This is a genomic window from Novosphingobium sp., assembly GCF_041905565.1.
Lineage (GTDB): Bacteria > Pseudomonadota > Alphaproteobacteria > Sphingomonadales > Sphingomonadaceae > Novosphingobium.
Window position 1 is genome coordinate 1 of record NZ_JAYRKX010000022.1, and the last position, 46,786, is coordinate 46,786.

The window sequence follows — 46,786 nt, forward strand, 5'->3', positions numbered from 1 at the left end:
TACCCTGTGGGTGGTTGGGCCGGGGGAGCGGGCCGGTGTTGCAAAGGACAGGCCGGATGGCCTGTCCGCACCGCCGTCAGGCGGACAAGAGCTTCTAACCCCGCGCCTCGCCGTGGCCCAGCGGGCCGTGCCCGGCGCCGAAGCCCGGCGCGGCGCGCAGCGCGCTGCGGACGAACAGGCGGGCGCGGTCGACCGCTTCGGGGAGTGGCAGGCCCTTGCCCAGGTAAGTCGCGATCGCGCTCGACAGGGTGCAGCCGGTGCCGTGGGTGTGGCGGGTGTGAATGCGGGTTCCGGCCATGACGTGCGGGGCCTCGCCCGGCACGGCCAGCACGTCCTCCACCCGTTCGCCCTCGGCATCGCCGCCCTTGGCAAGATAAGTGATCCCTCGCGCCATCATCCCGTCGTGTCCGCCCAGCGCGGCGAGTTCGGGCACGTTGGGCGTGGTCAGCGTGGCCAGCTGCATCAGCCGTTCGAACGCGGCGATGGTTGCCGCATCGGCCAGCGCGGCGCCGCTGGTGGCGATCATCACCGGATCGAACACCACCGGCACGGCGAGCGCCTCCAGCCGGTCAGCGACAAGGTGGGCGATGGCCGGCGCGCCCAGCATCCCGATCTTGACCGCGTCCACCCCGATGTCGCTGACGCAGGCGTCGATCTGCGCGCCGACCATGGCCGGGGCCAGCGTTTCGACCATGGTCACGCCGCACGTGTTCTGCGCCGTCACCGCGGTGATCGCGGTCATGGCATAGCCGCCCAGCATGGTGATCGTCTTGATGTCGGCCTGGATGCCAGCGCCGCCGCAGCTGTCGGATCCGGCGATGGAAAGGATGCGGGGCGGAGACATGGCCTCGGGGTTAGGGCAGTGCGGGCCCTTCGACAAGCTCAGCCCTTGAACTTGCGCTGCGTGCTTGGCGGGTGCTTGGCGTGGAGCGCCTTGGCCCGGGTCGGCCGGTCAAGCAGTTCGCCGCCGCAATTGGGGCAGCGCTCGTCCAGCGCATCGGCGCATTCGGTGCAGAAGGTGCATTCGAAGCTGCAGATGAACGCGCCGGGCAGATCCGCCGGCAGGTCGGCGCCGCAGCGCTCGCAATCGGGGCGCATCTCCAGCATCAGGCGGCGGCCTCGCGCACCGCGCCGCAGATCGCGTCGACCACCTGTTCCACTTCCGCCGCATCGTCGCCTTCGGCCATGACGCGGATCACCGGTTCGGTGCCGGACGGGCGGATCACCAGCCGGCCCTTGCCCGCCAGCTGCGCCTCGGCCGCGGCGATGACCGCCTTGACCCGGTCGTCCTCCAGCGGCTTGCCGCCCGCGAAGCGCACGTTCTTGAGCAATTGCGGGACCGGATCGAACAGGTGGAGCAGCTCGCTCGCCGCCTTGCCCGAACGGACCAGCGCGGCCAGCACCTGCAGTGCGGCCACCGTGCCATCGCCGGTGGTGGCATGATCAAGCAGGATCATGTGCCCGCTCTGCTCGCCCCCAACGTTGTAGCCGCCGCTGCGCATCGCCTCGAGCACGTGACGGTCGCCCACCTTGGTGCGGACCAGATCCAGCCCCTGGCCGACCAGAAACCGTTCCAGCCCCAGGTTCGACATCACCGTGGCGACCACGCCATTGCCCTTGAGCCGCCCCTGCGCGGCCCACTGGCTGCCGATCAGCGCCATGATCTGGTCGCCGTCCACGGTCTGCCCGCGCTCGTCGACCACGATCAGGCGGTCGGCATCGCCGTCCAGCGCGATGCCGATCTGCGCGCCGCTGGCGACCACGGTTTCCTTGACCAGTTCAAGGTGGGTCGAACCGCAGCGGTCGTTGATGTTGGTGCCATTGGGGCCAACCCCGACCGCGATCACTTCGGCACCCAGTTCCCAGATCGCGCTGGGGGCGACCTGGTAGGCTGCGCCATTGGCGCAATCGACCACGATCTTCAGGCCATCCAGCCGGACATCGTCGGGCAGCGAGCTTTTCACCGCGTGGATATAGCGCCCGCGCACGTCATCGATGCGCCGCGCGCGGCCGATCTGTTCGGATGGGGCCAGCGGCAGGTCCTGGTCGAGCATCGCCTCGATCGCTTCCTCGTCCGCGTCGGACAGCTTGAAACCATCGGGGCCGAACAGCTTGATGCCGTTATCCTCGTACGGGTTGTGGCTGGCGGAAATCATCACCCCCACGTCAGCGCGGAGCTCGCGCGTCAGCATGGCGATGGCCGGGGTGGGCAGCGGCCCGGTCAGCACCACGTCCATCCCCACGCTGGTGAAGCCCGCGACCAGCGCGTTCTCCAGCATGTAGCCCGACAGGCGGGTATCCTTGCCGATCACCACCCGGTGCTTGTGCGCGCCGCGCAGGAAATGGGTGCCGGCGGCCTGGCCGACCTTCATCGCCATGGCGGCGGTCATCGCCCCGGCGTTGGTCTTGCCCCGAATCCCGTCGGTCCCGAAATACTTGCGTCCCATGGCGTCCTCTTGCCAGCCAATTTTAGTCCGGTTTGCTATGTCGCGCCGCGCCGCTAAAGTCACCTATACATATTGCCAATATTCGGGGAGCCAGCCATGAACGAAGCGGCGGAAAGCATAGCCTTTCCGGAAATCAAGGTGCCCGCGGCGCTGACCTTTGCCGGGCTGGTGGCGGGGTTCGCAGCGGGGATCGTGCTGCGCGACAGCGTCCTGCTGTCCCAGCTGCTGGCCGTGGCCAAGCCGGCCGGGGCGCTGTGGCTGAAAGCGCTGCAACTGACCATCCTGCCGCTGGTGATTGGCCTGGTCTATACCGGCATCTCGCAGACCCTGGCCGCCGCAGGGGGCGGGGCACTGGCACGGCGCGCGGTGACACTGTTCTTCGTGGTGCTGCTGGCCAGCGGGGCGATTTCGGCGCTGCTGGTGCCCGCATTGCTCGAAACCTTCCCCATTCCGGCCAAGGCGGTGGCCGCGCTGTCCGGCGGCGGGGCGGAAGCGGCCAAGGTGCCGGGTTTTGCCGAAATCCTGAACGCGATGATGCCCGAAAACATCTTCGCCGCCGCTGCCGGCGGGGCGATGCTGCCGATGGTGCTGTTCGTCTCGGTCTTTGCCGTGGCCGCCGCGCGGATCGGCCCGGCCCCGCGCAAGGCGCTGGCGCAGGTGTTCGAAGGACTGGCGGCGGCGATGATGGTGGTGGTCGGCTGGGTGCTGATGCTCGCCCCGATCGGGGTGTTCGGCCTCGCCATCGGCCTCGCCGCCGATAGCGGATCGGACGCGATCAGCGCGCTCGCACACTATATCGTGGTGGTCAGCTGCGCCGGGCTGGTGGTGCTGCTGGGCAGTTTTGCGCTGGCCATGACGCTGGGCGGGCAGCGGCTCGGGCCGTTTGCCCGGGCGATGCTGCCGGTCCACGCCGTGGCCTTTTCAACCCAAAGCTCGCTCGCCAGCCTGCCGGCGATGCTGGCCGCCACCCGCCGGCTTGGCGTGCGCGAGGCGACCGCTGATTTCGTCCTGCCGCTGGCCGTGGCGATCTTCCGCGCGACCAGTCCGGCGATGAACATGGGCGTGGCGATCTATGCCGCTTACCTCACCGGCACGCCGCTGTCGGTCTGGGCGTTGGGGGCCGGGGTGCTGGTGGCGTTCCTGGTGTCGCTCAGCTCGGTCTCGCTGCCCGGCACGCTCAGCTTCGTGATCTCGGTCGGCCCGATCGCCAACGCGATGGGCGTGCCGATCGCCCCGCTGGCGCTGCTGGTGGCGGTGGAAATGCTGCCCGACCTGATGCGCACGCTGGGCAACGTGACGATGGACGTCGCGGTGACGGCGGCGGTGGACAAGCGCCGCGGGGAGTAAGGGGTAGGAGTTGTTGTCCGCACCGGCGCGAGCCGGAGGAGGACTCCGCCGGAAACTCCCCTACAGCCCCTTGGCGTAGACCCGGTATTCCTTGTTCACCTTGCTGTCGATCGCATCGGCGATGGCGTTCATGCCCTGGTTGTCGTCCAGCACCCAGCCGATCTCGCCGCGCTTGCCGTTGTAGGTGGTCACCGCATTGCGGCGGATATATTCGATCATCATGAAGGCCAGCTGGCTGGCCATGCGGCTGCCTTGCAGCTTCTTGCGCACGCCCATCAGCGGCACGCGCATGTCGGCGTTCTTCGGCTTGAGCGTCCACAGGCCCAGCTTGATCCAGCCAAGCAGGCTCGGCTTGCCGTTCTTGCCGTTCACTTTCAGCTGGATCTGGTTGAGATCGGGCAGGGTCATCATGAAGGCCACCGGCTCGCCGTCGAGTTCGGCGATCATGATCAGGTCCTCGCGGACCAGCGGCTTCAGCTTCTTGCCGGTATGGGCCACTTCGGCATCGGTGATCGGCACGAAGCCCCAGTTGTCCGACCAGGCATCGTTGAGGATGTCGAGGATCGTCCGCGCTTCGGCATCGAACCTGCTCTTGTCCACGCCGCGCACGCGGATCTTCGAGCTCTTTTCGCCCATCGCCACGATCTTCTGGATCAGCGGCGGGAACTCCTTCGTGATGTCCAGGTCATAGGTGTAGAGCGTCTTCACGCCGGCATAGCCCGCGCTTTCGATCCAGGCCTGGTAGGCCGGGTTGTGGTGCCCCATCATCACCATCGGCGGATGGTCCGCACCCTTGATCAGCAGGCCGGGTTCTTCCCAGACCGACAGGTTCATCGGCGCCAGCACGCGGGTCATGCCCTGGGTGCGCAGCCAGTCTTCCGCTGCCGCGATCAGCGCCGTGGCGGCTTCCTCGTCAGTCGCCTCGATCGCGCCCCACATGCCGGTGCCCGGGCCCATGCCCTGGTCTTCCGGCTGGGTCAGCGCCAGCTCGTCGATGTGGGCGGAAATCCGGCCGACCAGCTCGCCCCCGCGCCGCGCCAGGAAGTACTGGTAGCGCGCATGTTCGAAGAACGGATTGCCCCCGGGCGAGAACTTGGCCACTTCCTCGCTGCGCAATTGCGGCACCCAATTGGGGTCTGATGCGTTCAGCCGATAAGAGAGATCGACAAAGGCGTTGAAATCCGCCTTGCTGGTGACTGGGGTGACGATTACCTGTTGTGCAGCCACGATCTTGCCTTTGTTCGGGATTAGGGGCCTGTCCGCCCTGCCTGCGGCGGGTTCCTGGGTAAAGTCAAGCCGGGGCGCGCCATAACAGCCGGACAGAACGGTCCGGTACCGGGTCACACATGGAATGATCGCATGACTGTACAGGAACGCATCGCCGCCGCGCCATCGCTGGCCACGATCCCGGACGACAAGGAAATGCTGCGCGCCGCGGTCGACCTGACCCGCGACCTGGCCGAGGCGCGGCCCGAGATCTACTGGCCCGACATGCTGCTGTCGGCGATCATCGGCTATGGCGCGCTGGCCGGGGCGATCCTGCTGGACACCCCGTGGCAGGCCTGGCTGTGCGGCGGCGTGGCGGTGCTGGCGCTGTACCGCGCGCTGCTGTTCATTCACGAGCTGACCCATATCCACCGCGATGCCCTGCCGGGGTTCCGGCTGGTGTGGAATGCGCTGGTCGGCGTGCCGATGCTGACTCCCTCGTTCATGTACGAAGGGGTGCACACACTGCACCATGCCCGCACCCGTTATGGCACGGTGGAAGATCCCGAATACCTGCCGCTGGCCTTGATGAAGCCGTGGTCGCTGCCGCTGTTCATCCTGGTGGCGATCCTGCTGCCCCCGGCGCTGCTGGTGCGCTGCGCGGTGCTGAACCCGCTGGGCGTGATCGTGCCGCCGCTGCGCAAACTGGTTTGGCAGCGGGCCAGTTCGCTGTCGATCAATCCCGAATTCCGCCGCCGCCCGCCCGAAGGCGCCTTTGCCCGGATGGTGCTGGCGCAGGAAGCGGGCACGACGCTGTGGGCCTGGTTCCTGGTCTATACCGCCTGGGCCTATGACTGGCGGCCGCTGGCGATCGGCATGGCGGTGGTTTCGGCCGTTGCCGTGCTCAACCAGATCCGCACCCTGGTGGCGCACCTGTGGGAAAACGACGGCGCGGCGATGACCGTGACGGGACAGTACCTCGATTCGGTCAACGTCCCGCCGCCCGCGCTGCTTTCGCCGCTGTGGGCGCCGGTGGGGCTGCGCTATCACGCGCTGCACCACCTGCTGCCGTCGATGCCCTATCATGCGCTGGGCGAATGCCACCGCCGGCTGGTCAAGCAGCTGGGCGCGGGTTCAACCTATGACGGGGCGAACTATCCCGGCCTGTTGCCGCTGGTCGCGCGCCTGGCGAAAAGCACGATGCTGCCGCGCTAGGGCCCTCTGACCCCGAACCGATTGCCACTCGCCTCGCGCAGGCGGCAATGACGTCCTTGCGGCGCAACCCTATTCCTCGGTGCGGACCAGCACCGTTTCGCCGACCAGCAGGAACAGCAGGAACGGCCCCCAGGCCGCGACCAGCGGGGGGTAGCCGCCGAAATTGCCCATGGCGAGCGCGGCGTTATCGAACACGAAATAGGCAAAGCCCAGCGCCATGCCGATGATCGCGCGGACCAGCAGCGCGCCCGAACGCGCCAGGCCGAATGCCGCCACCGCGCCCAGCAGCGGCATCAGCAGGGCGGATAGCGGCCCGCTGAACTTGTGCCACCATTTTCCCTCCAGCTCGCTGGTGCGGCGGCCCGAGGCCTTGAGCGCCTGGATCGAGTGGTACAGCGTGACCGCGTCCTGGGCATCGGCATCGACCTTGCTGATCGCGACCTGATCGGGCGTGACCGATTGCGCCACGACCTGCGTGGGCAGGCGCGTGGCGGCAGTGCTCGCCACGTCGAAGCGCTGCGGATTGTCCAGCCGCCAGCCCGGCGCGGCATAAGTCGCCTGCGGCGCGCGCAGCTGTTCCAGCACCATCCCGCCGGCATCGCGGCGATACCAGGTGACATTGGTCATCCGCGTCTCAGCGCCGGTTCCGCTGACGGTCCCGGCGGCGAGGATATGCGGCCCGTCGCGCAGGTAGACGTTGGCGCGCACGCCCGAATCGGTCGGCACGGGGCCGTAATTCTGCGCCTGCCAGGCCTTCAGCGTGGCGGTGGAACGGGTGACGACGCGTTCGTTGAACACCAGGCTGGCCGCCGATACCACCGCTGCGCTCAGCAGCAGGGGGGCCAGCACCTGGTGCGCGGACAGGCCCGCGGCTTTCATCGCGATCACTTCGCTGTTCTGGTTCAGCGTGGCGAGCGTGATGATTGTTGCCAGCAGCACCGAATAAGGCAGGAAACGCTGGATCAGCTGCGGCACCCGCAGCGAGACATAGTGCCACAACTCGCCCTGGCCGTTGCCGGGCACACCCAGGATCTTGCCGCTTTCGCTCAGCAGGTCGAGCGTTTGCAGCAACAGCACCAGGATCAGCAGCATGCCCAGGATCCAGGTCACGAACTGCTTGGCCAGGTAGCGCGACAGCGTAGGCGAGGGGAAGAATTCGATCCGCATGGCTCCGCCGTCCTTACCGCAGCTTGGCCGGATCGCGGCGGAACCGGGCGATCAGCTGGCGCAGCCACTTGCTGCCGTTCGCCGATAGCCGTTCCAGCGCGCCGATCGGCTGGCCGCCCGGGACATAGGCGATCCGCCAGTACATCCACAGGATCAGCGCCGAAAAGATCACGAACGGCCCCCACAGCGCCAGCCACGGTGAAACCTTGCCCAGCGCTGCCACGGCCTGACCATATTCGTTGACCTTGTGATAGGCGACCACCATCACCACCGAAAGGAACACCCCGAGGAACGAGGTCGAGCGCTTGGGCGGCACGGCCAGGGCCACCGCCAGCAGGGGCAGCAACAGCATCATCACCACCTCGACCAGGCGAAAGTTCAGGCTGGCGCGGGTTTCATTGCGCGCGGCCTGGGTGGCCTTGTCGCTCCAGCCGATGCGCAGCAATTCGGGCAGGATGTATTCGCGTTCCACCCCGCCGCGCTTGCGGAACTGTTCCACCGCCGGCAGGTCGATCGGCAGGTCGTGGCGTGAAAAGCTCAGCACGCGGGGGTTCTGGCCGGGCTGGTCCTGCACGATCTGGCCGTCGGTCAGCCGCAGGATGATCGTGTCGGGCGCATCCTTCAGCGCCAGGAAGCGCCCTTCGCGCGCGGAAATGGTCAGGACCTGGCCCTTGGGCGAACTGACCCGGGCGAAAATGCCGATCAGCTGGCGGCCTTCCTCGCGGCTCTGCTCGATCCGCAGCGCCATCTTGTCCTGCAGGGTGGTGAATTCGCCCACCTTGATCGATGCGCCCAGCGCGCCCGAACGCAGTTCGAATTGCAACTGTTCGTACCAGTAGCGGGTTAGCGGCTGAAGATAGCCGACCACCACCAGGTTGAGCGCGGCCAGCACCAGGGTGATGGCATAGGGCACGCGCAACAGGCGGGTATAGCTCAGCCCCACGGCGCGCATCACGTCCAGCTCGCTGCTGGTCGCCAGCTTGCGGAAGGCGAGCAGGATGCCCAGCAGCAGCCCCAGCGGGATCGCCAGGCTGGCATATTCGGGCAACAGGTTCGCCAGCATCCGGAACACGACGCTGACCGGCCCGCCTTCGGTCGCGACGAAATCGAACAGCTTCAGCATCTTGTCGAGCACGAGCAGCGAGGCGGCGATGATGAACACCGCCCCCATCGGCCCGAGCACGAGCCGCAGGATGTACCGATCGATGGCGGGAAGTGCTTTCACCGCGGGGGGATACGAAGCCTGGGCATTGCACCGCTCCTTAACCGCCCCGGCGGCAAGCAACAATTCCTATTCCGCGATTCCCAGCAGGCGCTGTGCCAGCATGAGATGCGGACGGTCGATCATCCGGCGGTCGATCTGCAGCGCCCCGGCCGAAGGATTGGCGCTGAACGCGGCCACGATCGCGCGGGCCTCGGCCAGTTCTTCCTCGCTCGGGGTGAAAGCGGCGTTGATGATCGGGACCTGCGCGGGGTGGATCGCCAGCATCCCGGCAAAGCCATCGGCGCGCGATTCCTCGGCAGCGCGCTTCAGGCCCTTTTCGTCCGCGAAATCGGCGTGCAGCGTGTCGATCGCCATGATCCCGCGGGCATGGGCGGTCAGCAGGGTCTGGGTGCGGGCAAAGCGGAACGCGTCGGTCCACTGGCCGTCCTTGTCGCGCTTGCGGCTGGCGCCGATCGCGGCCGACAGGTCTTCCGCGCCCCAGGTCAGCCCGGCCAGGCGCGGCAGCGGCGCGCCCAGGTAGCTGGGGATGGTAATCGCGGCGGCGGCGGTTTCGCTGACCAGCGGCAGGATCTTGGTCGAATTGGCTGGCACGCCGCTGCGCTGTTCCAGCTCGTACAGTTCGGCGCCCAGCTGCTGGACCGATTCCGGCCCGGCCGATTTCGGCAGCATGATCCCGTCCGGCGCGCCGGGCAGCACGGCGAGCAGGTCGTCGCGCCACATCCGGCTGTCCAGCGCGTTGATCCGCACCCAGCGGCCCATGCGCCGCTCGGTCACCTGCTGGCGGTGCGCGCTCAGCCATTCGCGCGCCATTTCGCGCGCGCGCGGCTTGTTGTCATACGTGACCGAATCCTCAAGATCGACGATCACCATGTCCGCGCCGCTCGCGGCAACCTTGGACAACTTCTTCTCGCTGTCCCCCGGGACGAACAACCACGAACGCACTGCCATCAACCCGATCCTTCCTCTCAGCCCGCCGCAGCCATGGCGGGATAGTCGATATAGCCCGCCGGTCCTGGCAGATACCAGCTTTGCGGGACGTTAACATTCGGCGCCCATTCCGCACCGGCGCGGATCCGCGCGGGCAGGTCGGGGTTGGAAATGAACGGGCGGCCAAAGCTGATCGCCTCGCACCGGCCGGAGGCCACGTCGGCTTCGGCCTCGGCGGCGGTATAGTCGCTGTTGAGCACCAGCGGCCCGGTATAGTTCGCGCGGATCAGGGCGTCCTGCTTGGGCACTTCGGTCGCGCCGAATGTGCCGTTCGGCCCCGGCTGGCGCAGTTCGACAAAGCCCAGGCCATGGCGCTGGCAGACCCGCGCCGCTTCGGCAAAGATCAAAGCCGGATCGGGATCGTCGCAGCCCTGGGTCTCGCCATTGGGCGACAGGCGGATCGACACCCGGTCATTGCCCCAGACCTCGACCAGCCGGGCCAGGATCTGGTCCATGAAACGCACGCGGTTTTCCGGGCTGCCGCCGAAGTCGTCATCGCGCAGGTTGGTCGACAGGCGCAGGAACTGGTCGACGAGGTAGCCGTTGGCGCCGTGCAGCTGCACCCCGTCGAATCCGGCCGCCTTGGCGTTGGCCGCGGCCTTGGCATAGTCGTCCACGATCCGGGCGATGTCGTCCAGCGTCGCGGCGCGCGACTGGGCGTGCGGCTTGCGGCCGGTGGGGGTGTGGGCATGGTCGGGCGCGGTGGTCGCGCTGGCCGAAACCGGCGGCTGGCCATCCAGGTAATCGGGGTGGACGATCCGGCCCATGTGCCACAGCTGCAGCACGATCCGCCCGCCGGCCTGGTGGACGGCTTCTGTCACCGGCTTCCACGCCTCGGTCTGCTCGGCGCTCCAGATGCCGGGCGCGGCGTGCCAGCCCAGCCCTTCGACGCTGATTCCGGTCGCTTCCGAAATGATCAGTCCGGCGCCGGCGCGCTGGCGGTAGTATTCCACCAGCAATTCGTTCGGCACGCCGCCGGCGCTGGCGCGGCCGCGCGTCAGCGGTGCCATCAGCACGCGGTTGGGAGCTTCGATCGCGCCAAGCTTGACCGGCTGGAACAGGGCCTCGTGCATCATGCCTCCATCAGTTTTCGTTGGTATGGTTTAACCGAGCGGCTAAGGCATGGGCATGGGGAATGCAACCGCGCAGACAGCCGCCGGCCGGGCGAAAGACTGGAACGGCTGGCACTTTGCCGCGCTGCTCGGCGGCAACGTCGCGCTGGCGCTGGGCCCGCTGTGGGTGCGGCTGGCGGAGAGCGACCCCGGGCCGGTCTCCGCGGGGTTCTGGCGGCTGGTGCTGGCTGTGCCGTTCTTCGTGCTGTTCGCGCGGGCCAGCGGGCAGGCCGTGCTGGGGCTGGGGCGCAATGTGCTGCTGGCGGTGGCCGGGGCGGGGCTGTTCTTTGCGCTGGATCTGGGCTCGTGGCATCTGGGGATCGGCCTGACGCGGCTGGGCAATGCCAGCCTGTTCGGCAATTCCGGTTCGATCCTGCTGGTCGCCTGGGGGCTGATCGCGCTGCGCCGCAGGCCGCGCCTGGGCGAATGGCTGGCCTTTGCCGCAGCCATCGCGGGTTCGGCGATCCTGCTCGGGCGCTCGCTCGAAATCGATCACACCACGATGATCGGCGACCTGCTCTGCCTGCTCGCCGGGTTCCTCTATACCTTCTACATCCTGCTGCTGCAGAACGCGCGGGCGAGGCTGGGCAACTGGTCGCTGCTGACCTGGTCCAGCCTGGCCGGAGCGCCGGTGTTGCTGGCCTTGGCGGCGATGCTGGGCGAACCGATCTGGCCGCAGGTGTGGTGGCCGGTGGCGATGCTGGCGCTGACCAGCCAGATCATCGGGCAGGGGCTGCTGGTCTTCGCGCTCAAGCATTTCTCGCCGCTGGTGATCGGCCTGGCGCTGCTGACCCAGCCGGCGGTCTCGGTCCTGGCCGGGTGGTTGCAGTTCGGCGAAGTGCTGACCCCGCTCGATGGCCTGGGCATGGTGCTGGTCGGCCTGGGGCTGGTGCTGGCCCGCTCGACGCAGAAGTGATTGAGCGCTAGCCTGCCCGGCGTGCCGCTCGGCTGAGGAGACCGCATGACCCGTCCAGTGGACCTTGCATCGATTCGCGGCATCGAGGGGCTGTGGGCGCGCAGCCAGCCGGGCGGCAACGCGGCCCCGATGCAGCATGAGGATCGCGTGCTGGTCGACCTGCTGGGGCTGGGCATCGGCCAGGTGCTGGACCAGCTGTTCCAGGTGCGGCCGGGCTTCACCGACTTTCTCGACTGGATCGAGGCAACCGCCGGACTGCCCGATCCGGTGCGGGTGGAACGCTATCACGCCCTGCTGGATGGCGCGCCGGTGCCCCCGGCCGCGCAGGCCCGCATCGCCGCACTGGAAGCGGCGGCGCCGGTGCTGGACGCTGACGACATGGCGTTCTGGGACGAGCATGGCTACGTCGTGGTCCGCCAGGCGATCACGCGCGGCGAAGCCGAAGCGGCCGCGCAGGTGCTGTGGCAGCACATCGGCGCCAGCCCTGACGATCCCGCCTCCTGGTATGCCGAGCCCGCACGCGGGCTGTGGTTTCCACTGTGCCAGGCCCCGCAGCTGGATGTGGCGCGCCGTTCCCCCCGGGTGCAGAAGGCCTTTGCCCAGATCTGGGGCACCGGCGACCTGTGGGGCAATGTCGACCGGATGAGCTTCAACCAGCCGGTTCGCGCCAATGCGCCGTTCCTGGGATCGCCGCTGCACATCGATACCAGCCTGGCCGCGCCGATGCCGCTGGGCACCCAGGCGATCCTCTACCTGACCGACACCCCGGCACAGCGCGGCGCCTTGCAGGTGCTGCCGGGCTTCCACCGCGATTTCGATGCCTGGGCGGCGTCGCTGGGCGGGGCCGACCCGCGCCGGGTGGACCTTCGCGACGGGGTGGTGCCGGTGCCGGGCGATGCCGGGGACATGGTGATCTGGCACCACGCCTTGCCGCATGGCGCCACGCCCAACCACGACGATTTTCCCCGGATCGTCCAGTACCTCAACTTCGCGCCGCCCACCGTGCGCGACGATCGGCCATGGCTCTAGGTATTTGACCTGAGGCAAGGAATCCGGCGCCGAACCCGGGCACTGTTCCTGCCATGAGCGACACGACGATCCGGGCCATCGCCCACCCGACCGACTTTTCGCCGCAGGGCCAGCTGGCCTTTGCCCATGCGCTGCGGCTGGCCATGCTGCATCGCTGCCCGCTTGACCTGCTGCACGTGCGCGATCCCGATGGCCCCAGCGAGCTGGGCAAGTTTCCCAAGGTTCGCGCCCTGTTGCAGCGCTGGGGCCTGCTGCCCGCCGATGCCAGCCCCGCCGATGTCCTGCCCGCCACCGGCGTATCGGTGCGCAAGGTCGACATCCGCGATGACAACGCGGTCGATGGCCTGGCCGACTATCTGTGGGAGTACGAGATCGACCTGGTGGTCATGGCCACCCACGGCCGCACCGGGGTGAAACGCTGGATCGGCGGGTCGGTGTCCGATCAGGTGATGCGCGAAGCCCAGGTTCCCGCGCTGCTGCTCGGCCCGCAGGCGCGCGGCTTTGTTGCGCCGGACAGCGGCGAACTGACGCTGCGCCATGCCCTGCTACCGGTGGCCGACCGGCCCGAACCGGGCCAGGCCCATCAGGCGCTGGCGCGGCTGCTGGCCGGGACCGGCGCGGCGATCGACTGCCTGCACGTCGGCACCCATCCGCCGCGCGTGACCGATGCGGCCCAGGCCAGCGTCGCGGTGCGCTGCGTCGCAGGCGATCCCGTGGCCGCGATCCTGGCCGAAGCGGCGGACGCGGACCTGATCGCCATGCCCACCGCCGGGCGGCAGGGCTTCAAGGATGCGCTGCGCGGCAGCACCACCGAGCGGGTGATCGCCCAGGCGAGCTGCCCGGTGCTGGCGCTGCCGGTGGGGTAGGGCGCGCGGATAGATTCGAGCTGCGCTGCCTGGCCCCTGCCGCCGCCTGAACTGCTCCGTCACCCCGGGCTTGACCCGGGGTCCAGCTGTTCTTTGCGGCGGCAGGAAGGAAGCGGGACCCCGGGTCAAGCCCGGGGTGACGTGAGAGGGGGGAGAGCGATGGGCACAGCTGCCCGTTCCCCGCCCCAAACTCTGCCGCTCTATGCTCCGCTCATTTGGCCACGCGGCCTGGCGCCCTAGCGTGCGCCCAAATCGCCCTGGCCGACCGTGCCGCTGGCCATTTCCAGCATCTTGTCGAGGCTGCGCTTGGCGCGCAGGCGCAGGTCTTCCTCGATCTCGATCCGGGGTGTCAGGTCGCGCAGCGCCAGGTAGAGCTTTTCCAGCGTGTTGAGCGCCATGTAGGGGCAGATGTTGCAGCTGCACTGCCCGTCCGCGCCGGGCGCGCCGATGAAGGTCTTGCCGGGCAGGGCCAGTTCCATCTGGTGGATGATGTGCGGTTCGGTCGCCACGATCAGGGTGTCGCCTTCGAAGCCCTTGGCGAAATTCAGGATACCGCTGGTCGATCCGACATAGTCGGCATGGTCGATGATGTGCGGCGGGCATTCGGGGTGCGCGGCCACCGGCGCGCCGGGGTGCTGCGCTTTCAGCTTGAGCAGCTCGGTCTCGCTGAACGCCTCGTGGACGATGCAGACGCCCGGCCACAGCAGCATTTCGCGGTTGAACTTGCGCGACAGGTAGCCGCCCAGGTGCCGGTCAGGCCCGAAGATGATCTTCTGGTCGGCCGGGATCTGCGCCAGGATCGTCTCCGCGCTGGAACTGGTCACGATCACGTCGGACAGCGCCTTCACCTCGGTCGAGCAGTTGATGTAGGTCAGCGCGATGTGATCGGGGTGCGCGGCGCGGAACTGGGCGAACTTTTCCGGCGGGCAGGCGTCTTCCAGGCTGCACCCGGCGTTCAGGTCGGGCAGCACCACGATCTTTTCGGGCGCCAGGATCTTGGCGGTTTCGGCCATGAACTTGACCCCGCAGAAGGCGATCACCTCGGCATCGGTGGCGGCGGCCTTCTTCGACAGTTCCAGACTGTCGCCGATGTAGTCGGCCAGGTCCTGGATTTCCGGACTCTGGTAATAGTGCGCCAGGATCACCGCGTTGCGTTCCTTGCGCAGCCGGTCAATCTCGGCGCGCAGGTCCAGGCCGGTCAGGTTCACGCTCTGGGCAGTCATTCCAGGTTCCTTGCAAGTGTCGAGCCTCCCAGATGGCCTGCCCGGCCGGGTGAATCAAGGCGGCCCGGGCAATTCAGGGCAGGCTCCGGGGCAATTCACGGCAGGTAAGCCTCCATCGGGCGCGCCGCGCCGGGGTGGCCGGCCATGACGGCGTGGGTCAGCTCGATCGCCCAGGGGGTCTGGGCCACCCCTTCGCCCAGCGCGATCCAGCCGATCGTGACGGCGATGCCGACGAACCAGGCCGGGTGGATGCGCCCGGCACGGCGATAATCGCGCACCATGCCCGCCGCGATGAACACCAGTCCCGCACTGCTGCTGATTTCCCAGCTCCACGGCACAAGCAGCGGCATCGGCAGCAGGCGGCCAAAGCCCGGCCCGGTGATCCCGGCCATCGCGCAGAGCATCAGCCGGCTATGCCAGTCGGTCCGCCGCCGCAGCATTACCGCCGCGCCCACCGTCAGCGCGAAAGCCAGGATGCCGGCGGGATTGCCGATCAGGAATTCGCTGGCATCGAAGAAGAACGGACCGCCGGTGCGCTGCATCGACGTGACCGTCAGCATGGTGCCGGCGATTACCATGGCCGGAACCCAGATCGCGGCCAGCCGGCCCAATTGGCGATGGAACTGGAAATTGCCCGCTGCCGCCAGCCAGGTCTGCGCCAGGAACAGCACCACCCAGCCAAAGAACACCGCGGCGTGGACATGATAGATCAGCGGCACGGCAAAGCTGGATCGCCCGGCTGCCAGCTGGAACGAAAATCCCGCGGTCAGCAGCAGCGCCATTGCGCAGGCCAGGCGGAAACAGAAGCGCGCCTCGTCCCCGCGCGCCGGGACGATCTTGTCGAAGGTTGTTGCCATGTGACTTCTCCCCACTATGGCGGAGTGTTATACCTTAGTAATACACCTCCTCGTCATGCGGGTCAAAGCTGTTCAGCGGGGCGGAATCGGCTCTCCGTCGAACCGCACCGTCACCGCGATCCGGTCATAACCGGCGACTTGCAGCGGGATCGCCAGGTTCTGCGCTACGGCCTGCCGGGCCGCGCCGCGCGCCAGGTCCATGAGCACCGGGGCCTGCGCCTGGGCGGCGGCCTGTTGCTGGGCCAGCAGGGTGTTGTCGCGGGTCAGCTGGGCCTGGGCCTCGCCGGTGATCCACACGCCTTCGCGCAGGTATTGCGCGCGGCCTTCATCCAGGTTCGGGGCAGAGACCTGGACCGGCGGCAGCACCACGTCGAGCCGCTGGCTGGCGGCGTCCCAGCGCAGCCGGTCCTTGCCGACCCGCGACAGGTCCACCACGTAGTCGACCCGCGCCGGGATCACCGCCACCTGGCGGCTGCGCAGCATCCCCCAGGCGCGCACGTCATCGGCGGCGACGACCGGGGAAAGCTGGGCGGAAAACACCGTCAGCCGGTTCTGCTTTTCCAGCGCGATCAGGCTGGTGGCCAGCGGATCGCCATGCGCCGCCGGGCCATAGACCTGCCAGCCAAGCCACCCGGCCACGGCCAGGGCGCCGCCCGCCAGCAGCCACGGCAGCCTGGCCGCAGGCACGCTCAGCCGAGCCGGCTCCACGTTTCTTCCTCTTCGCCGACGAGGCCGCGTTGTTTCAGGTCGATCAGGTGAGCGAGCACCGAACGCCCCGCCGCCCCGTTCAGCCGCGGGTCCAGCCCCTTGTACATCACCGGCACCATCTGGCCGATGGTATGCGGCCCGGTGTCCAGCAGCCGCAGGATCTGCGCCTCGCGGCTGCGGCGATGGCCCAGCATCCCGCGCACCAGCTGGCGCGGCTTTTCCACCGCCGGGCCGTGGGCGGGATAATAGACCTGGTCTTCCCGGTCATAGAGCTTCTGCAGGCTGGCCATGTAGGCGCTCATGTCCCCGTCTGGCGGGCTGACCACGCTGGTCGACCAGGCCATGACATGATCCCCGGTGAACAGCGCGCCGCTCTCGACCAAGGAATAGCACAGGTGGTTGCTGGTGTGGCCGGGGGTGGCGACCGCCTCGATCGTCCAGTCGGGACCGCTGATCCGCTCGCCGTCTGCCAGGATCCGGTCGGGGGCATAGTCGGGATCGAAGGCGGCGTCGGCGCGGGGGCCGTCATCGTCCATGCTCAGCGGCGCGCAGCCCACGATAGGTGCTCCGGTGACCGCTTTCAGCGCCCTGCTGGCCGGGCTGTGATCGCGGTGCGTGTGGGTGCAAAGGATCGCGGAAATCCGCGCCTTTCCGACCGCGGCGAGGATCGCCTCGACATGACCCGCGCCGTTGGTATCGGCATGGTCCGGCGCGCCCGTATCGGCCGGACCGGGATCAATCACCGCCACTTCATCGCCCGCGCCAATCACATAGGTCTGCGTGCCGGTGAAGGTATAGTGCGACGGGTTCGGCGCCAGCACGCGGCGCACCAGCGGTTCGCATTGTTCGGCAAGGCCGGTCGGCCAGGGTTCGGGCGGGGATTCCATACTGCGGCATATGGCCCCTGTCGGCCCCCTCGCCAAGTCCCGATCGGCTCGCTAGGTTCTGCCGTTCTGTTCGGGAGAGACCGCATGACCGCCACTGGCGACCTGATCCTGGTGCTTGACGCCGGCACCACTTCCACCCGCGCGATGGTGCTCGCCGCCGATGGCCGAATGCTGGCCGTGGCGCAGCAGGAACTGACCCAGTACTATCCCCAGCCCGGCTGGGTGGAGCACGATGCGGCGGAAATCTGGAAGCGCACCCTGGCCTGCGCGCGCGAAGCGGTGGCGCAGGTCGGCGGGGCCGAGCGGATCGCCGGGATCGGGATCACCAACCAGCGCGAAACCGTGGTCGCCTGGGACCGGGCGAGCGGCCAGCCGCTGCACCGCGCGCTGGTCTGGCAGGATCGCCGCACCGCCGAATTCTGCGCCGCGCTGAAGCATGCCGGGCAGGAACCCGTGGTCCAGGCCGCCACCGGGCTGCTGCTCGACCCCTATTTTTCGGCCACCAAGATGCGCTGGCTGGTCGATAACGTGCCCGATGTCGCCGCCGCCGCGCAGCGCGGCCAACTGGCGCTCGGCACGGTCGAGGACTGGCTGGTCCACCAGTTGACCGGCGGGGCGCATCTGACCGACGCCAGCAATGCCAGCCGCACGCTGCTGCTGCCGCTTGACGGGGCCAGCTGGGACGAGGGGCTGTGTGACCTGTTCGGGGTGCCGCGCGATGCGCTGGGCGAGGTCGTGGACAATGCCGGGCACTTCGGCACCAGCCGGGCGGAATGGCTGGGCCGGGCGATCCCGATCACGGGCCTTGCCGGCGACCAGCAGAGCGCGACCGTGGGGCAGGGCTGCCTGGCCCCTGGGCAGACCAAGGCAACCTATGGCACCGGCGCGTTCGTGCTGGCCAACATGGGCAGCGCCCTGCCGCGTTCGGGCCACCGCCTGCTCGGCACGGTGCTGTGCCAGCTGGACGGGCAGCGGCAATATGCGCTGGAGGGATCGGTGTTCGTTGCCGGCAGCCTGATCAAGTGGCTGCGCGACAGCCTGGGCGTGATCGCCAGTGCGGCCGAGACCGAGGCACTGGCCCGCTCGGTCGAGGATAGCGGCGGGGTGACGATCGTGCCGGCCTTGTCGGGCCTTGGCGCGCCGCACTGGCGGCCCGAGGCGCGCGGGGTGATCACCGGGATGAGCTTTGCCACCAGCCGCGCCCACCTCGCGCGCGCTGCGCTGGAAGCCATGGCGATGCAGACCGCTGACCTTGCCCATGCCTTCGCGGCGGACGGCGCGCAGTGGCATACCCTGCGGATCGACGGCGGGATGAGCGCAAACGATTGGATGGCGCAGGACCTCGCCGATGTGCTGCAGGTGCCGGTCGAACGCCCGGACTTTGTCGAAACAACCGCGTTGGGCGCGGCGATGCTGGCGGGCGTGGGGGCGGGGCTGTTCGGCTCGCTGGACGAAGCCGCGCGGGCAATGCGCGGGCAGGTGCGCACCTTTGCCCCCGGCACTCCGCCGGGTGAGGAACGCCGTGCGGCGTGGGAGCGGGCGCTGGCTTCGACCTGAGGCGCGCTGGGGCCCCTCTGCGGCTTAGTTGCGGGCGTTCAGGCCCAGGCGCTGGCGCAGCGCGGCAATCGCGCTGGGGGCATTGGCGTCGCGTTCGCGCCAGCCGTTGTCGATCCGCTTCAGGCGGGCATGGAACCGCTCGGTCGCCTGGACCAGCTCGCGCGTGGCGGCGGGGAGCAGCGCCAGGCGCTGCGGATCACTGTCGGGGAAATCGGCCAGCTTGCCATAGCGGCGCAGCTGGAATTCGCTGAGTTCGCCCATGAAGAAGGCGCGGTGATTGAGCAGCCAGGCCACCGCGTGCATCATCCGCGTGGTGGTGCGCAGCGCCTCGCACGACAGGGCAATGCGGGCTTCATCCTCCTCGGCGGCGGTATCGTCGATCCGCCCGGACAGGGCAAAGGTCACCCGCACTTCGTCCGACAGGACCAGCGCTTCGCAGTAGAGGCCTTCGATGATCCTCGGGTTGATGCTGGCAGGTTTGCCCATGGTCGAATTCGATAGGCACGGTATGGGCATTCTGCCAACTGCGCCGACCCCAGTTGCACACACCATTTTGGGACTGTCCCGCGCGGGGACGGTTCCTTCCGCCTCACGGCGGTGCGGAAGGGCCATCCGGCCCTTCCTTGCAACACCAGCCCGCTCCCCCGGCCCAACCACCCACAGGGTACCTTTAACGGGTGGTTGGGCCGGGGGAGCGGGCTGGTGTTGCAAGCCAACTGCGGAGGCAGTTGGCGCACCCAACAAGGAATTTCCGGGGGAGCGGGCAGGCGAGGCCAAGTTGATCGCGGAGGCGATCTGCGCACCAAACAAGCACTCCAACTCAGGCGATGATATCCGGGATCAGGTAATCCTCGATCAATGCGATCTGGTCCTTCAGTTTCAGCTTGCGCTTCTTCAGCCGGGCGATCTGCAACTGGTCGATGCTGCCCGCGGCGCTGAGCGCGTCGATTGCCGCGTCCAGGTCGCGGTGTTCGACACGCAGCACTTCCAGCCGCTTGCGCATTTCATCTTCGGTCACGCGGCCTCCTGGCAAGCACCCGGTTTACGGATTTGCACCTGCGCCCAGTCCGGCTGGTCGCGCCGGGGAATCATCCTGTCGCAGGGCAATACGAACACGCTTCGCAAGATAGGCTTAATATGCTTGCATGACAATCGCAGCGACCCCTGGCGGGTTCCGAGTCGGCCCCGTCTGGCGGTTCTGCCAGCCCCTGAGGCTATGACGAAGGAGACAGTCCGATGGAACAGTCGCATGTCAGTGCATTGCAGCTCAAGCACGCCGGGATCGAACGGCAGATCCAGCAGGAAATGAGCCGCCCATCGCCTGACCTCGCGATGATCCAGTCGCTCAAGAAGCGAAAGCTCAGGATCAAGGAAGAGATCGAGCACATCTAGCCCGATCTGGCGAGAGCCGGGCCGTCGCTGCCGGTTGGCGCGGCTGTCCGGCAGCGCGCTTGCGCTGCTCTTGCCCTCGACAATCTGCCAGTAATAAATTCGTATCCGGGCGCGTTTGCAAGCGCGGCGCATTGGTTTAGGCTGGCTGCATGACCGTAACCAGCGCCGTTTCCGCCGCCCGGACGATCCTGACTCGCCTGCACGATGTCATGGCTTCGCGCAGCCACGCCCAGGCGAAGCTCAACCAGGTGGTCGAGATCATCGGGGAAGGGCTGGATAGCGAGGTCTGCTCGATCTACCTGCTGCGCGAAGGGATGCTCGAACTGTTCGCCACCAAGGGACTGGCGCAGGAAGCCGTTCACGTCACCCGCATGGCCATCGGCGAAGGGCTGGTCGGCACGATCGCCGGCAATGTCGAAATGCTCAACCTGGCCGAGGCGACGGCCCACCCGGACTTTTCCTATCGCCCCGAAACGGGCGAGGACAAGTTCCACTCGTTCGCCGGGGTGCCGATCGTGCGGCGCGAACGCTCGGTCGGGGTCTTGTGCGTCCAGCACGTCGATCCGCGCCGCTATGAAGAAGTCGAGATCGAGGCGCTGCAGACCGTGGCCATGGTGCTGGCGGAGCTGATCGCCAATGCCGAACTGGTCGACGAGGAGGAAGTCGCCAGCCTTTCCCCCCAGCTCAGCGGCCCGCAGCGGCTGACGGGGCTGAGCCTGGTCAAGGGGCTGGCCGTGGGCACGGCGGTGTTCCACCAGCCGCGTATCACCATCGAACACGTCATGGCCGAAGACCGCGACGCCGAATTGCAGCGCGTCTACCTGGCCTTCGACAAGATGCGCGAACAGATCGACCGGATGGCCGGCCAGGCCGAATTCGGCGTGGGCGGCGAGCACGAGGAGGTGCTCGAGACCTACCGCATGTTCGCCTATGACGAAGGCTGGAGCCGCCGGATCATCGAGGCGATCGACAGCGGCCTGACCGCCGAGGCCGCGATCGAGCGTGTTCAGCAGCGCACCCGCATGCGCATGCGCCAGATCGACGATCCGCTGCTGGCGGACCGGATGCACGACCTTGAGGACCTGTCGAACCGCCTGCTGCGAATCGTTTCGGGCCAGATGGGCACCGCGGCCAGCATGGGGCTGCGCGGCGATACGATCCTGATCGCGCGCAACCTCGGTCCGGCCGAACTGCTCGAATACGACAAGCGCCGCCTGAAGGGCGTGCTGCTGGAAGAAGGCTCGCTTACCGCGCACGTGGTGATCGTGGCGCGGGCGATGGGGATTCCGGTGCTCGGCCGTCTGCGCTCGCTGCGCGGGACGGTGCGAGATGGGGATCAGTTGTTGCTTGACGGCGACCAGGGCAATGTCACCGTTCGCCCGCTGCCGGCGATGGCCGAAGCCTTCGAAGCGCGCTTTGCCAAGAGCAAGGAGCGTCAGGCCGCCTATGCCGCGCTGCGCGATGTCGAACCGTTCACCCGCGATGGCACCCGCATCACCGTGATGATGAACGCGGGTCTGCGCGATGACATGCCCAACCTGTCGCTGACCGGGGCCGATGGGGTGGGGCTGTTCCGCACCGAATTCCAGTTCCTGGTTTCCGCGACGCTTCCTGCGCGCGAACGTCAGACCCGGCTGTACCGCGATGTGCTCGATGTCGCCGGGGACAAGCCGGTGGTGTTCCGCACGGTCGACATCGGCGGCGACAAGGTGCTGCCCTACCTCCGGCACAACGACGGCCAGACCGAGGAAAACCCGGCGATGGGCTGGCGTGCGCTGCGCGTCGCGCTGGAACGCGACGGGCTGCTCAAGGTCCAGGCCCGCGCCCTGCTTGAGGCTGCGGCGGGGCGCACGCTCAACGTGATGTTCCCGATGGTGTCTGAGCCCTGGGAATTCGATGCCGCGCGCGATGTGTTCGAAAGCCAGCGCAAGTTTCTCAAGGGCCAGAAGAAGCTGCTGCCCGAAGCGATCCGCTATGGTGCCATGCTCGAAGTGCCAGCGCTGGCCGAACAGCTGGACCTGATCGCGCCGCGCCTGTCGTTCCTGTCGATCGGCACCAACGACCTGACCCAGTTCCTGTTCGCGGCGGACCGATCGCATCCCAAGCTCGCGGAACGCTATGACTGGCTGTCGACCGCGATCATGCGGTTCCTCAAGCGGGTCCAGCTGGGGCTGGTCGGGCACAATGTGGACCTGACCGTCTGCGGCGAAATGGGCGGCCGGCGGCTCGAGGCGCTGGCCCTGCTGGGGATAGGTATCCACCGCCTGTCGATCACGCCGGCTTCGGTCGGGCCGATCAAGGAACTGGTCCGCAAGGTCGACCTGGCCGAGATCACCGCGGCGATGAACGGCTGGCTATCGGCCCCGCCGCCCAACCTGCGCGAAGCGCTGACGGCCTGGGCGCAGGCGCGCGGAATCGAGATCGAGTAGCGCCCCGGCAGGCGGGGTTTCACCGGCTTGTCACGTTTGCCGGGCATCCCGTCGAACAGGGTTAGGTAGTCTTACGGATTCACCGTTGACTTTGCAGGGTAAACCGGGTTCCTGCCGGTCGCGCAAAATAGCCTCAGGGCAAGTCATTCGGGGTCGGAATGTCGGACGAACAGGTCGCGGAAGCTGAGCTCCCGCTGGATAGTGCGGGCACCAGGCTGGTCCGTGCTCGTGAAGCGGCGGGGCTGACCCGCGCCCAGGTGGCGGCCGCCACCCGCATTCCCGAACGGCATCTTCTGGCGATCGAGCAGGGCGACTATGCCGCACTGCCAGCGCGCACCTATGCGGTCGGCTTTTCGCGCAGCTATGCCCGGACGGTTGGCGCGAACGAGGCCGAGATCGTCGAGGCGGTACGTTCCGACCTCGCCGTGGCCGAGCCCGAGCCTGCTCGCCGCCAGGTCCAGACCTTTGAGCCGGGCGATCCCGCCCGTGTGCCCAGTGCGCGCTTTGCCTGGCTGGCGGCCCTTGCCGCGCTGGTGGTGATCATGGCGGGCTTCGCCTTCTGGCGCAGCTATTATGCCCCGGGCGGCGAGCTGCCCTCGATCCTGCCGGCCGAAACCCCGACGCCGGCCGCTGCCGCCCCGGTTGCGCCGCCGGCGGCACCCACGCCCAGCGGCCCGGTGGTGTTCACCGCGCTGCAGCAGGGGGTGTGGGTCAAGTTCTATGACGGCGCCGGCAACCAGTTGCTACAAAAGGAACTGGCCCAGGGTGAAAGCTATACCGTGCCGGCCGACCTGCCCGAAGTGAAGCTGTGGACCGCGCGGCCCGATCAGCTGGCGATCACCATCGGCGGCCAGCCGGTGCCCAAGCTGGCCGATCAGCAGCGCACGGTAAAGGATGTCCCGGTGACCGCCGCGGCCCTGCTGGCTCGCGCTGCCCCCCAGGCCGCCGCACCCCAGCCCGCAGCCGCCGCGCCGGTCCAGCCTGACGCCGCACCGCGACCACGCCCGCGGCCTGCGCCCCGGGCCGAACGCAGCGAAGCCGTGCCGTCCGCCAGCCCGATCGCAGCCCCGGTTGAGGCGGTGCCGTCCGCTCCCGCCCCCGCGCCCGCCGCGACCTGACGGAAAGCCTGCGCAAAAGCAGCGCCGGGTGGCTCGACATGGCGGCCGGGCTGCGGCATGGCTTTGCCCGTAATGGTTAATCCCCGGTTCGAGTGCTGCGGTGCAGCCTGATCCGGCAGGTTCACTTGGACGGACAGACATGATGAACAAGCCTTCCTTCTCCAAGCGTCCGGTGCTGCTGGCGCTGGTCCTGGCCCTGGCAGCGCCTGCCGGGCCGGCCATTGCGCAAAGCGCGGGCGATGCCGCGGCGGCCGAAACCCGGCTGCGCAAGCTTGAAGCGGAAATCGCCGCCCTGCAGCGCCAGGTGTTCCCGGGTGGGGACGGCAAGTATTTCGCCCCGCTGGTCCAGCCGGGAACCACCGATGGCAAGACCCTTGGTACGCCTGCCAGCACCCCGGTCAGCGACCTGCTGGTCCGCATGGACGCGGTCGAAGCGCAGTTGGCGCGGCTGACCTCGCAGCAGGAAGTGACCACCAACAAGCTGACCCAGCTTGAAGCCAAGGTCACGGCGCTGGCCCCGCCGCCGCCCGCCGCGCCCGCGCTGGCTGCGGCTGGCGACAATGGCGCCGTGACTGCGGGCAACCTTGGCGCGATGACCGGCGGGGCCGCCGGGCCCAAGCCAGCCGCGCCTGCGCCTGCCGTTGCCGTGGCTCCGGAAGCCGCCGCGCCCAAACCGGCTGTGGCAGCGCCCACGCCCAAGCCGGTAGTGGCCGCGCCCGCGCCCAAGCCGGCTACGCCTTCGGCCCAGCGGCTCGCCGCGGTCAAAGCGGTTGAAAAGCCCGCTACCGCCGATCCGGCGGACGACGAATATTCCTATGGCTTCCGCCTGTGGGAGAAGAAGTTCTACCCCGAAGCCCAGCAGCAGCTGAAGCTGTACCTGCAGAAGTATCCCAGGCACGGCCGGGTCAGCTATGCCCGCAACCTGCTGGGCCGCGCCTATCTGGACGAAGGCAACCCGCGCGAGGCGGCAAGCTGGTTCCTGCAGAACTATCAGGCGAACAAGAAGGGCGACCGCGCCCCCGACAGCTTGCTGTTCCTGGCCGAATCAATGCGCCAGTTGAAGGACAGCACCCGCGCCTGCGTGGCGCTGGCCCAGTTCGCGGATGACTATACCGCCGAAGGGAGCGGCCGGCTCAAGAGCCAGTACGATGCCACCAAGGCCGGGGTTAAGTGCAATTGACGCGCGGCCCGCGCCGGATCTGATCGCGCGTTTCAATGCCGATCTGGCCGCGCTGTGGCCAGGCGGCGGCACTCTGGCGCTGGCAGTCTCGGGCGGGCCGGACAGTCTGGCGCTGCTCCTGCTGGCCCATGCCGCGCTGCCAGGCGGCGTCGCGGCGGCCACGGTCGATCACGGCCTGCGGCCCGAGGCGCGCGCCGAAGCTGACATGGTGGCCGCGCTGTGCGCCCGGTTGGGCGTACCCCACGCGGTCCTGCCCGTCAGCGTCGAGAGCGGCAATTTGCAGGCAGAGGCGCGCGCCGCGCGCTATGCCGCGCTGGCCGGATGGATGGCCGATCAGGGGCACGCCGCGCTGGCCACCGCGCACCATGCTGACGACCAGGCCGAAACGCTGCTCGCTCGGCTGAACCGGGGTAGCGGAGTGGCCGGACTGGCCGGCGTGCGCGCGCGCGGGGTGGCGCCCGGCACTCGCCTGCCGCTGCTGCGCCCGCTGCTCGGCTGGCGGCGAGCCGAACTGGGCGCGCTGGTTGAAGCGGCGGGGATCGCGGCGGCGCAGGATCCGTCCAACCAGGACGAACGGTTTGACCGGGTGCGGCTGCGCCAGGCGCTGGCCCGGACGGACTGGATCGACGTACCCGCGCTGGCGCAGAGCGCGGCGCACCTTGCCGATGCCGATGCCGCGCTGGACTGGGCAGCGCAGCGCGAATGGACCGAACGGGTGGAACGCGCGCCGCTGGGGCTGACCTACCGCCCCCAGGCCCCGCGCGCCGTGGCGCTGCGGGTGCTGGCGCGGATCGTGACCGAGCTGGATGGCGCCGCGCCGCGCGGCAGCCAGGTGGCGCGCCTGTTCGATACGCTGCTTGCGCGCCAGCCGATGTCGATCGGCAGCCTGGTGGCCCGCGCCATGCCCGGCGGCTGGGAGTTTACCCGCGCGCCAAAGCGGCGCAGCTAGCGCCGCTGCATCCCCTGCTGCTCCATCCGCCAGACCATTTGGTCATACCGGTCCTGCCCGAAGAACGGTTCGCCGCCATAGACCATCAGCGGCACGCCGTAGTGACCCCCGGCGCGCTGGTCGGCCTCGTTGGCCTGGATCGCGGCGTCGAGCCGGTCAGCCTCGGCCGTGATCGCGGTGTCCATTTCGGACAGGTCGCCGCCTGCCCTGGCCACGGCCTGGGCGAGGTGGTCGCCCTCGTGCCAGCCGTCGACCTCGCCCGACCAGATCGTGTGGCTGACCTCGCGCAGCAGCGTCAGGCCGAAGCCGCGCTCGCTGGCCAGTTGGCCCAGCCGGGTCAGGCGGTGGATATGGGGCTGTTCCTTGGGGTAGGTGCGGGTGGCAAAGTCCATCACCACCGGGTCCGGGCGCGGCCAGCGCAGCGGCAGCCCGGCAAATTCGGCGCTGCGCACGCAGTCGCGCATCAGGTAGCTGGTCCACAGCGGATCGGCATGGGCGAAGAATTCGGGCTGGCGCACCGCAATCGGCAGCACCGGGCGGACGTTCACTTTCGCGTCCCAGTCACGCTCCAGCTCCAGCAGCTTGGGCGTGACGATGTAGGAATAGGGCGAACGGAACGACCAGAACAGGTCCACGGTATGGGTCATTGTCGCGCCTTTCAGATCGTCGCCATGTCGATGACGAAGCGGTACTTGATGTCGGCGCGCTCCATCCGTTCGAACGCGTGGTTGATCCCGCTCATCGGGATCACCTCGATTTCGGCCGTGATGCCCTGTTCGCCGCACAGGTCGAGCATTTCCTGCGTCTGGGCGATGCCGCCCACGCCGGAACCGGCCACGGCCCGCTGCCCGCCTAGCAACAGCCCGGAATGGAACGGCTCCATCTGCTCGATCATTCCGACGATGCACAGCGTTCCCTGCTTGTCGAGCAGGAACAGGTAGGGCGAAACGTCGTGCTTCACCGGCACGGTATCGAGCAGGAAATCGAAGCTGCGGGTGGCTGCGCGCATTGCTGCCTTGTCAGTCGATACCAGCACGTGGTCGGCGCCCAGCTTCTTCGCGTCCTCGCCCTTTGCGGGGCTGGTGGTGATCATGGTCACTTCCGCGCCCAGCGCCTTGGCGAACTTCACCCCCATGTGACCGAGGCCGCCAAGGCCGATCACGCCCACCCGGGTGCCCGGGCCGACGTTCCAGTTCTTCAGCGGGCTGTAAGTGGTGATCCCGGCGCACAGCAGCGGCGCGGCCGCCGCCATGTCGAGGTTGTCCGGCAGGCGCAGCACGAACGGTTCAGCCACGACGATGCCGGCGGAATAGCCGCCGAAGGTCGGGCTGCCGTCGATCCGGTCCTTGCCGTTGTAGGTGCCGGTGGAGCCGTTGCGGCAATAGTTCTCCTCGCCCTCCTCGCAGGCGTCGCAGTGACGGCAGCTGTCGACCAGGGTGCCCACGGCCACCCGGTCGCCCACCTTGAAGCGGGTGACGCCCGCGCCCACGGCGCTGACCGTGCCGACAATCTCGTGCCCGGGAACGAAGGGATAGTTGGTGCGGCCCCAGTCATTGCGCGCGGCGTGCAGGTCTGAATGGCACACCCCGCAATAGGCGATGGCAATTGCCACGTCCTCATCGCGCAGCGCGCGGCGGTCGATGTCGAAGGGTTCAAGCGTGGCGGTGGGGGCGGTGGCGCCCCAGGCCCTGGTCGCGGTCATGATTGTCTCTCCCGTGGCGGCCTGGGCGGGCCGCGTGCCGGGCCATTAATCGTCCGATTAAGGCGAGAGTCAAACGGCTTTGCGGGGAGGGGCCACGCAATCAGCCTTCGACCAGCGAATCCCCCTGGGCGATCCGCTTGCCCCGGGTGATATAGACCTTGTCCCCCACCCCGGCGACGTTGAACAGCTTCTTCGCAAAAGGCGTGGGAACGCCGACGCAGCCGTGGCTGGCATAGCCCTTTTCCACCTTGGTCCCGTGAATTGCCACGCCATCGTCGGTCAGTCGCAGGGTGAAAGGCATCGGCGCGTTGTCATAGGTGCGCGAATAGTGATCGGCCTTCTTCCACTTGATCGGGAACATGCCGAGCGGGGTCGGCTTTTCCTGGGTGCCGAGCAGCACGGCGGTGGCGCCGATTTCATAGCCGCCCCGGAACACCGAGAGCACGCGCGCTTCCAGATCGACCGTGATGACCATCGGGCCTTGCGGCGTGTCGGTTTCATCCCAATGCCATTCGCCGTACTTGATCGGCCCGGTGATCGGCAGCACCCGCTTGATCACGAAGCGTTCGTCGCGCGGGGCGGCGGCGCTCGGAACTGGGGCCGGGGCCGGGGCCGGGGCTGGGGCCGCGCCCGGCTGGGCGAGGGCGAAGCCGGCTTCGGCGCTTTCGGGGGGCAGGGCGCGCGCTTCGGGCTCGGCCGAGTGCAGCAGCCAGGCCCCGCCCGCGCCGACCAGCAGCACGAAACCGGCGATGATCCCCGTTGCGGCGTTCAGTTTCAGACCCATCTGTTCCTCGTGGCACGATCCAGCATGGCCACTGTGCCAAGGCTGGCGGACAAGGCCAGCGCCGATCCGCCGCCGTTCCGTGCCGGGACTGACTAGCGCGAAAAGGTTAACGCGCTGGAACCATGGCCGTTTTCACCAGCAGGCGGGGCAGCGGCCGGGTGGGCGGCCTTGTCAGCCCCGGGCCGCGCTGGCAAGACGCCGGGCGATGACCGCCACGATACCGCCCCTCTATGAATTGCTGGTCGGATCGCAGGCTTTCTGGAAGCGCGCGCAGGCCGATATTGCCGCGGCGCGGCGGCGGGTGCTGATTCAGGCGATGACCTTCGAAGGCGACAGCGCCGGGCAGGCGGTGGCCGCCGCGATCGCCGCCAGCGGCGTGACCGACCGGCGCGTGCTGGTGGATGACTATACTCGCCACGTGATCAACGACACGTTCCTGGCACGCTCGCACGATGAGGCCCTACATGCCGAGGCGCAGGCCACTTGGGCGATGTTCGATCGTCTGGCCGATTCCGGGGTGGGCCTGCGCATCACCAACCCGGTGGGGCGCAATCCGCTGCGTTATGCGCTGCGCAACCACAAGAAGCTGCTGGTCATGGACGATGCGGTGTGGCTGGGCGGGATCAACTTTTCCGAACATAATTTTGCCTGGCATGACATGATGCTGCGGATCGCCCATCCCGGCCTGGCGGACTGGCTCGCCGCCGCGTTCGAGCGCGACTGGCAGGGTGAGCGCGGCGCGGCGCGGGCGGCCTTTCCGGGAATCGAGATACTGAGCGTGGACGGCAGCGGCAACGCCGCTCACCTTGCCCCGCTGCTTGACCTGTTTGCCGGGGCGCGCCGCCGGATCGAGGTCATCAGTGCCTATCCGACCTTCCCGTTCGTTTCGGCCATGGCCGGCGCGGCGCGGCGGGGGGTGCCGGTCACGCTTTATACACCGCGGCCCAACAACAAGCCGATCATCCGCGACTATCTGCTGGGCGTGGCGGCGGGATCGGGGTTGGAAGTGCGCCTGCTGCCGGAAATGACCCATGTGAAGGCCGCGCTGATCGATGGCGAGGCGCTGGTCGCGGGGTCCAGCAACTTCGACTTCGTTAGCCACCGCGCCAACGCCGAATATGTCGTCACCCTGCGCGATGCGGGCGTGATTGCGCGGTGCGAGGCAGAGCTGTTCGCGCCCTTGCGCGCAGCGGCAGTGGCGCCCGGGCCGGAGGATCATTCGCCCTGGCGATCATGGCGCGCCCGCGCGGCGCTACGCACGGCGGACGTGCTGATCGGCCTGCTTGAGCCCGGCGCGCGGATCGCGCCGTGGGGTCAGGACGCCTTGGCGCGGCGATAGGGCGCGCGCGCGGCGTCGGTGCGGCGACGGGCTGGCAGGCGCGCAGGCGGCGGGGCGGCGGGCTGGGCGGCGCGCGGGTGGTAATGTTCGCTGGGTAGCGCCTTGCCGAACAGCCAGCCCTGGACCATGCGGCAGCCATCGCGGCGCAGCTGGGCCAGCTGTTCGGGCTGTTCCACCCCTTCGGCCAGGGTGCACATGCCCAGCTGGTTGGCGAGCGCGATGACCGCCGCGACAATGGCGCGTGATTCCTCGCGGGTTTCCAGTTCGTTGACGAAGCGGCGGTCGATCTTGATCTTGTCGAACGGGAAGGTCAGCAGGTAGTTGAGCGAAGCATAACCGGTACCGAAATCGTCCAAGGCGATCTTCACGCCCAGCTCATGCAGGCGCCGCAGCAGCGCGATGTTGGCTTCCGAATTGTGCAGCAGCACCCCTTCGGTGATTTCGAATTCGACCCGGGCCGGATCGATCCCGGTATCGGCCAGGGCATGGACGATCAGCGGCAGCAGGTTGGGGCTGGAAAACTGGAGCGGCGACAGGTTGATCGAGATCGTCTCGCCGGCTGGCCAGGTGGCGGCTTCGGCAAAGGCGGTGCGGATCACCCATTCGCCGATCGGCACGATCAGGCCGGTTTCCTCGGCGATCGGGATGAACACGTCGGGCGGGACCAGCCCGCGTTCGGGATGCTGCCAGCGCAGCAGCGCTTCATAACCGGTCTTGGCCTCGCTCGGCACGTCGACCAGCGGTTGCAGGAACAGGCGCAGTTCGCCGCGCGGCACGGCGTGGCGCAATTCGCGGGCGATGGCGTGGCGCTCGTGCAGCGCCTCGTCCATGCCGGGTTCGAACATTTCCCATAGCCCGCGCCCGTCGCGCTTGGCGCGGGTCAGCGCCATGTCGGCATAGGAGAACAGCTGGTGCCGGTCTTCGGCATGGAGCGGCGCCAGCGCCAGGCCGATGCTGACCCCGCCGGCAATGTCCAGGTCGATCAGGGCAAACGGCTGGGCCATGGTTTCGACCAGCAATTGCGCCAGCCGCACGGCATGGTCGCAGGCGTCGTTGCCGGCAAAGGCGATGGCGAATTCGTCCCCGCCCAGCCGGGCCATCACACGCCGCGCGCCGCCCAGTCCGCTGGCTTCGAGCGCGCTGCCGAGCCGCGTGGCGAACATCCGCAGATAGGCATCGCCGGCGGGATGGCCGAATTCGTCGTTGACCGCCTTGAAATGGTCGATGTCGAGATGCAGCAATGCGACCGTCTCGGCCGCCTCGCGCTCGTCCAGCAGTTCGCCCAGCGTGCGGTCGAACAGGGTTCGGTTGGGCAGTCCGGTCAGCGCGTCGTAATGCGCCATCTGGTAGGCGCGGCGTTCGGCCATGCGGTGATCGGTGACGTCGGACATCAGCCCGCGCCAGGCCACTTGCCCGCCGCCGCCGGCCTGGCTGGGCCGGCCGCTGACCGACCACCAGCGCTGCACCGTGCCGCCCGGGTTGGCCAGGGCCAGGATCGCCCCGTGCAGCGGGCGGCACGTGGCCAGCGCCGCGTCGAGCGTGCCGCGGATTGCATCGCCGGTAAACAGCGCGGCCAGCGGCTGGCCTTCCAGTTCGGCCACGGATCGGCCCGCTCGCTCGGCAAAACGGGGGCTGACGTTGACCAGGCAGTGATTGCGGTCCAGCTCGTAGAGCCAGTCCGATCCGGTCTGTTCATACTCGTTCAGCAGGACCTGCACCGTCCAGTTGCTGGTCGCCAGCTCGCGGTCGGCCAGGATCCGGCGGATGAACAGGTGCTGCGAAATGAAGGTCATGCGGATCAGCATGCCGGCTGCCCCGATCAGCACCAGCACGGCAGTGGCGGCCGGGGCATTGCCGATCCGCGCCAGCCCCACCGCCAGCCCCAGCGCCTGCAGCGCGATGAAGGCCGTGGCCGACAACGGCAGCGTGCGCATGGTATAGGCGGCCGAGGCGATCTGGGTGATCCCGCAGACCGCCAGCAGCAATTGCGCGCCGGGCGGCACGTGCGGCAGCCACAGCGCCAGCGGCACGCCCATGTTCAGCCCCATCCACCAGGCATTCCAGCGGAACGCGCGGCGCAGGCGGCGGGCGCGGTGCTTGCCGCGCAGGTGCGGGTCGGCGGCCCACAGGCGGTGGAACCCGGCCAGTGCGGTCGATGCGGCGAACAGGGTCAACTGCGGCGTGCCGACCGTGCCGAACAGCACCAGCAGCATGGCGCAGGCATTGATCAGCACGCCCAGCACCATCATCCGCACGATCCGCAGATGCGTGCTGACCAGCCGGGTATCCACCCAGTCCTGCAGATGTGCGGGGATGACGCCGCGCGGCGTCCGCTGGCTAACCATGGTCCTGCTGCAATCGTCCTGTTGCCTGCAACCCCTTGCAGATAGCCCCGCAAGGGTTAACGCGGCCCTATGCGCGGTCCGGAAATGCCCGCCGGGGCTTCCCTCGACCCGGCTGCCTGCCTAAGCCCTTGCGCAAAGGAGATTCGATGATGCGCCTGTCCAAGTTCCTGGTCGCCGCCTTGCTGGCAGCCAGCGCCCAGCCCGCCCTGGCCAAGGGTGAAAAGGCCTGGCCCCAGGCCGAATCGCAGGTGCTCGACCTGTCGCAGCGGCTGATCGCGATTCGTTCGGTCAGCGGCCCGGGGAACGAGACGCTGAAGGCGCAGCAACTGGTCAAGGACACGCTGGTCGCGGGCGGCTGGCAGGCGTCTGACATCGAGATCGTGCCGGTGGACGATACCGCCTACCTGATCGCCACCTGGCCGGGCAGCGACCCCAAGCTCAAGCCGCTGGTCATTTCCGGCCATATCGACGTGGTCGAGGCCAAGGCGGCCGACTGGGTGCGCGATCCCTTCACCCCGGTGGTCGAGAACGGCTACCTGTTCGGGCGCGGGGCCAGCGACATGAAGTTCGACGCCGCGCTGGCCACCAGCACCCTGATCGAAATGCGCCGCCAGGGGTACAAGCCGCGCCGCACCATCGTGCTGCAATTCTCGGGCGACGAGGAAACCACGATGAAGACCGGGCGGCTGATTGCCGAGCGGCTGAAGAATGCCGAACTGGTGATTAATGTCGATGGCGGCGGGGGCACTTTCGATGAAAAGACCGGCAAGCCGCTGTACTGGACCTGGCAGGGCGCCGAAAAGACCTATGACGATTACGAGCTGGCGATGACCAATCCCGGCGGGCACAGCAGCGCCCCGCGCCCGGAAAACGCCATCGTCCAGCTGGCCCAGGCGCTTGACCGGATCGGGCGCTATCGCTTCCCGGCGGAACAGAACCCGCTGACCAAGGCCTATTTCGAACAGGCCGCCCAGTTCGAAAGCGATCCCGCGCTGGCCGCCGCGATGCGCGCCTTTGCCGCCAATCCGAAAGACGAAGCCGCGCTGGCCGTGCTGCGCGCCAACCCGGCCACGGTGGGCAAGGTCGGCACCACTTGCGTGCCGACGCTGCTGTCGGGCGGCCATGCCCAGAACGCCCTGCCGCAGCGTGCCACGGCGAATATCAACTGCCGCGTCTTTCCCGGCCACAGCCGGGAGGAAATCCGCGCCGAACTGGAACGGGTTGCCGCCATGCCGGGTCTGAAAGTCACCGCGATCAGCGGTGAGGATTCAATCTCCTCGCCCGCCTCACCGATGCGGCCCGATTTCGTCGCCGCGGCGGAAAAGGCGATGCGCAAGGTCTATCCGGGCGTGCCGATCTTCCCCAGCCAGGCTTCGGGCGCGTCGGATTCGATGTGGTATCGGGCGCTGGGCGTGCCCAGCTATGGCGCCAGCCCGACCTACAGCAAGGACAGCGACGACTACGCCCACGGGCTGAACGAACGGGTATCGCTGGCCAATGTCCGGCCCGGGATTGCCTATTTCCTCAGCCTGCTGACCGACCTGTCGAAATAACCGTGTCGAGCGCGGCGCGGACGATCCGCGCCGCTTCGGCCGCGCCGAAGGCATCGGGTGACAGGCACAGTTCCAGCCAAAGTCCGTCGATCAGTGCGGTAATCCCGATTGCCGCGCTGCCTTGCCCCGCCGCGGGCACGCCGCATTCGCCCAGCAGCGCCTCCAGCCGCTGGCGGAAGGCGGCATATTGCTGGGCGTGCTGGCGGGCGATGTCGGGGCGGCTGCGCACCAGGCTCCAGAACGCGATCCAGGTGGCGAGCAGCTGCGGATCGGCAATCGGCGCGCGGAAGCTGGCGGTGGCAAAGGCTTCCAGCCGGGCGCGCGGATTGGATCCGGCCTCGTCCACCGCCGCGTCGATTGCCAGGCTGACCTGTTCCTCGACATGGGCATAAGTCGCGGCGACCAGCGCGTCGATCCCGCTGAAGTAATGTCCGACCAGCCCGGCTGAAACGCCCGCTTCCACCGCGATTGCGCGCACGCTGGTGCCGCCCACCCCTTCGCGCGCCAGCACGCGGGCGCAGGCTTCGACCAGGCTGAGCCGGCGGGCATCGGGTTCGGCGCGGCGAAAGGCGGGCGGCTTGGTCACTTGCCGGGTCCTAACACTTGTTGTACGACTGTCCAACAAGGAATGGAGTCGAAGCAGGGTCATGGGCAAGCTGGATCAAGCCTTCAGTGAAATCGAAGCCGAAGTGGCCGATCCCGATGCCGATTTCAGCCTGCCGGGCTGGATCTATCACGATCCCGAATTCTTCGCGGTGGAGATGGACCGGGTGATCCGCCCGAGCTGGCAGATCGTCTGCCACGAAAGCGACATTCCCAATTCCGGCGATTACCGCACTATCGATTATCTGGGCGAAAGCGTGATCGCGATCCGCGATGACCAGGGCCGGATCGGCGCCTTCACCAATGTCTGCCGTCACCGCGCCATGCGGCTGGTGGCAGGGCCATCGGGCTGCGCAAGGAAGCTGGTCTGCCCCTACCACGCCTGGACGTTCGAACCGGACGGCCGGCTGACGGGCGTGCCGATGAAGGGCGATTATCCGGCGCTCAAGCTGGAAGAAAACGGGCTGCACCGCGTTGAGGTGGAACTGTGGCGCGGTTTCGTCTTCGTCCGGCTGGAAGATGCCGGCTTCCCCTCGGTCGCCGAGATGATGGCCCCGTTCGAGGCAGAGATCGAACCCTACAAGTTCGAGGCGATGCGCCGGATCGGCGACGTGCGCACGCGCGACCGTGCGGTCAACTGGAAGAACGTGGGGGACAACTATTCCGACAACCTGCACATCCCGGTCAGCCACGATGGGCTGACCCGGCTGTTTGGCCGGACCTACCGGATCGAGGCGCACGGCTGGGCCGACCGGCTCTACGGCGATGTGGTCGCGGACGAGCGGCAAAACCTGTGGGAAAAGTTCTACCGCAAGCACCTGCCGCGGGTCGAACACCTCTCGGACGAGGCGCAGGGCCGCTGGCTCTACTACAAGCTGTGGCCCAACATGGCCTTCGACATCTACGCCGACCAGATCGATTTCATGCAGTGGCTGCCAACCTCGCCAACCACTTGCGTGCTGCGCGAAATGGTCTTCGCCCTGCCGGATGACCGGCGCGAGATGAAGCTGGTGCGCTATGCCAACTGGCGGATCAACCGCGTGGTCAATGCCGAGGATACTTGCTTGATCACTAATGTACAAAATGGCATGATGAGCAAGAGCTACGGAACCGGGCCCCTGGCGCAAAGCGAAGTCTGCCTGCGCAGCTTTGCCCGCAAGATCAGGGCGCTGATTCCGGAAGCGCGCCAGCCCTATCCACCCGCACCCGGGTGGAGCCGGCGAGGACAGGAATAGGATTTCGCCCCCGCCTAGTGCTGTGGGGCGGGGGTGGAACCAGATCGGCGGATTAGGGTCGCCTGACGCGGTTCCACCCCAACTTTGTCCTTGCAGCGCCAGGCGGCGGCCCTTCGGGGAGATTACCATGACCAAGATCTACGACGCGCTGATCATCGGCGGCGGCCACAACGGGCTGGTCTGCGCCTTCTACCTGGCCAAGGCCGGGATGCGGGTGCGCGTGCTGGAACGCCGCCACGTGGTCGGCGGCGCGGCCGTGACCGAGGAGTTCCATCCCGGTTTCCGCAATTCGACCGCCAGCTACACCGTCAGCCTGCTGCGACCCAAGGTGATCGCGGACATGAAGCTGCACGATCACGGCTACCGCGTGGTCGAACGCACGATCAGCAACTTCTTCCCGTTCGAGAACGACTACCTCAAGCTGGGCGGCGGGCCAGGCCGGACCGAGGCGGAGTTCGCGCGCTTCTCGAAGAAGGACGCCGAAGCCTATCCGAAGTATGACGCGGCGCTGGAACAGGTCGCAAATGTGCTGCGCGATCTGTCCTTGCAGATCCCGCCCAATCTTGGCGGTGGGCTGCCGGCGCTGATGGCGGCGGCCAAGCAGGGCTGGCCGATGGCCCAGCTCGACCTGTCGGTCCAGCGCGACCTGCTCGACATCTTCACCAAGAGCGCGCGCCAGTTCCTCGATGGCTGGTTCGAGCATGACTACGTGCAAAGCGCCTTCGCGTTCGACGCGGTGGTCGGCAATTATGCCGGGGTGTCGACGCCTGGCAGCGCCTATGTCCTGCTGCACCACGTGTTCGGCGAAGTGAACGGCAAGCTGGGCGCCTGGGGCCACGCAGTGGGCGGCATGGGCGCGATCACCCAGGCGATGGCCAAGGCCTGCGAGCAGGCGGGCGTCGAGATCAGCCTGGAGGCGCCGGTCGCCAAGCTGCTGGTCGATGGCGGCAAGGTGCGCGGCGTGCAGCTGGAAAGCGGCGAGGAACTGGCCGCCAGCGTGGTCGCCTCCAACGCCGGCCCGGCGCTGCTCTATCGCCAGCTGGTTGACGAGAGCGACCTCGACGATGACTTCAAGCGGCGGATCAAGGGCTACAAGACCTGTTCGGGCACCTTCCGGATGAACGTGGCGCTGTCCGAACTGCCCGATTTCACCGTGCTGCCGGGCAAGGCTCAGTCCGAACACCACACCGCCGGGATCATCATCGCGCCGGGGATGGACTACATGGACCAGGCCTTCATCGATGCGCAGCAGCACGGCTGGTCGAAGAAGCCGATCGTCGAGATCAAGATCCCCAGCACCGTGGACGACAGCCTGGCCCCCCCGGGCTGCCACGTTGCCAGCCTGTTCTGCCAGCAGTTCGACCCCACGGTCGATTGGGACGCCAACCGCGAGGCGGTGGCCGACCTGATCATCGACACGGTCAACGATCATGCCCCCAACTTCAAGGCCAGCGTGATCGCCACGCAGATCCATTCGCCGTGGGACCTGGAACGCAAGTTCGGGCTGATCGGCGGCGACATCATGCACGGCACCATGGGGATCGACCAGCTGTGGGCAGCGCGCCCGGTGCTAGGGCATGGCGACTATCGCGGGCCAATCAAGGGGCTCTACATGTGCGGGGCGGGGACCCATCCCGGCGGCGGGGTAACCGGCGCGCCGGGCCACAACGCGGCCCACGCGATCCTGGCCGACCGGCCGTTCATCCGGAAGCTGCTTCGCTCCTGACCGCCCAGTACAGCGGCAGCCCGGCGGCGATCAGCAGTGCGCCCCAGGCCATTGCTTCGCCGCCGAGGCCATATTCGGCCCAGACGGTGAAGCCGGCGGCGATCACGGCGGCGAGCGCCAGCAGTCGGTCCTGCGGGTGCAGCCGCAAGGCGGCCAGCGCGCTCATCAGGTAGGTCAGCAGCCCCGCCGCCAGGCTGACCGAGGCGATGAACTGGAACAGTTCGGCCGTGCCCTTCTGGTAGTTGAGCAGGGTCACCGCGCTGAGCAGGCCGCTGGAGACAAGGTGCGAACGCACCGGCGAACCGCCGGCGTTCTCCACCCCGAACCAGGCAGGGAACACCCCGCCGCGCGCCATTGCCCAGGGCATTTCCGCCTGGACCAGCACCCAGCCATTAAGCGTGCCGAAGGCGCTGATCGCGGCGCACAGCGCGACCAGGTTGGCCACCCCGGGGCCAAAGTGCAGCCCGAGGAAATCGGCAATCGGCGCGGGCGATGCCGCTGCCGCGCCAACCGGCACATAGAGCGCAAACGCGCCCGAGATCAGCAGGTATACAAGGCCGACCAGCAGCACCCCGGCCATGGTCGCGCGCGGCACGTTGCGCGCCGCGTCTTCCACCTTGTCGGCCGGCACCGTGCCTGCCTCCAGCCCGAGGAAGCCCCAGAAGGTCAGCCCGACCGCCGCCGCGACATGATCCCCGGTGATCGCCACCCCCGGATCGGGTGCGCGCGGCGCGCCGCTCAGCAGCAGCCACGCCGCCAGCGCGACCAGCAGCACCAGCGGCAGCAGTTTCAGCACCACGGTTACTTCCTGCAGCCGCCCGGCGGCCTGGACCCCGCGAATGTTGACCATGGTGACCAGCCAGACGCAGGCCACCGCCAGCAGTGCGGGCAGGCCCGGCGTCTGCCCGATGCGCGGGAACAGGTGATCGAGCGCGCTGACCACCGCCACTGCCACCGCGCCGTTGCCGACCCAGCTCATCACCCAGTACGACCAGGCCGTGGTATAGCCGGCCAATGGCCCGAAGGCGGCATTGGCGTAGGCATAGGGCCCGCCCGCCAGTGGCAGCCTGGCTCCCAGCCGCGCGAACACGAAGCCCAGCGCCAGCGCCCCGGTGATCGACACCAGCCAGCCGATCATCTGGTTCCAGCCGAGCGGGGCCAGGCTGGCCGGCAGCAGGTAGATGCCCGAGCCGATCATGTTGCCCACCACCAGCGCCAGCAGCGCCCAGAAACCCAATGCGCGCCTTGGCGTGGTCATGCGCGTGTTCCCCCGTCCCCGGCACTGGCGGGGGACAGGCGCAGACTAGTCCTTGATTGCGGCGCGTCACCATGTTTCTGAAGGGGCATGACCCAGGTCACCACCCACAGCTGGCTGTCGCGCCTTGGCCAGTATCACCCGCGTCTGATCGCGGCGGCGGTCGCGCTGAACGAGAACGACCTGCCGCGCGCTGAGCCGCTGCTGCGCCAACACTTGCAGGAAGACCCGCTCGACGTCGCGGCGATCCGCATGTTCGCGGAACTGGCCGGGCGGATCGGCCGTTACAAGGACAGCGAGAACCTGCTGCGCCGCGCGCTTGAACTCAGCCCCGCCTTCACCGCCGCGCGGGCCAACCTGGCGCTGGTGCTCTACCGCCAGAACCGGCCCGCCGAAGCGATCGAGCAGCTTAACCTGGTGGTGGCGGAAGAACCCGACAACCCCGGCCACGCCAACCTCCAGGCTGCGGCGCTGGGCCGGATCGGCGAATTCGACGAAGCGATCACGCTGTACGAGCGCGTGCTGCAACAGGCGCCGAACCAGCCGCGCGTGTGGATGAGCTTTGGCCACATGCTGAAAACGGTGGGCCGCCAGGCCGACGGGATCATGGCCTACCGCAAGGCGATCGAACTGATGCCGCAGTTGGGCGAGGCGTGGTGGAGCCTGGCCAATCTCAAGACGGTGCGGTTCAGCGACGGCGACATCGCCGCGATGGAAGCCGCGCTGGCCGGGGGCGATGTGGCGAGCGAGGACCGCTTCCACCTCGACTTCGCGCTGGGCAAGGCGCTTGAGGACCGGGGCGAAGCCGCAGCCTCGTTCGCGCACTATGCCGCGGGCAACGCCCTGCGCCGCACCGAGCTGGACTATGATGCGGACGAGACCACCCGCTTCGTCGACCGCCTGATCGAGATCGCCACGCCCGAATTCTTCGCTGCTCGTGCCGGGCAGGGCTGCGATGCCAGCGATCCGGTGTTCGTGCTGGGCATGCCGCGGGCCGGTTCCACCCTGGTCGAACAGATCCTGTCGAGCCACAGCCTGATCGAGGGCACCAGCGAGCTGCCCGACATTCCCGCCCTGGCCCGGCGCGAGGAGGACTACCCGCTGAGCCTGCCGCGCCTGAGCGCCGAGCAACTGCGCCATCGCGGCGAGGAATTCCTCCGCCGCACCCGCATCCAGCGCAAGACCGACCGGCCGCTGTTCATCGACAAGCTGCCCAACAACTGGGTCCACGCGGTGTTCATCCGCCTGATCCTGCCCAGCGCGAAGATCATCGACGCGCGCCGCCACCCGCTCGGCTGCTGCTGGTCGAACTTCAAGCAGCACTTCGCGAAAGGGCAGGCGTTCAGTTATGATCTGGCCGACATGGGCCGCTATTACGCCGATTACGTGCGGTTGATGGCGCACCTCGACCGGGTCCAGCCGGGCAAGGTCCACCGCGTGATCTATGAACGCATGGTCGATGATACCGAAGCCGAAGTGCGCCGCCTGCTGGACTTCGTCGGCGTTCCGTTCGAGCCGGCCTGCCTTGATTTCCACCGCACCGAACGCGCGGTGCGCACCGCCAGCAGCGAACAGGTGCGCCAGCCGATCTTCCGTGACGGGACCGAAGCGTGGAAGCCCTTTGCCCCCTGGCTGGGGCCGCTGGAACAGGCGCTGGGACCGGTGCTGGCGGCCTATCCGGCCGCGCCGGAGGCGTGGTAAATCTGCAACGCCCCCAGCAGATTGACACAAATGTTAATGCCGGTTGCTTGACTGGCGGACAGGCTGGAATCAACGTCTCGCATTCGCAGCATTCAAGGATGGGATATTGATGCGCCAAGCCACTCGTCCCGCGGTCTTCGCCGCACTGTTCGCCACCACGGCCCTGACCGCGGCTCCGGCCCTGGCCCAGGACGCCGCCGCCGAAAACGGCGCGGATCCGACCGAAATCGTCGTCACCGCGCAGAAGCGTTCGGAAAGCCTGCAGAAGGTGCCGATCAGCATCCAGGCGCTGGGGACGGCCAAGCTTGACCAGCTCAACATCTCGGACTTCAAGGGCTATGCCCAGCAGCTCCCCTCGGTCTCGTTCCAGAGCACCGGCACGCCGGGCAACAGCGTGATCTACATGCGCGGCGTCGCCTCGGGCGGCGACGGCAACCACTCGGGCTCGCTGCCCTCGGTCGGCGTCTATCTCGATGAACAGCCGGTCACCACGATCGGCGGCAACCTCGATGTCCATATTTATGACATCGCCCGGATCGAAAGCCTGTCTGGCCCGCAGGGCACGCTCTATGGCGCTTCGTCGGAAGCGGGCACGATCCGCATCATCACCAACAAGCCCAGCACCGCCGGTTTCGAAGGCCGCGTCGATGGTGAAATCAACACGGTCCGCAAGGGCGATATGGGCGGCAAGGCCGAAGCCATGATCAATGCCCCGCTGTCGGGCAGCGCGGCGCTGCGCGTCTCGGGCTTCTACCAGCGCGACGGCGGCTATATCGACAATATCGCCGGCCAGCGCTGCTTCCTGCCCCAGCCGGGCGGGATCTGCATGAAGAACACCGCCTTCGTCGAGAAGAACTACAACGACACCGAAAGCTACGGCGCCCGCGCCGCGCTCAAGGTCGATCTGAACGACAGCTGGACCGTGACCCCCGGGGTGATCTACCAGAACACCAAGAGCAACGGGTCCTACGGCTATGACGAAAGCCTGGGCGATCTGAACGTCCAGCACTTCTTCCCCGAATACCGCAGCGACAAGTTCGTCCAGGCGGCGCTGACCATCGAAGGCAAGGTGGGCAACTGGGACCTGACCTATGCCGGGGCCTATCTCGACCGCAAGACCTTCAGCAGCAGCGACTATACCGACTATTCGGAAGCCTACGATTCGCTCTACAGCTCGGTCGGCGGCCTGGCGGGCTACTTCTATTTCAGCGACGCGTCGGGCAACACGATCAACCCGACCCAGAAGGTGATCGGCAGCGACCACTTCAAGAAGCTGAGCCAGGAACTGCGCATCGCCTCGCCGGCGGAAAATCCGCTGCGGGTCGTGGCCGGTCTGTTCTACCAGCGCCAGTCGAACGACATCCACCAGGACTACCAGGTGGCCAATCTGGCGCCGAACCTGTCGGTCAATGGCCATCCCGGCACGCTGTGGCTGACCCAGCAGCACCGCATCGACAAGGACTATGCCGCGTTCGGCGAAGTCAGCTTCGACGTGACCAGCACAGTCACGCTGACCGGCGGCCTGCGCGCGTTCAAGTATGACAACTCGCTGATCGGCTTCTTCGGCTTTGGCCGCGATCCGGCCGGGCTGTTCGCGACAACCCCCTACAACGCGGCCGGCAGCTCGCGCACTGGGGTCGCCGGATGCTTCACCACCAGCGGTTCGCGCCTGCGCCCGGTCGCGGGCACGGCGGCGGCCGTGCTGGCCCCGGCATCGGTGCCGGGCAGCCCCTGCACCAACCTGGGCGTGTGGAACGCGGGCAAGATCGATCCGGTCAAGGCTTCGGGCGACGGGGTGACCTGGCGCTTCAACGCCAACTGGAAGCCGACCAGCGACGTGATGCTCTATGCCACCGTGTCGAAGGGCTTCCGCCCCGGCGGGATCAACCGCCGCGCCGACGTGGCGCCCTATGCCCCCGACTACCTGATCAACTACGAATTGGGGTGGAAGACCACGCTGGCGCCGGGCCTGCGCCTGAACGGCGCGGTCTATCAGCAGGAATGGAAGAAGTTCCAGTTCTCGTACCTGGGGGCGAACAGCTTCACCGAGATCCACAACGGCCCCGATGCCCGGATCAAGGGCGTGGAAATGGACCTGGCCTACAACCAGGGCGGCCTGGCGCTGAACGTGGCGGGTTCGTACACCGATGCGAAGACCACCAAGAACCTGTGCGTGATCGACGATCCGACCTATGCCTGCGTGGGTGCCGGCAACATGATTTCGGCGCCCAAGGGCATCCGCCTGCCGGTCACGCCGAAGTGGAAGCTGTCGGGTACGATGCGCTACACCGGTGAAATGGGCAGTGCCAAGCCGTACGGCCAGGTTAACGTCGCCTACCAGAGCAGCGCCCGGTCGGACCTGCGCACGGCGGTGTTCGAAACCTTCTCGGGCAATGTCATCAGCCCGGCGGCGCAGCTGGGCGACCTGGCTGAGTACGCCACGGTCAACCTGGCGCTGGGGGCGGATTTCGAACGCTTCAACCTGGAACTGTTCGTGCAGAACCTGTTCGACGAACGCGGCCAGGTCTCGCGCTTCCAGCAGTGCGGTTCGTGCGGCCAGCGCGGTTACATCGTGCCGATCAACCCGCGCACGATCGGCCTGCGCGCCGGGGCCAAGTTCTGACCCCGGCTGCGGCCTGAGCCGAGCCTGAGCGGCCCGGCCCCCCAGGGGGCCGGGCCGTTTGCTTTGTGGGGTTATTCCGCGGCCGAAGCCGGCTCCGCCGCGGGCGCGGCATCAGCCGCTTCGGGTGCGGCATCGCTGGCAGCTGCTTTCGGCTTGGCCGCACCTTCCACCTTTGGCGCTGCTGGCGGCTGCGAGCGCAGGGTGTCGACCGGGATCATCGCATCGCTGGTCGATCCGGGCAGGATTTCACCCGCCGCATTGCCGCCGGTGGCCTTGGCCTGCTTGGCGTCCTGCTGGCAGCCCGACAGGGCAAGGAGGGCGAGCGCCAGTACGGGAAGGGCAGCTTTCATCGCGGGGCCTCCGGAGGGCAGGGAACTTCAAGCGCGGCCAGGAAATCACCCGCGCGGGCCAGCAATGCCCGATCCCAGGTGGCGGAATCAACCCTCACCCCCAATCGGGCCAGGCTGGTCACGCCGAATTCCTCGATCCCGCAGGGCACGATTCCGCCGAAGTGGGACAGGTCCGGGTCCAGGTTAACCGAAAAGCCATGCATCGTCACCCAGCGGCGGATGCGCACGCCGATCGCGCCGATCTTGGCCTCGCGCCCGTCGATGTCGCGGCACCAGATGCCGACCCGGCCCGGCGCGCGCCAGCCTTCGACGCCGAAATCGGCGAGGGTGGCGATCACCCAGCCTTCGAGCGCGTGGACGAAGCCGCGCACGTCGCGCGCGCGGGTCTTGAGGTCCAGCAGGACATAGCCGACCCGCTGCCCCGGGCCGTGATAGGTATAGCGCCCGCCGCGCCCGGCCTCGACCACTTCGAAGCGCGGATCGAGCAATTCGTCTACCGCTGCGCTGGTCCCGGCGGTGTACACCGGCGGGTGTTCCAGCAGCCACACCAGTTCGCGCGCGGTGCCCGCCGCGATGGCGGCGTTGCGCGCAGTCATCTCGTCCAGCGCGGCGCGATAGGGCACCGGCGCGGTTTCCAGGCGCCATTCGATGGTGTCGGGCAACGTGTCGGTCATTGCCGCGTTGCGTGGCGGCAAATGGTGTGGTTATCAAGAGGCTGGTTTGATGAAAGGGGCGCCCGCAATGGATCTCGATACCAGCAAGGCCTGGGGCCAGGCCAGCGCGACGGTCAGCGCCAACAAGGAAGTGCTGGTCGCATTGGCCGGAGTGTTCTTCTTCCTGCCTTCGCTGGCGCTGGCGCTGTTCTTTCCCCAGCCCGAGCCGCCCGCCGGGGCCGAGCCGAAACAGTTGCTGGAAATGATGAGCGCGTTTTATGGCCAGATCGGCCCCTATATGGCGGCGGCCACGCTGGTCCAGGTGCTGGGCCAACTGTCGGTGCTGACGCTGACCGCGCAGGCCGGGCGCGCCACGGTGGGCGATGCGATCCGCGCGGCGGCGGGCGGACTGCTGCCCTATCTGGGGGCGCAGCTGCTGGTCGTGCTGGCGGCGATGGTGGTGTTCGGCGTGGTGGCAATGCTGGGCGCCGTGTCGGTCGCGCTGGCGGTGGTGGCCGGGCTGCTGGTGCTGATCGCGGCGATCTGGGCGGCGATCCGCCTCTCGTTGATCCCGGTGGTGATCGCGGTCGAAGGGCAGCGCAATCCGGTTGCGGTGCTGCGCCGCTCGTGGGAGCTGACCCAAGGCAATGCCGGGCGGATCCTGCTGTTCGTGGTGATCCTGGCCCTGGCGGTGCTGGTGATCTCGGTCGTCGCCAGCGCGGTGGTGGGGATCGTGCTGGCGCTGGTCGGCGGGGCGGAAACGGCGCGGATCGGTAGTTCGGTGATCGCCGCGCTGGTGGGCGCGGGGTTCACTGTCTATACCACGATCTGCTTTGCCGCGATCCACGCCCAACTGGTTGGCACTGCCGGCTCCGATCAGGCGGTGTTCGACTAAGTCTGCGGGCTTAGTCCTTCCAGCCCCAGTACAGGAAGCATGGCGGGACGTTGATCAGTTCCATGCCGCTGTCGATCCGGGCAAAATGCCGCGCCATGAAATCGCGCGCGCGCGGCGTGAACTGATAGACCAGGAAGGCCCCGCCCTTGCGCAGCACGCGGTGGGTGGCGGCGGCAATCGCCGGGCCGACTCCATCGGGCAGGGTGGAAAAAGGCAGGCCCGAGACGACATAGTCGGCATGTTCGTGCCCGTGGGCGCGGACGATGTCTTCGACATCGGCGGCCGAACCCAGCACGGGGATGAAGCGGCTGTCGGTGATCGTTTGCTTGAGATAGTCGATGAACAGCGGGTTGGTATCGATCACGATCAGCTGGCCATCGCGCGGCAGGCGGTCCAGCACCGGGCGGCAGAAAGTGCCCACGCCCGGTCCGTATTCGACGAACAGCTTGCAATTGTCCCAGTCGACCGGGGCCAGCATCTTGTCGATCGTGAAGCGCGAGGACGGGATGATCGAGCCGACCATCACCGGATTGCGCAGGAACCCTTCAAGGAACACGCCCCACGGGCCCAGGGCCCGCTTGATCTTGCGCATCGCCTTGGCGGGGTAAGCCTCGCCGGCAAGCTCGTTCGTGGTCATGCTGGGGTGCGATCCTGCGTGATTTGGCCTCGACATCGCGTTTGCAAATTTGCCCGCCCATTGCAAGGCATGTGATTGTTGCCTAGCGATGAAAGCGATGAACCGTAGCGATCTGCAACCGGATTCGACCGCTGGTCTGACCGCCACGCTGCCGCGCGGGCGGCTGGCGTTGCTGTTCATGGTCATGCTGGTCACGGCGGCGGGCAACACCGCGATGCAATCGGTCATGCCGGCGATCGGTACGGCGTTGAAGGTGCAGGATTTCTGGATCAGCCTGGCCTATACCTGGTCGGCGCTGCTGTGGATGACCTGCGCGCCGATGTGGGCGCGCCGGTCGGACAAGCGCGGGCGCAAGGCGATGATGGCGGTCGGGCTGATGGGCTTCGTCTCCAGCTTCAGCCTGTGCGGGGTGGCGCTCTATCTTGGTCTGCACGGTTATCTAGGCCCGATTGCTACCCTGCTGGTCTTCGCCTTGTTCCGCTCGCTCTACGGCGGGTTCGGCTCGGCCGCGCCGCCGGCGGTGCAGGCCTATGTCGCCAGCCGCACCAGCCGGGCAGAACGCACCCAGTCGCTCTCGCTGATCTCGTCCAGCTTTGGCCTGGGCACGGTGCTGGGTCCGGCGCTGGCGCCGCTGCTGATCGTGCCGCAACTGGGGCTGGTCAGCCCGTTCCTGGCCTTTGCACTGATCGCGGTGGCAGTGCTGACGGCGCTGCGGCTGCGCCTGCCGAATGATGATCCGGCCTTTGCCGGGCGCGGCGACGTGATGGCTGCTCCGTTTTCCGCCAATTCGGATTCGCGCCTGCGCAGCGATAGCAGCCGCGCCGACGACGAAGACGAGGACGAAGCCCAGGGCGGCGAAGTGCCGAATCTGGCCTGGACTGATCGCCGCCTGCGCCCCTGGCTGGTGGCAGGGCTGCTGGGCGGCCATGCCCAGGCGGCCGTGATGGGGATCGTCGGCTTTCTGGTGCTTGACCGGCTTGGGCTGCGCGCCACGCCGGAACTGGGCGCGGGGCCAACCGGCATGGTGCTGATGGCCGGCGCGCTGGCAACCTTGCTGGCGCAGTGGGGGATCATCCCGATGTGGCACCTTGGCCCGCGTGCCAGCTGCCTGTGGGGCATGGTGCTGGCCGGGGCAGGCGTGGCGCTGCTGGCGGTGGCCGGCAGTCTGCACGGGATCATCGTCGGCGTGGGGCTGGCCTCGCTGGGCTTTGGCCTGTTCCGCCCGGGCTTTACCGCCGGCGCGTCCTTGGTGGTCAGTCGGGCCGAGCAGGGGCAGTCAGCCGGGATCGTCGCATCGGTCAACGGCGCGGCCTATATCGTCGCGCCGGCCTTGGGGGTGTGGCTCTATGGTCATTCGCCGTGGATCGGCTTTGCCGTGATCGAACTACTGTGCGCGGCAGTAATCGTTCTGGGTCTCAAAAGCATGGCCAGCGATCAAGCGTTGATGCAGCGGCGTTAGGGTAGGGGTTTCTCTCCGCCTGACGGCGGTGCGGAAAAGCCATCCGGCTTTTCCTGGCCTGGCCGGCCCGCTCCCCCGGCCCGACCACCCGTTCAAGGTACCCTGTGGG

42 protein-coding genes are annotated in these 46,786 nt (G+C 67.9%); 19 read left to right on the forward strand and 23 right to left on the reverse strand.

The window, feature by feature from the left end:
• Window positions 1-94: 94 nt before the first annotated feature.
• Genes thiD through glmM form a run of 3 tightly spaced genes read right to left on the reverse strand, consistent with a single transcriptional unit; the run spans window position 95 to window position 2,447 of the window.
• Window positions 95-844 (reverse strand): bifunctional hydroxymethylpyrimidine kinase/phosphomethylpyrimidine kinase, encoded by a 750-nt coding sequence (gene thiD / locus ACE3N9_RS14790; RefSeq protein ID WP_374284908.1) that lies wholly within the window; start codon window positions 842-844, stop codon window positions 95-97.
• 38 nt (window positions 845-882) lie between these two features.
• Window positions 883-1,107, reverse strand: coding sequence for a DUF1272 domain-containing protein (locus tag ACE3N9_RS14795; protein ID WP_374284910.1), 225 nt, complete (start codon window positions 1,105-1,107; stop codon window positions 883-885).
• Window positions 1,107-2,447, reverse strand: coding sequence for a phosphoglucosamine mutase (gene glmM / locus ACE3N9_RS14800; protein WP_374284911.1), 1,341 nt, complete (start codon window positions 2,445-2,447; stop codon window positions 1,107-1,109). The genes ACE3N9_RS14795 and glmM overlap by 1 nt, the downstream gene beginning before the upstream one ends.
• Before the next feature lie 96 nt (window positions 2,448-2,543).
• Here glmM and ACE3N9_RS14805 point away from each other — a divergent pair, with 96 nt between their 5' ends.
• Window positions 2,544-3,794 carry a dicarboxylate/amino acid:cation symporter gene (locus ACE3N9_RS14805; RefSeq protein ID WP_374284913.1) on the forward strand — a complete coding sequence of 417 codons (1,251 nt, stop codon included), beginning with the start codon at window positions 2,544-2,546 and terminating at the stop codon, window positions 3,792-3,794.
• 60 nt (window positions 3,795-3,854) lie between these two features.
• Here ACE3N9_RS14805 and ACE3N9_RS14810 read toward each other — a convergent pair whose 3' ends face one another.
• On the reverse strand, window positions 3,855-5,021 hold the full coding sequence (locus ACE3N9_RS14810; protein ID WP_374284914.1) for an N-acetyltransferase: 1,167 nt from the start codon (window positions 5,019-5,021) through the stop codon (window positions 3,855-3,857).
• 132 nt (window positions 5,022-5,153) lie between these two features.
• Here ACE3N9_RS14810 and ACE3N9_RS14815 point away from each other — a divergent pair, with 132 nt between their 5' ends.
• Window positions 5,154-6,215, forward strand: coding sequence for a fatty acid desaturase (locus ACE3N9_RS14815; RefSeq protein WP_374284916.1), 1,062 nt, complete (start codon window positions 5,154-5,156; stop codon window positions 6,213-6,215).
• 69 nt (window positions 6,216-6,284) lie between these two features.
• On the opposite strand, the gene lptG is transcribed toward ACE3N9_RS14815, so the two are convergent.
• From lptG to ACE3N9_RS14835, 4 genes are all read right to left on the reverse strand, one after another.
• Window positions 6,285-7,382 (reverse strand): LPS export ABC transporter permease LptG, encoded by a 1,098-nt coding sequence (gene lptG, locus ACE3N9_RS14820; RefSeq protein ID WP_374284917.1) that lies wholly within the window; start codon window positions 7,380-7,382, stop codon window positions 6,285-6,287.
• 13 nt (window positions 7,383-7,395) lie between these two features.
• Window positions 7,396-8,607, reverse strand: coding sequence for an LPS export ABC transporter permease LptF (gene lptF / locus ACE3N9_RS14825; RefSeq protein WP_374284919.1), 1,212 nt, complete (start codon window positions 8,605-8,607; stop codon window positions 7,396-7,398).
• Between the two features lie 66 nt (window positions 8,608-8,673).
• Window positions 8,674-9,555, reverse strand: coding sequence for a CoA ester lyase (locus ACE3N9_RS14830; RefSeq protein ID WP_374284921.1), 882 nt, complete (start codon window positions 9,553-9,555; stop codon window positions 8,674-8,676).
• A 17-nt stretch (window positions 9,556-9,572) separates the two neighbouring features.
• Window positions 9,573-10,667 (reverse strand): alkene reductase, encoded by a 1,095-nt coding sequence (locus ACE3N9_RS14835; RefSeq protein WP_374284984.1) that lies wholly within the window; start codon window positions 10,665-10,667, stop codon window positions 9,573-9,575.
• 55 nt (window positions 10,668-10,722) lie between these two features.
• Here ACE3N9_RS14835 and ACE3N9_RS14840 point away from each other — a divergent pair, with 55 nt between their 5' ends.
• From ACE3N9_RS14840 to ACE3N9_RS14850, 3 genes are read left to right on the forward strand one after another with little or no spacing between them, the layout of a single operon-like run.
• Window positions 10,723-11,622 carry a DMT family transporter gene (locus tag ACE3N9_RS14840; RefSeq protein ID WP_374284923.1) on the forward strand — a complete coding sequence of 300 codons (900 nt, stop codon included), beginning with the start codon at window positions 10,723-10,725 and terminating at the stop codon, window positions 11,620-11,622.
• A gap of 45 nt (window positions 11,623-11,667) precedes the next feature.
• The gene (locus ACE3N9_RS14845; protein ID WP_374284925.1) at window positions 11,668-12,651 is read left to right on the forward strand and encodes a phytanoyl-CoA dioxygenase family protein; all 984 of its coding nucleotides are present in this window, start codon (window positions 11,668-11,670) and stop codon (window positions 12,649-12,651) included.
• A gap of 53 nt (window positions 12,652-12,704) precedes the next feature.
• On the forward strand, window positions 12,705-13,517 hold the full coding sequence (locus ACE3N9_RS14850) for a universal stress protein (RefSeq protein WP_374284927.1): 813 nt from the start codon (window positions 12,705-12,707) through the stop codon (window positions 13,515-13,517).
• Window positions 13,518-13,753: 236 nt separating this feature from the next.
• Here the strand turns inward: ACE3N9_RS14850 and nadA are convergent, their stop codons facing one another.
• The 4 genes from nadA to ACE3N9_RS14870 all read right to left on the reverse strand — a co-directional run bounded on the left by nadA (window position 13,754) and on the right by ACE3N9_RS14870 (window position 17,192).
• On the reverse strand, window positions 13,754-14,740 hold the full coding sequence (gene nadA / locus ACE3N9_RS14855; protein ID WP_374284929.1) for a quinolinate synthase NadA: 987 nt from the start codon (window positions 14,738-14,740) through the stop codon (window positions 13,754-13,756).
• A 95-nt stretch (window positions 14,741-14,835) separates the two neighbouring features.
• A complete protein-coding gene (locus ACE3N9_RS14860) occupies window positions 14,836-15,597 on the reverse strand; it encodes a hypothetical protein (protein ID WP_374284931.1) in 762 nt (253 codons plus the stop codon).
• A gap of 72 nt (window positions 15,598-15,669) precedes the next feature.
• The gene (locus ACE3N9_RS14865; RefSeq protein ID WP_374284933.1) at window positions 15,670-16,305 is read right to left on the reverse strand and encodes a DUF4230 domain-containing protein; all 636 of its coding nucleotides are present in this window, start codon (window positions 16,303-16,305) and stop codon (window positions 15,670-15,672) included.
• Window positions 16,287-17,192, reverse strand: coding sequence for an MBL fold metallo-hydrolase (locus tag ACE3N9_RS14870; RefSeq protein ID WP_374284935.1), 906 nt, complete (start codon window positions 17,190-17,192; stop codon window positions 16,287-16,289). The genes ACE3N9_RS14865 and ACE3N9_RS14870 overlap by 19 nt, the downstream gene beginning before the upstream one ends.
• An 84-nt stretch (window positions 17,193-17,276) precedes the next feature.
• Here ACE3N9_RS14870 and glpK point away from each other — a divergent pair, with 84 nt between their 5' ends.
• On the forward strand, window positions 17,277-18,749 hold the full coding sequence (glpK, locus tag ACE3N9_RS14875) for a glycerol kinase GlpK (protein WP_374284937.1): 1,473 nt from the start codon (window positions 17,277-17,279) through the stop codon (window positions 18,747-18,749).
• Between the two features lie 24 nt (window positions 18,750-18,773).
• Here glpK and ACE3N9_RS14880 read toward each other — a convergent pair whose 3' ends face one another.
• Complete coding sequence (locus ACE3N9_RS14880) at window positions 18,774-19,235, reverse strand: DUF1465 family protein (RefSeq protein ID WP_374284939.1); 462 nt, start codon at window positions 19,233-19,235, stop codon at window positions 18,774-18,776.
• Window positions 19,236-19,569: 334 nt separating this feature from the next.
• Window positions 19,570-19,767 (reverse strand): YdcH family protein, encoded by a 198-nt coding sequence (locus ACE3N9_RS14885; protein ID WP_374284941.1) that lies wholly within the window; start codon window positions 19,765-19,767, stop codon window positions 19,570-19,572.
• 218 nt (window positions 19,768-19,985) lie between these two features.
• Between ACE3N9_RS14885 and ACE3N9_RS14890 the strand changes: the two genes are divergently transcribed.
• The 5 genes from ACE3N9_RS14890 (at window position 19,986) to tilS (ending at window position 25,817) form a co-directional block, all read left to right on the forward strand.
• Window positions 19,986-20,141 carry a YdcH family protein gene (locus ACE3N9_RS14890; protein WP_374284943.1) on the forward strand — a complete coding sequence of 52 codons (156 nt, stop codon included), beginning with the start codon at window positions 19,986-19,988 and terminating at the stop codon, window positions 20,139-20,141.
• Window positions 20,142-20,290: 149 nt separating this feature from the next.
• The gene (ptsP, locus tag ACE3N9_RS14895; protein WP_374284945.1) at window positions 20,291-22,570 is read left to right on the forward strand and encodes a phosphoenolpyruvate--protein phosphotransferase; all 2,280 of its coding nucleotides are present in this window, start codon (window positions 20,291-20,293) and stop codon (window positions 22,568-22,570) included.
• A gap of 158 nt (window positions 22,571-22,728) precedes the next feature.
• Window positions 22,729-23,688, forward strand: a complete 960-nt coding sequence (locus tag ACE3N9_RS14900; RefSeq protein WP_374284946.1) for a helix-turn-helix domain-containing protein — start codon at window positions 22,729-22,731, stop codon at window positions 23,686-23,688.
• Window positions 23,689-23,830: 142 nt separating this feature from the next.
• Window positions 23,831-24,868, forward strand: coding sequence for a tol-pal system YbgF family protein (locus tag ACE3N9_RS14905; RefSeq protein ID WP_374284948.1), 1,038 nt, complete (start codon window positions 23,831-23,833; stop codon window positions 24,866-24,868).
• Window positions 24,837-25,817: a tRNA lysidine(34) synthetase TilS gene (gene tilS, locus ACE3N9_RS14910; RefSeq protein WP_374284950.1), complete on the forward strand. Its 981-nt coding sequence runs from the start codon at window positions 24,837-24,839 to the stop codon at window positions 25,815-25,817. The genes ACE3N9_RS14905 and tilS overlap by 32 nt, the downstream gene beginning before the upstream one ends.
• On the opposite strand, the gene ACE3N9_RS14915 is transcribed toward tilS, so the two are convergent.
• The 3 genes from ACE3N9_RS14915 to ACE3N9_RS14925 form a co-directional block, all read right to left on the reverse strand.
• Window positions 25,814-26,464, reverse strand: coding sequence for a 2-hydroxychromene-2-carboxylate isomerase (locus ACE3N9_RS14915; RefSeq protein ID WP_374284952.1), 651 nt, complete (start codon window positions 26,462-26,464; stop codon window positions 25,814-25,816). The genes tilS and ACE3N9_RS14915 overlap by 4 nt on opposite strands.
• 11 nt (window positions 26,465-26,475) lie before the next feature.
• Window positions 26,476-27,519 carry an NAD(P)-dependent alcohol dehydrogenase gene (locus ACE3N9_RS14920; protein WP_374284954.1) on the reverse strand — a complete coding sequence of 348 codons (1,044 nt, stop codon included), beginning with the start codon at window positions 27,517-27,519 and terminating at the stop codon, window positions 26,476-26,478.
• Window positions 27,520-27,619: 100 nt separating this feature from the next.
• Window positions 27,620-28,303 (reverse strand): L,D-transpeptidase family protein, encoded by a 684-nt coding sequence (locus tag ACE3N9_RS14925; RefSeq protein ID WP_374284955.1) that lies wholly within the window; start codon window positions 28,301-28,303, stop codon window positions 27,620-27,622.
• A gap of 205 nt (window positions 28,304-28,508) precedes the next feature.
• On the opposite strand from ACE3N9_RS14925, the gene ACE3N9_RS14930 reads away from it, so the two are divergent.
• On the forward strand, window positions 28,509-29,642 hold the full coding sequence (locus tag ACE3N9_RS14930; protein WP_374284957.1) for a phosphatidylserine/phosphatidylglycerophosphate/cardiolipin synthase family protein: 1,134 nt from the start codon (window positions 28,509-28,511) through the stop codon (window positions 29,640-29,642).
• On the opposite strand, the gene ACE3N9_RS14935 is transcribed toward ACE3N9_RS14930, so the two are convergent.
• Complete coding sequence (locus tag ACE3N9_RS14935) at window positions 29,618-31,987, reverse strand: putative bifunctional diguanylate cyclase/phosphodiesterase (protein ID WP_374284959.1); 2,370 nt, start codon at window positions 31,985-31,987, stop codon at window positions 29,618-29,620. The two genes, ACE3N9_RS14930 and ACE3N9_RS14935, sit on opposite strands and share 25 nt — an antisense overlap.
• Window positions 31,988-32,136: 149 nt before the next feature.
• On the opposite strand from ACE3N9_RS14935, the gene ACE3N9_RS14940 reads away from it, so the two are divergent.
• Window positions 32,137-33,540 (forward strand): M20/M25/M40 family metallo-hydrolase, encoded by a 1,404-nt coding sequence (locus ACE3N9_RS14940; RefSeq protein ID WP_374284985.1) that lies wholly within the window; start codon window positions 32,137-32,139, stop codon window positions 33,538-33,540.
• Here ACE3N9_RS14940 and ACE3N9_RS14945 read toward each other — a convergent pair.
• Window positions 33,512-34,126, reverse strand: coding sequence for a TetR family transcriptional regulator C-terminal domain-containing protein (locus ACE3N9_RS14945; protein WP_374284961.1), 615 nt, complete (start codon window positions 34,124-34,126; stop codon window positions 33,512-33,514). The genes ACE3N9_RS14940 and ACE3N9_RS14945 overlap by 29 nt on opposite strands.
• 61 nt (window positions 34,127-34,187) lie before the next feature.
• Between ACE3N9_RS14945 and ACE3N9_RS14950 the strand changes: the two genes are divergently transcribed.
• Window positions 34,188-35,378, forward strand: coding sequence for an aromatic ring-hydroxylating dioxygenase subunit alpha (locus tag ACE3N9_RS14950; RefSeq protein WP_374284963.1), 1,191 nt, complete (start codon window positions 34,188-34,190; stop codon window positions 35,376-35,378).
• Between the two features lie 127 nt (window positions 35,379-35,505).
• Window positions 35,506-37,104, forward strand: coding sequence for a phytoene desaturase family protein (locus ACE3N9_RS14955; protein ID WP_374284965.1), 1,599 nt, complete (start codon window positions 35,506-35,508; stop codon window positions 37,102-37,104).
• Here the strand turns inward: ACE3N9_RS14955 and ACE3N9_RS14960 are convergent.
• Window positions 37,079-38,362, reverse strand: coding sequence for an amino acid permease (locus tag ACE3N9_RS14960; RefSeq protein WP_374284967.1), 1,284 nt, complete (start codon window positions 38,360-38,362; stop codon window positions 37,079-37,081). The two genes, ACE3N9_RS14955 and ACE3N9_RS14960, sit on opposite strands and share 26 nt — an antisense overlap.
• Window positions 38,363-38,449: 87 nt before the next feature.
• Here ACE3N9_RS14960 and ACE3N9_RS14965 point away from each other — a divergent pair, with 87 nt between their 5' ends.
• Together ACE3N9_RS14965 and ACE3N9_RS14970 are read left to right on the forward strand one after the other, a co-directional pair.
• The gene (locus ACE3N9_RS14965) at window positions 38,450-40,060 is read left to right on the forward strand and encodes a sulfotransferase (protein ID WP_374284969.1); all 1,611 of its coding nucleotides are present in this window, start codon (window positions 38,450-38,452) and stop codon (window positions 40,058-40,060) included.
• 109 nt (window positions 40,061-40,169) lie between these two features.
• Complete coding sequence (locus ACE3N9_RS14970) at window positions 40,170-42,683, forward strand: TonB-dependent receptor (protein WP_374284971.1); 2,514 nt, start codon at window positions 40,170-40,172, stop codon at window positions 42,681-42,683.
• A 71-nt stretch (window positions 42,684-42,754) separates the two neighbouring features.
• Here ACE3N9_RS14970 and ACE3N9_RS14975 read toward each other — a convergent pair whose 3' ends face one another.
• Window positions 42,755-43,033, reverse strand: a complete 279-nt coding sequence (locus ACE3N9_RS14975) for a hypothetical protein (RefSeq protein WP_374284973.1) — start codon at window positions 43,031-43,033, stop codon at window positions 42,755-42,757.
• Window positions 43,030-43,707 (reverse strand): lipoyl(octanoyl) transferase LipB, encoded by a 678-nt coding sequence (lipB, locus tag ACE3N9_RS14980; RefSeq protein ID WP_374284975.1) that lies wholly within the window; start codon window positions 43,705-43,707, stop codon window positions 43,030-43,032. Before lipB ends, ACE3N9_RS14975 begins: the two co-directional genes overlap by 4 nt.
• A gap of 67 nt (window positions 43,708-43,774) precedes the next feature.
• Between lipB and ACE3N9_RS14985 the strand changes: the two genes are divergently transcribed.
• A complete protein-coding gene (locus tag ACE3N9_RS14985; RefSeq protein WP_374284978.1) occupies window positions 43,775-44,581 on the forward strand; it encodes a hypothetical protein in 807 nt (268 codons plus the stop codon).
• Window positions 44,582-44,591: 10 nt separating this feature from the next.
• Here ACE3N9_RS14985 and ACE3N9_RS14990 read toward each other — a convergent pair whose 3' ends face one another.
• Window positions 44,592-45,218 carry a class I SAM-dependent methyltransferase gene (locus tag ACE3N9_RS14990; RefSeq protein WP_374284980.1) on the reverse strand — a complete coding sequence of 209 codons (627 nt, stop codon included), beginning with the start codon at window positions 45,216-45,218 and terminating at the stop codon, window positions 44,592-44,594.
• 97 nt (window positions 45,219-45,315) lie between these two features.
• Between ACE3N9_RS14990 and ACE3N9_RS14995 the strand changes: the two genes are divergently transcribed.
• Complete coding sequence (locus ACE3N9_RS14995) at window positions 45,316-46,677, forward strand: MFS transporter (protein ID WP_374284982.1); 1,362 nt, start codon at window positions 45,316-45,318, stop codon at window positions 46,675-46,677.
• Window positions 46,678-46,786 lie beyond the last annotated feature (109 nt).

Excerpts from the sequence above, each read along its gene's own strand:
- thiD (WP_374284908.1), bottom strand. The coding sequence starts at position 844 with ATGTCTCCGCCCCGCATCCTTTCCATCGCCGGATCCGACAGCTGCGGC.
- ACE3N9_RS14795 (WP_374284910.1), bottom strand. The coding sequence starts at position 1,107 with ATGCTGGAGATGCGCCCCGATTGCGAGCGCTGCGGCGCCGACCTGCCG.
- glmM (WP_374284911.1), bottom strand. The coding sequence starts at position 2,447 with ATGGGACGCAAGTATTTCGGGACCGACGGGATTCGGGGCAAGACCAAC.
- ACE3N9_RS14805 (WP_374284913.1), top strand. The coding sequence starts at position 2,544 with ATGAACGAAGCGGCGGAAAGCATAGCCTTTCCGGAAATCAAGGTGCCC.
- ACE3N9_RS14815 (WP_374284916.1), top strand. The coding sequence starts at position 5,154 with ATGACTGTACAGGAACGCATCGCCGCCGCGCCATCGCTGGCCACGATC.
- lptG (WP_374284917.1), bottom strand. The coding sequence starts at position 7,382 with ATGCGGATCGAATTCTTCCCCTCGCCTACGCTGTCGCGCTACCTGGCC.
- ACE3N9_RS14830 (WP_374284921.1), bottom strand. The coding sequence starts at position 9,555 with ATGGCAGTGCGTTCGTGGTTGTTCGTCCCGGGGGACAGCGAGAAGAAG.
- ACE3N9_RS14835 (WP_374284984.1), bottom strand. The coding sequence starts at position 10,667 with ATGCACGAGGCCCTGTTCCAGCCGGTCAAGCTTGGCGCGATCGAAGCT.
- ACE3N9_RS14840 (WP_374284923.1), top strand. The coding sequence starts at position 10,723 with ATGGGGAATGCAACCGCGCAGACAGCCGCCGGCCGGGCGAAAGACTGG.
- ACE3N9_RS14845 (WP_374284925.1), top strand. The coding sequence starts at position 11,668 with ATGACCCGTCCAGTGGACCTTGCATCGATTCGCGGCATCGAGGGGCTG.
- ACE3N9_RS14850 (WP_374284927.1), top strand. The coding sequence starts at position 12,705 with ATGAGCGACACGACGATCCGGGCCATCGCCCACCCGACCGACTTTTCG.
- nadA (WP_374284929.1), bottom strand. The coding sequence starts at position 14,740 with ATGACTGCCCAGAGCGTGAACCTGACCGGCCTGGACCTGCGCGCCGAG.
- ACE3N9_RS14860 (WP_374284931.1), bottom strand. The coding sequence starts at position 15,597 with ATGGCAACAACCTTCGACAAGATCGTCCCGGCGCGCGGGGACGAGGCG.
- ACE3N9_RS14870 (WP_374284935.1), bottom strand. The coding sequence starts at position 17,192 with ATGGAATCCCCGCCCGAACCCTGGCCGACCGGCCTTGCCGAACAATGC.
- glpK (WP_374284937.1), top strand. The coding sequence starts at position 17,277 with ATGACCGCCACTGGCGACCTGATCCTGGTGCTTGACGCCGGCACCACT.
- ACE3N9_RS14880 (WP_374284939.1), bottom strand. The coding sequence starts at position 19,235 with ATGGGCAAACCTGCCAGCATCAACCCGAGGATCATCGAAGGCCTCTAC.
- ACE3N9_RS14890 (WP_374284943.1), top strand. The coding sequence starts at position 19,986 with ATGGAACAGTCGCATGTCAGTGCATTGCAGCTCAAGCACGCCGGGATC.
- ptsP (WP_374284945.1), top strand. The coding sequence starts at position 20,291 with ATGACCGTAACCAGCGCCGTTTCCGCCGCCCGGACGATCCTGACTCGC.
- ACE3N9_RS14900 (WP_374284946.1), top strand. The coding sequence starts at position 22,729 with ATGTCGGACGAACAGGTCGCGGAAGCTGAGCTCCCGCTGGATAGTGCG.
- ACE3N9_RS14905 (WP_374284948.1), top strand. The coding sequence starts at position 23,831 with ATGAACAAGCCTTCCTTCTCCAAGCGTCCGGTGCTGCTGGCGCTGGTC.
- tilS (WP_374284950.1), top strand. The coding sequence starts at position 24,837 with ATGCCACCAAGGCCGGGGTTAAGTGCAATTGACGCGCGGCCCGCGCCG.
- ACE3N9_RS14915 (WP_374284952.1), bottom strand. The coding sequence starts at position 26,464 with ATGACCCATACCGTGGACCTGTTCTGGTCGTTCCGTTCGCCCTATTCC.
- ACE3N9_RS14920 (WP_374284954.1), bottom strand. The coding sequence starts at position 27,519 with ATGACCGCGACCAGGGCCTGGGGCGCCACCGCCCCCACCGCCACGCTT.
- ACE3N9_RS14925 (WP_374284955.1), bottom strand. The coding sequence starts at position 28,303 with ATGGGTCTGAAACTGAACGCCGCAACGGGGATCATCGCCGGTTTCGTG.
- ACE3N9_RS14930 (WP_374284957.1), top strand. The coding sequence starts at position 28,509 with ATGACCGCCACGATACCGCCCCTCTATGAATTGCTGGTCGGATCGCAG.
- ACE3N9_RS14935 (WP_374284959.1), bottom strand. The coding sequence starts at position 31,987 with ATGGTTAGCCAGCGGACGCCGCGCGGCGTCATCCCCGCACATCTGCAG.
- ACE3N9_RS14940 (WP_374284985.1), top strand. The coding sequence starts at position 32,137 with ATGCGCCTGTCCAAGTTCCTGGTCGCCGCCTTGCTGGCAGCCAGCGCC.
- ACE3N9_RS14950 (WP_374284963.1), top strand. The coding sequence starts at position 34,188 with ATGGGCAAGCTGGATCAAGCCTTCAGTGAAATCGAAGCCGAAGTGGCC.
- ACE3N9_RS14955 (WP_374284965.1), top strand. The coding sequence starts at position 35,506 with ATGACCAAGATCTACGACGCGCTGATCATCGGCGGCGGCCACAACGGG.
- ACE3N9_RS14960 (WP_374284967.1), bottom strand. The coding sequence starts at position 38,362 with ATGACCACGCCAAGGCGCGCATTGGGTTTCTGGGCGCTGCTGGCGCTG.
- ACE3N9_RS14965 (WP_374284969.1), top strand. The coding sequence starts at position 38,450 with ATGACCCAGGTCACCACCCACAGCTGGCTGTCGCGCCTTGGCCAGTAT.
- ACE3N9_RS14970 (WP_374284971.1), top strand. The coding sequence starts at position 40,170 with ATGCGCCAAGCCACTCGTCCCGCGGTCTTCGCCGCACTGTTCGCCACC.
- ACE3N9_RS14975 (WP_374284973.1), bottom strand. The coding sequence starts at position 43,033 with ATGAAAGCTGCCCTTCCCGTACTGGCGCTCGCCCTCCTTGCCCTGTCG.
- lipB (WP_374284975.1), bottom strand. The coding sequence starts at position 43,707 with ATGACCGACACGTTGCCCGACACCATCGAATGGCGCCTGGAAACCGCG.
- ACE3N9_RS14985 (WP_374284978.1), top strand. The coding sequence starts at position 43,775 with ATGGATCTCGATACCAGCAAGGCCTGGGGCCAGGCCAGCGCGACGGTC.
- ACE3N9_RS14990 (WP_374284980.1), bottom strand. The coding sequence starts at position 45,218 with ATGACCACGAACGAGCTTGCCGGCGAGGCTTACCCCGCCAAGGCGATG.
- ACE3N9_RS14995 (WP_374284982.1), top strand. The coding sequence starts at position 45,316 with ATGAACCGTAGCGATCTGCAACCGGATTCGACCGCTGGTCTGACCGCC.